Annotated in this window: 49 protein-coding genes (1 of these 49 running past the window's edge); 22 read left to right on the forward strand and 27 right to left on the reverse strand. The window is 72.1% G+C overall.

All coding sequences use genetic code 11. The annotated features are described in order from the left end of the window. The 4 genes from ACYF6T_RS03370 to ACYF6T_RS03385 form a co-directional block, all read left to right on the forward strand. A partial coding sequence (locus tag ACYF6T_RS03370) for an S-(hydroxymethyl)mycothiol dehydrogenase (protein WP_461693252.1) occupies positions 1-885 on the forward strand: 885 nt, incomplete at its 5' end. Between the two features lie 140 nt (positions 886-1,025). Beyond that, positions 1,026-1,388: a bifunctional 3-phenylpropionate/cinnamic acid dioxygenase ferredoxin subunit gene (locus tag ACYF6T_RS03375; RefSeq protein ID WP_461693253.1), complete on the forward strand. Its 363-nt coding sequence runs from the start codon at positions 1,026-1,028 to the stop codon at positions 1,386-1,388. Beyond that, positions 1,385-2,539 carry an NAD(P)/FAD-dependent oxidoreductase gene (locus ACYF6T_RS03380; RefSeq protein WP_461693255.1) on the forward strand — a complete coding sequence of 385 codons (1,155 nt, stop codon included), beginning with the start codon at positions 1,385-1,387 and terminating at the stop codon, positions 2,537-2,539. The genes ACYF6T_RS03375 and ACYF6T_RS03380 overlap by 4 nt, the downstream gene beginning before the upstream one ends. A 35-nt stretch (positions 2,540-2,574) precedes the next feature. Beyond that, entirely contained in the window at positions 2,575-3,711 is a 1,137-nt protein-coding gene (locus ACYF6T_RS03385) for an aromatic ring-hydroxylating oxygenase subunit alpha (RefSeq protein ID WP_461693256.1), read from the forward strand. On the opposite strand, the gene ACYF6T_RS03390 is transcribed toward ACYF6T_RS03385, so the two are convergent. Next, entirely contained in the window at positions 3,699-4,445 is a 747-nt protein-coding gene (locus ACYF6T_RS03390; protein WP_461693704.1) for an IclR family transcriptional regulator, read from the reverse strand. The two genes, ACYF6T_RS03385 and ACYF6T_RS03390, sit on opposite strands and share 13 nt — an antisense overlap. Before the next feature lie 199 nt (positions 4,446-4,644). Between ACYF6T_RS03390 and ACYF6T_RS03395 the strand changes: the two genes are divergently transcribed. Further along, the gene (locus tag ACYF6T_RS03395) at positions 4,645-5,703 is read left to right on the forward strand and encodes a right-handed parallel beta-helix repeat-containing protein (RefSeq protein WP_461693257.1); all 1,059 of its coding nucleotides are present in this window, start codon (positions 4,645-4,647) and stop codon (positions 5,701-5,703) included. Between the two features lie 38 nt (positions 5,704-5,741). Further along, on the forward strand, positions 5,742-6,770 hold the full coding sequence (locus tag ACYF6T_RS03400) for a methyltransferase (RefSeq protein WP_461693258.1): 1,029 nt from the start codon (positions 5,742-5,744) through the stop codon (positions 6,768-6,770). Between the two features lie 66 nt (positions 6,771-6,836). Here the strand turns inward: ACYF6T_RS03400 and ACYF6T_RS03405 are convergent, their stop codons facing one another. The 10 genes from ACYF6T_RS03405 to ACYF6T_RS03450 all read right to left on the reverse strand — a co-directional run bounded on the left by ACYF6T_RS03405 (position 6,837) and on the right by ACYF6T_RS03450 (position 15,351). Continuing rightward, positions 6,837-7,169, reverse strand: a complete 333-nt coding sequence (locus tag ACYF6T_RS03405; protein ID WP_461693260.1) for a TcmI family type II polyketide cyclase — start codon at positions 7,167-7,169, stop codon at positions 6,837-6,839. 19 nt (positions 7,170-7,188) lie between these two features. Further along, the gene (locus ACYF6T_RS03410) at positions 7,189-7,668 is read right to left on the reverse strand and encodes an SRPBCC family protein (RefSeq protein WP_461693261.1); all 480 of its coding nucleotides are present in this window, start codon (positions 7,666-7,668) and stop codon (positions 7,189-7,191) included. Between the two features lies 1 nt (position 7,669). Further along, positions 7,670-7,927 carry an acyl carrier protein gene (locus ACYF6T_RS03415; RefSeq protein WP_461693262.1) on the reverse strand — a complete coding sequence of 86 codons (258 nt, stop codon included), beginning with the start codon at positions 7,925-7,927 and terminating at the stop codon, positions 7,670-7,672. Between the two features lie 32 nt (positions 7,928-7,959). Beyond that, on the reverse strand, positions 7,960-9,201 hold the full coding sequence (locus tag ACYF6T_RS03420; protein ID WP_461693263.1) for a ketosynthase chain-length factor: 1,242 nt from the start codon (positions 9,199-9,201) through the stop codon (positions 7,960-7,962). After that, complete coding sequence (locus ACYF6T_RS03425) at positions 9,198-10,466, reverse strand: beta-ketoacyl-[acyl-carrier-protein] synthase family protein (RefSeq protein ID WP_461693264.1); 1,269 nt, start codon at positions 10,464-10,466, stop codon at positions 9,198-9,200. Before ACYF6T_RS03425 ends, ACYF6T_RS03420 begins: the two co-directional genes overlap by 4 nt. After that, entirely contained in the window at positions 10,463-10,888 is a 426-nt protein-coding gene (locus ACYF6T_RS03430; RefSeq protein WP_461693266.1) for a cupin domain-containing protein, read from the reverse strand. Before ACYF6T_RS03430 ends, ACYF6T_RS03425 begins: the two co-directional genes overlap by 4 nt. Before the next feature lie 55 nt (positions 10,889-10,943). Further along, positions 10,944-12,056: a SchA/CurD-like domain-containing protein gene (locus ACYF6T_RS03435; protein WP_461693267.1), complete on the reverse strand. Its 1,113-nt coding sequence runs from the start codon at positions 12,054-12,056 to the stop codon at positions 10,944-10,946. A gap of 154 nt (positions 12,057-12,210) precedes the next feature. Then, a complete protein-coding gene (locus ACYF6T_RS03440) occupies positions 12,211-12,867 on the reverse strand; it encodes a class F sortase (protein ID WP_461693268.1) in 657 nt (218 codons plus the stop codon). Positions 12,868-13,012: 145 nt separating this feature from the next. Beyond that, on the reverse strand, positions 13,013-13,525 hold the full coding sequence (locus tag ACYF6T_RS03445; RefSeq protein ID WP_461693269.1) for a hypothetical protein: 513 nt from the start codon (positions 13,523-13,525) through the stop codon (positions 13,013-13,015). A gap of 170 nt (positions 13,526-13,695) precedes the next feature. Continuing rightward, complete coding sequence (locus tag ACYF6T_RS03450; protein ID WP_461693271.1) at positions 13,696-15,351, reverse strand: FAD-dependent oxidoreductase; 1,656 nt, start codon at positions 15,349-15,351, stop codon at positions 13,696-13,698. Positions 15,352-15,579: 228 nt separating this feature from the next. Between ACYF6T_RS03450 and betA the strand changes: the two genes are divergently transcribed. The 10 genes from betA to ACYF6T_RS03500 all read left to right on the forward strand — a co-directional run bounded on the left by betA (position 15,580) and on the right by ACYF6T_RS03500 (position 28,789). Continuing rightward, a complete protein-coding gene (gene betA / locus ACYF6T_RS03455) occupies positions 15,580-17,262 on the forward strand; it encodes a choline dehydrogenase (RefSeq protein WP_461693272.1) in 1,683 nt (560 codons plus the stop codon). 175 nt (positions 17,263-17,437) lie between these two features. After that, positions 17,438-18,907 (forward strand): aldehyde dehydrogenase family protein, encoded by a 1,470-nt coding sequence (locus tag ACYF6T_RS03460; RefSeq protein ID WP_461693273.1) that lies wholly within the window; start codon positions 17,438-17,440, stop codon positions 18,905-18,907. Between the two features lie 20 nt (positions 18,908-18,927). Further along, positions 18,928-20,019, forward strand: a complete 1,092-nt coding sequence (locus ACYF6T_RS03465; protein ID WP_461693275.1) for a quaternary amine ABC transporter ATP-binding protein — start codon at positions 18,928-18,930, stop codon at positions 20,017-20,019. Beyond that, on the forward strand, positions 20,016-22,016 hold the full coding sequence (locus ACYF6T_RS03470; RefSeq protein ID WP_461693276.1) for an ABC transporter permease: 2,001 nt from the start codon (positions 20,016-20,018) through the stop codon (positions 22,014-22,016). The genes ACYF6T_RS03465 and ACYF6T_RS03470 overlap by 4 nt, the downstream gene beginning before the upstream one ends. Before the next feature lie 13 nt (positions 22,017-22,029). Then, complete coding sequence (locus ACYF6T_RS03475; RefSeq protein WP_461693278.1) at positions 22,030-22,995, forward strand: ABC transporter substrate-binding protein; 966 nt, start codon at positions 22,030-22,032, stop codon at positions 22,993-22,995. Between the two features lie 202 nt (positions 22,996-23,197). Continuing rightward, positions 23,198-25,636: a GcvT family protein gene (locus ACYF6T_RS03480; protein ID WP_461693280.1), complete on the forward strand. Its 2,439-nt coding sequence runs from the start codon at positions 23,198-23,200 to the stop codon at positions 25,634-25,636. 96 nt (positions 25,637-25,732) lie between these two features. After that, a complete protein-coding gene (locus ACYF6T_RS03485) occupies positions 25,733-26,224 on the forward strand; it encodes a DUF1360 domain-containing protein (protein ID WP_461693281.1) in 492 nt (163 codons plus the stop codon). A gap of 119 nt (positions 26,225-26,343) precedes the next feature. Further along, positions 26,344-27,546 (forward strand): hypothetical protein, encoded by a 1,203-nt coding sequence (locus ACYF6T_RS03490; protein ID WP_461693282.1) that lies wholly within the window; start codon positions 26,344-26,346, stop codon positions 27,544-27,546. Between the two features lies 1 nt (position 27,547). After that, positions 27,548-28,108 (forward strand): hemerythrin domain-containing protein, encoded by a 561-nt coding sequence (locus tag ACYF6T_RS03495; protein WP_461693284.1) that lies wholly within the window; start codon positions 27,548-27,550, stop codon positions 28,106-28,108. 114 nt (positions 28,109-28,222) lie between these two features. Further along, entirely contained in the window at positions 28,223-28,789 is a 567-nt protein-coding gene (locus tag ACYF6T_RS03500) for a hemerythrin domain-containing protein (RefSeq protein ID WP_461693285.1), read from the forward strand. Between the two features lie 64 nt (positions 28,790-28,853). On the opposite strand, the gene ACYF6T_RS03505 is transcribed toward ACYF6T_RS03500, so the two are convergent. From ACYF6T_RS03505 to ACYF6T_RS03520, 4 genes are all read right to left on the reverse strand, one after another. Beyond that, positions 28,854-29,384, reverse strand: coding sequence for a hypothetical protein (locus ACYF6T_RS03505; RefSeq protein ID WP_461693287.1), 531 nt, complete (start codon positions 29,382-29,384; stop codon positions 28,854-28,856). A 186-nt stretch (positions 29,385-29,570) separates the two neighbouring features. Then, positions 29,571-30,107 carry a hypothetical protein gene (locus tag ACYF6T_RS03510; RefSeq protein WP_461693288.1) on the reverse strand — a complete coding sequence of 179 codons (537 nt, stop codon included), beginning with the start codon at positions 30,105-30,107 and terminating at the stop codon, positions 29,571-29,573. A gap of 77 nt (positions 30,108-30,184) precedes the next feature. Continuing rightward, positions 30,185-30,817, reverse strand: coding sequence for a hypothetical protein (locus tag ACYF6T_RS03515; RefSeq protein WP_461693289.1), 633 nt, complete (start codon positions 30,815-30,817; stop codon positions 30,185-30,187). Further along, entirely contained in the window at positions 30,814-31,539 is a 726-nt protein-coding gene (locus tag ACYF6T_RS03520; protein WP_461693706.1) for a YqjF family protein, read from the reverse strand. Before ACYF6T_RS03520 ends, ACYF6T_RS03515 begins: the two co-directional genes overlap by 4 nt. A 232-nt stretch (positions 31,540-31,771) precedes the next feature. On the opposite strand from ACYF6T_RS03520, the gene ACYF6T_RS03525 reads away from it, so the two are divergent. Continuing rightward, positions 31,772-33,235: an aminotransferase class I/II-fold pyridoxal phosphate-dependent enzyme gene (locus tag ACYF6T_RS03525; protein WP_461693291.1), complete on the forward strand. Its 1,464-nt coding sequence runs from the start codon at positions 31,772-31,774 to the stop codon at positions 33,233-33,235. On the opposite strand, the gene ACYF6T_RS03530 is transcribed toward ACYF6T_RS03525, so the two are convergent. The 3 genes from ACYF6T_RS03530 to ACYF6T_RS03540 all read right to left on the reverse strand — a co-directional run bounded on the left by ACYF6T_RS03530 (position 33,236) and on the right by ACYF6T_RS03540 (position 41,880). Beyond that, positions 33,236-34,969 carry a PP2C family protein-serine/threonine phosphatase gene (locus tag ACYF6T_RS03530; RefSeq protein ID WP_461693292.1) on the reverse strand — a complete coding sequence of 578 codons (1,734 nt, stop codon included), beginning with the start codon at positions 34,967-34,969 and terminating at the stop codon, positions 33,236-33,238. 126 nt (positions 34,970-35,095) lie between these two features. After that, a complete protein-coding gene (locus ACYF6T_RS03535) occupies positions 35,096-37,486 on the reverse strand; it encodes a SpoIIE family protein phosphatase (RefSeq protein WP_461693707.1) in 2,391 nt (796 codons plus the stop codon). Between the two features lie 119 nt (positions 37,487-37,605). Then, positions 37,606-41,880: a HAMP domain-containing protein gene (locus ACYF6T_RS03540; RefSeq protein ID WP_461693293.1), complete on the reverse strand. Its 4,275-nt coding sequence runs from the start codon at positions 41,878-41,880 to the stop codon at positions 37,606-37,608. A gap of 414 nt (positions 41,881-42,294) precedes the next feature. On the opposite strand from ACYF6T_RS03540, the gene ACYF6T_RS03545 reads away from it, so the two are divergent. Continuing rightward, on the forward strand, positions 42,295-42,789 hold the full coding sequence (locus ACYF6T_RS03545) for an ATP-binding protein (protein WP_461693294.1): 495 nt from the start codon (positions 42,295-42,297) through the stop codon (positions 42,787-42,789). 346 nt (positions 42,790-43,135) lie between these two features. On the opposite strand, the gene ACYF6T_RS03550 is transcribed toward ACYF6T_RS03545, so the two are convergent. Then, the gene (locus ACYF6T_RS03550) at positions 43,136-44,680 is read right to left on the reverse strand and encodes an FUSC family protein (RefSeq protein WP_461693296.1); all 1,545 of its coding nucleotides are present in this window, start codon (positions 44,678-44,680) and stop codon (positions 43,136-43,138) included. Between the two features lie 194 nt (positions 44,681-44,874). Between ACYF6T_RS03550 and ACYF6T_RS03555 the strand changes: the two genes are divergently transcribed. The 3 genes from ACYF6T_RS03555 (at position 44,875) to ACYF6T_RS03565 (ending at position 47,632) form a co-directional block, all read left to right on the forward strand. Then, the gene (locus ACYF6T_RS03555; protein ID WP_461693298.1) at positions 44,875-45,369 is read left to right on the forward strand and encodes an SPW repeat protein; all 495 of its coding nucleotides are present in this window, start codon (positions 44,875-44,877) and stop codon (positions 45,367-45,369) included. A gap of 203 nt (positions 45,370-45,572) precedes the next feature. Next, entirely contained in the window at positions 45,573-47,285 is a 1,713-nt protein-coding gene (gene ctaD, locus ACYF6T_RS03560) for an aa3-type cytochrome oxidase subunit I (RefSeq protein ID WP_461693300.1), read from the forward strand. A gap of 53 nt (positions 47,286-47,338) precedes the next feature. After that, positions 47,339-47,632, forward strand: a complete 294-nt coding sequence (locus ACYF6T_RS03565) for a hypothetical protein (protein WP_461693301.1) — start codon at positions 47,339-47,341, stop codon at positions 47,630-47,632. Positions 47,633-47,672: 40 nt separating this feature from the next. On the opposite strand, the gene ACYF6T_RS03570 is transcribed toward ACYF6T_RS03565, so the two are convergent. From ACYF6T_RS03570 to xylB, 8 genes are all read right to left on the reverse strand, one after another. After that, positions 47,673-48,170 (reverse strand): DUF6069 family protein, encoded by a 498-nt coding sequence (locus ACYF6T_RS03570; protein WP_461693303.1) that lies wholly within the window; start codon positions 48,168-48,170, stop codon positions 47,673-47,675. Between the two features lie 128 nt (positions 48,171-48,298). Further along, the gene (gene exaC, locus ACYF6T_RS03575) at positions 48,299-49,822 is read right to left on the reverse strand and encodes an acetaldehyde dehydrogenase ExaC (protein ID WP_461693305.1); all 1,524 of its coding nucleotides are present in this window, start codon (positions 49,820-49,822) and stop codon (positions 48,299-48,301) included. A gap of 56 nt (positions 49,823-49,878) precedes the next feature. After that, complete coding sequence (locus ACYF6T_RS03580) at positions 49,879-51,186, reverse strand: winged helix-turn-helix domain-containing protein (RefSeq protein WP_461693306.1); 1,308 nt, start codon at positions 51,184-51,186, stop codon at positions 49,879-49,881. A 107-nt stretch (positions 51,187-51,293) separates the two neighbouring features. After that, the gene (locus ACYF6T_RS03585) at positions 51,294-51,893 is read right to left on the reverse strand and encodes an N-acetylmuramoyl-L-alanine amidase (protein WP_461693308.1); all 600 of its coding nucleotides are present in this window, start codon (positions 51,891-51,893) and stop codon (positions 51,294-51,296) included. Positions 51,894-51,928: 35 nt separating this feature from the next. Continuing rightward, entirely contained in the window at positions 51,929-52,942 is a 1,014-nt protein-coding gene (locus ACYF6T_RS03590; protein ID WP_461693310.1) for an acetamidase/formamidase family protein, read from the reverse strand. Then, positions 52,939-54,456: an APC family permease gene (locus ACYF6T_RS03595; RefSeq protein ID WP_461693311.1), complete on the reverse strand. Its 1,518-nt coding sequence runs from the start codon at positions 54,454-54,456 to the stop codon at positions 52,939-52,941. Before ACYF6T_RS03595 ends, ACYF6T_RS03590 begins: the two co-directional genes overlap by 4 nt. A gap of 176 nt (positions 54,457-54,632) precedes the next feature. Continuing rightward, positions 54,633-55,841: an ROK family protein gene (locus tag ACYF6T_RS03600; protein ID WP_461693312.1), complete on the reverse strand. Its 1,209-nt coding sequence runs from the start codon at positions 55,839-55,841 to the stop codon at positions 54,633-54,635. A gap of 11 nt (positions 55,842-55,852) precedes the next feature. After that, the gene (gene xylB, locus ACYF6T_RS03605; RefSeq protein ID WP_461693313.1) at positions 55,853-57,298 is read right to left on the reverse strand and encodes a xylulokinase; all 1,446 of its coding nucleotides are present in this window, start codon (positions 57,296-57,298) and stop codon (positions 55,853-55,855) included. 190 nt (positions 57,299-57,488) lie between these two features. Here xylB and xylA point away from each other — a divergent pair, with 190 nt between their 5' ends. Beyond that, positions 57,489-57,671 carry the start of a xylose isomerase gene (gene xylA / locus ACYF6T_RS03610; protein ID WP_461693315.1) on the forward strand. The gene runs 984 nt beyond the window's last position, so 183 of the gene's 1,167 nt are visible here — the first part of the coding sequence; the start codon lies at positions 57,489-57,491; the stop codon falls past the right edge of the window.

Below are 57,671 nucleotides of genomic sequence, written 5' to 3' on the forward strand. Positions count from 1 at the left end.
ATCGTCGAGTCGGTCGGTGACGGCGTCACCGACGTGGCCCCGGGTGACTTCGTCATCCTCAACTGGCGTGCGGTGTGCGGGCAGTGCCGTGCTTGTCTGCGCGGGCGGCCCTGGTACTGCTTCGACACCCACAACGCCGGGCAGAGGATGACGCTGACCGACGGCACGGAGCTGTCGCCGGCCCTGGGGATCGGGGCGTTCGCGGAGAAGACGCTGGTCGCCGCGGGGCAGTGCACCAAGGTCGACCCCGCGGTGTCCCCGCAGGTGGCTGGTCTGCTGGGCTGCGGGGTCATGGCGGGCATCGGTGCGGCCATCAACACGGGCGGCGTCGGCCGCGGCGACTCGGTCGCCGTCATCGGGTGCGGTGGCGTGGGCGATGCCGCGATCGCCGGGTCGAACCTGGCGGGCGCGGCGAAGATCATCGCGGTGGACATCGACGACCGGAAGCTGGCCACCGCCCGGTCGATGGGCGCCACGCACACCGTCAACTCCAAGGAGACCGACGCGGTCGAGGCGATCCGGGAGCTGACCGGTGGGTTCGGTGCCGACGTCGTCATCGAGGCGGTCGGCCGCCCGGAGACGTACCGGCAGGCCTTCTACGCCCGTGATCTGGCCGGCACGGTCGTCCTGGTCGGCGTCCCCACCCCGGAGATGAGGCTGGAACTGCCGCTGCTGGACGTCTTCGGCCGTGGCGGCGCTTTGAAGTCCTCCTGGTACGGCGACTGCCTGCCGAGCCGCGACTTCCCGATGCTCGTCGATCTCCACCTGCAAGGCCGCCTGCCCCTGGACAAGTTCGTCACCGAGACCATCGCGCTGGACGAGGTGGAGAAGGCCTTCGAGCGGATGCGCGACGGCGACGTGCTGCGCTCGGTCGTGCTCCTCTGACCTGCTCTTCCGGCCCTCCCGGAGGGCCTGTTCGGCACCGGCCCGGCCCGGCTCTGGAACTCCTTGACAAGCGTTCTGGCGCAACCTCAGACTGAAGTTGCGCTCGACGCAATCCGTTTCGCTATACGCACCGAGGTGTCATGATGATTCCCGCGTGCCGTCTCGCGGATCTCCCGCGAGGCGAGGCCCTCCGGCTCGACCTCGACCCGCCGGTCTCGGTGTTCCACACCGACGACGGCGAGGTCTTCGCCCTCGACGACACCTGCACCCACCAGGACGCCTCGCTCGCCGACGGCTGGCTGGAGGGCTGCGAGGTGGAATGCCCGCTGCACGCCTCGAAGTTCGACCTGCGCACCGGTGCCGTCGACGCCCCGCCGGCGAAGCTCCCGGTGCGTACGCACGAGGTCGTCGTCGAGGACGGCATGGTCTACGTCCGGCTGTCCACCGACGCCCCCAACCTGCCGCCCTGCGTCGCCTCCCGGCTCGCCCAAGGCCCCGCGTGAGGACCGTCGCGGTGGTGGGCGCGTCGCTGGCCGGCCTGTCGGCGGCGCGCTCGCTGCGCAAGCGGGGCTACGACGGCCGGCTGGTCGTCATCGGCGACGAGCTCCACCGCCCGTACGACAGGCCCCCGTTGTCCAAGGAGTTTCTGGCCGGCACCCTCGGCGAAGCGGATCTCGCGCTGGAGACGGACGACGAGGACCTGGACGCGCAGTGGCTGCTCGGCGCCCGCGCCACCGCACTCGACCCCGCCCGGCGGGCCGTACGCCTCGGCGACGAACGCGAGGTGCGCGCCGACGGCGTGGTCATCGCCACCGGCGCCGCCGCCCGCACCCTGCCCGGCAGCGAGGGGCTGGCCGGGGTGCACACCCTGCGCACCCTGGACGACGCCCGCGCGCTGCGCGCCGAACTCGCCCTCGGCGGACGGCTGGTGGTGATCGGCGCCGGTTTCGTCGGCGCCGAGGTCGCCTCCACCGCCCGCGCGCTCGGCCTCGACGTGACGGTGGTCGAGGCGGCCGGGACCCCGCTCGCCGGACCGCTCGGCCCGGCCATGGGCGCCGTCGTCTCCGGCCTCCACGCGGACCACGGCGTACGGCTGTTGTGCGGCGTCGGCGTCAAGGGACTGAGCGGGGAGCGCCGGGTCGACGCCGTCCTGCTCGAGGACGGCCGCGGCATCCCCGCCGACGTGGTCGTGGTGGGCGTGGGCGCGACTCCGTGCGTCGGGTGGCTGGCGGGCTCCGGCGTCGAACTCGGCAACGGCGTCACGTGCGGTGCCGACGGGCGCACCGCCCTGGCCGGCGTGGTCGCCGTCGGCGACTGCGCCAACTGCTACGACCCGCGCGCGGGAGCGCATCGCCGCGTCGAGCACTGGACCGGCGCGCGCGAACGGCCCGACGCCGCCGTGGCCGCGCTGCTCGCCGGGGGCGCGGTGGAGCCGGCGGTGCCCCGGCCGCCGTACTTCTGGTCCGACCAGTACGGCGTGCGGATCCAGTTCGCGGGGCACGCGGCGGGGGCCGACAGCGTGACCGTCGAGGCCGGTGCCGCGGAGGACCGCGACGTCCTCGCCGTCTACCGGAGTTCGGGCCGGCCGGTCGCCGTGCTCGGGATGAACCAGCCGCGCCTGTTCACCCGCTGGCGCAAGCAGCTCGCCGCGTGAATGACCCCGCCCCGACGTTCCCCGAGGAGCGCACCGTGACCCCCACCAGCCTGCCGGACAGCCTGATCGCCACCCTCCCCGGCTCCGCCTACACCGATCCCGGGGTCTTCGCCCAGGAGCAGGAGCACATCTTCGAGACCATGTGGTTCTGCGTCGCGCGCGCCGCCGACCTGGCCGCGCCCGGCGCCTTCCGCACCGTCCAGGTGGGCCGCGAGAGCATCCTCGTCACCCGCGCCCGGGACCACTCGGTCCGCGCGTTCTTCAACGTCTGCCGGCACCGCGGGGCCAGGATCTGCACCGAGGACAGCGGCGAGGTCAGGCGGGCCTTCCAATGCCCGTACCACGCCTGGACGTACGACCTGAACGGCAAGCTCGTCGCGGCCCCGAACCTCACCAGGATGCCCGACGTCGGCCGCACCGAGTACGGGCTGGTGAGCGTGGCCGTGCGCGAGTGGCTCGGCTATGTGTGGGTGTGCCTCGCGGAGAACCCGCCCTCCTTCGAGGAGGACGTCATCGGGGCGGTCGTCGAACGGCTGGGCGACACCGAGTCCATCGAGCACTACGACATCGAAAACCTCTCCGTCGGCCGGCGGATCGTGTACGACGTCAGGGCCAACTGGAAGCTCATCGTCGAGAACTTCATGGAGTGCTACCACTGCGCCACGATCCACCCCGAACTCACCGAGGTGCTGCCGGAGTTCGCCGACGGCTACGCCGCCCAGTACTACGTCGGCCACGGCGCCGAGTTCGGTGACGAGGTGCGGGGCTTCACCGTGGACGGCTCCGAGGGGCTGGACCGCATCCCGGGGATCTCCGACGACCAGGACCGGCGCTACTACGCGATCACGGTGAGGCCGCAGGTCTTCGTCAACCTCGTGCCCGACCACGTGATCTTCCACCGGATGTACCCGATGGCCGTGGACCGCACGGTCGTCGAGTGCGACTGGCTCTACCTCCCGCACGTCGTCGACGGCGGCGAGGACGTCAGCCGGTCCGTGGAGCTCTTCGACCGGGTCAACCGGCAGGACTTCGAGGCCTGCGAGCGCACGCAGCCCGGCATGAGCTCCCGGATGTACGCCAAGGGCGGCGTGCTGGTGCCCAGCGAGCACCACATCGGCGCCTTCCACGCCTGGGTCGAGGAGCGCCTGGGAAGGGCGGGTCAGCCCAGGTAGCCCATGCGGTGGCTGATCTCCTCCGCGCCCTTGAGCAGCACCGGAGCCAGCTCGTGCAGCCGCTCCTCGGTGAACCGGTACGAGGGCCCGGAGGCGCTCAGTGCCGCGACGACCTCGCCGTCCTGGTCGCGGACCGGGGCGGCCATGGCGTGCAGGCCGATCTCCAGTTCCTCCAGCGTCCAGGCGTACCCGCGCTCCCGCGCCTCGGCGAGGTTCTTCTCCAGCTTCGCCTTCGCGGTGATGGTGTGCGGGGTGACCTTCTTCAGACCGGCCTCCGCCAGCACCTCGGCACGCCGTGCGGCGGGCAGGTGCGCCAGCAGGATCTTGCCGCTGGAGGTGGCGTGCAGCGGGGTCAGCTCGCCGACCCAGTTGTGCGCGGCGACGGCCGCCGGGCCGCGCACCTGGTACAGGTTGATCGCGAAGTGCTCCTGCATCACGGCGATGTTGATGGTCTCGCCGATCTCCTCGGCGAGGCGCTCGCAGACCGGCCGGCCCTGCTGGGTGATGTCGAGCCGGCCGGCGACCGCGCCGGCCAGCCGGACGATGCCGAAGCCGAGCCGGTACTTGCCGCGCTCGCCCGCCTGCTCCACCAGACCGCGCGCCTCCAGGGCGCCGAGCAGGCGGAACGCGGTGGACTTGTGAACATCGATCTCGGCGGCGACCTCGCTGACGCCCGCCTCGCCACGCTGGGCCAGGATCTCCAGGACGCTGATGGCGCGATCGACCGACTGCACCCCGCCGGCCTGCGAACTTGACGTTTCGGTCTCTTGGCTGTGGTTGCTCACAGCGAAACTATACGCGCAGTACGGTACAACGTGTTTACCGCGGCGACGCTGACCAGGCCCTTTCCTCTGGTACGGACGGAGGGCGTGACACGCCTCCGGATGGCCCATCCCGCCCGCTCGCGGCACATCGGACCATAACGTACTGAATATGAATAAATGCCGCATCGCATACCTGGCGTGCACCGCAGCGATCCTCGGCGCGGGCCTCGGTGCCGCACCGCCGGCCTCGGTGCCCACGACCCACCTGGTCTTCCCCGGCGACTCCATCCAGAAGGCGGTGGACGCCGCCGCTCCCGGGGACACCGTGCTGGTGACCCCGGGGACCTATCACGGAAGCGTGAAGGTGACCACGCCCCATCTGACCCTGCGGGGCACCGGCGGCGAGGTGGTCGTCATGCCGGGCACCAAGAAGGCCGCGGCCAGCTGCGAGGAAGGCGGCAACGGCATCTGCGTCGTCGGCACCAAGGACCACGACGTCGAGGGGGTCACCGTGGCCGACCTGACGGTGACCGGCTTCGCCCGCACCGGCGTGTTCGCCATGGCGACCGACCGGCTGACCGTCAGGAACGTGACCGCCGTGAAGAACGGCGTGTGGGGCATCGCCCAGGAACACTCCGTGCGCGGCGTCTTCCGCGACAACACCGCCCGGGACAACGGCGACGCGGGCCTGTTCCTCGCCAACACCATCAAGAGCGAGGAAGGCGCGACCGACACCCACGGCACGCTGGTCGAGCACAACCGCCTGCAGGGCAACCGGATCGGCATCACCGTCCGCCGCCTGCGCGACCTCACCGTCGCCGGCAACCACCTCACCGGCAACTGCGCGGCCGTGTTCGTCGTCGGCGACGAGAACAAGCCCAAGGCCGGCGACCTGACCGTGCGCGGCAACCGCATCGTGCGCAACAACAAGTCCTGCCCCAAGACCGACCGGCTGCCCGCGATCCAGGGCTCCGGCATCGTCCTGACCGGCGCCGAGAACACCCTCATCACCCGCAACACGATCACCGGCAACGCCGGCGACTCGCCGCTGTCGGGCGGCATCGTCCTGTTCAAGAGCTTCGTGGGCGTCACCAGCGACCACAACCGCATCACCGGCAACGTGCTGCGGGACAACGCCCCCGCCGACCTCGTCAACGCCGACCCCGGCGCGGGCAACACCTTCGCCGGCAACACCTGCCGGGCCTCCCGCCCGGCCGGCCTGTGCTGACCGGCCCCACCGCTCGACCCGACGAAGAAAGGCGGCACATGACGACCGCACCGACCGCCCCACCGCCCTCCATGCGGCTGCGGGAACTCGTCTTCGGGGCGGCCTGCGCCGCCGCCCTGCGCGCGGCGGCCCGGCTCGGGGTCGCCGACGCGCTCGGCGAGGACCCCATGACCGCCAAGGACCTCGCGGCCGCGGTGAAGACCGAACCCCAGCCGCTGCGGCGGCTGTTGCGGGCCCTGTCCTGCTACGGCGTCTTCGCCGAGCGGCCGGACGGGACGTTCGCGCACACCGACGTCTCCCGGCTGCTGCGCGAGGACGACCCGCACAGCCTGCGGGCCATCGCCCTGTGGTGCACGGAGCCGTGGACCTGGGACGCGTGGCCGAAGCTGGACGAGGCCGTGCGCAGCGGCCGCAACGTCGTCCACGACCTGTACGGCAAGGAGTTCTTCCAGTACCTCAACGAGGACGCCCCCGAGTCGGCGGACGTCTTCAACCGCGCCATGACCACCTCCAGCGTGCAGTCCGCGCGGGACGTCGCCGAACTCCTGGATTTGTCCGGGAGTTCCTCGGTGGCCGACATCGGCGGCGGCCAGGGGCACGTCGTGGCGAGCCTGCTGGAGAAGTACCCGTCGATGCGGGGGACGCTGCTGGACCTGCCGCGGGTGGTGGAGAACGCCGATCCGCGGCTGCTGGCGGGCGGCGCGCTCGCGGACCGGGTGCAGATCCTCGGCGGCGACTGCCGGGTTGCGGTACCGGTGCGGGCCGACGTCTACATCATCAAGAACATCCTGGAGTGGGACGACGAGTCCACCGCGCGCACCCTGCGCAACGTCCGCGACGCGGGCGGCCCGGGCACCCGGGTCGTCGTCATCGAGAACCTCGTCGACGACACGCCCTCCATGCGCTTCAGCACCGCCATGGACCTGTTGCTGCTGCTCAACGTGGGCGGGGCCAAGCACACCACGGACAGCATGGTGAGCCGGATCACCGCGGCGGGACTGGTGATCGACGACATCAGCCCCGTCAACCCCTACCTGCACGCCTTCGACTGCCACGTGCCGGACTGAGCGCCCGTCACACGACCGGTGGCCGGACCCGCGACGCCGCGGTCCGGCCACCGGTCGTGTACGGGATCAGCCGGCCGGGTCGCGCTCCCACAGGTAGAAGCGCTGGGCCATGGCGTCCTTGGGGGACCGCCAGGTCTCCGGGTCGTACGCGCTGACGTACGACGCGAGACGCTCGCTGACGCCCCGGAACTCGGGGTGGTCGGCGACCCTGGCGATGGCGGGTCCGGGGTCGCGCTCGGACTCGATGAGGTGCAGGTAGACGTCGCCGAACTGGAACAGGCTGCGCCGGACCACCCCGACGAGGTGCGGCAGTTCGCCCCGGTCGGACTCCGCGAAGATCTTGGCGATGTCCTGGGCCGAGCCCGGGGCCATCCGGGCGACGATCAGCGCCTGGTGCATGAGGTGTGCTCCGTCCGGCTCAGTCGGTCAGGCCGGGCGCGAGGCCCCGCTCGGCGGCGGTCTTCTCGATCCGGTCGCGGATCAGCGCCAGTTGGACCTTGGAGTTGCGGTTGATGTTGTCGGTCATCCAGTCGTCGTCGACCGGCGCCTCGGGCTTCATGGCGAAGTCCTGCGTCCACACCATCCGCACGCCCTGGGGGAGCTCCTCGTACCGCCACACGATGTTCATGTGGTCGAAGGGCCCGGTCTCCACCCGGCGGGCCCGGACGGTGAGCGTGTCGCGGTCGGCCTCCCGCTCCGAGACCCAGCTCCACACCTTGCCGTTCTCGTCGGGGTGCATGGTCAGCCGGAAGGTGACCTTGTTCCCCTCCCGGGAGAGGATCTCGGCGGAGGCGTACTCGCTGAACAGCCGCGGCCAGCCCGCCACGTCGTTCGTCATGTCCCACACCAGGTCCAGCGGCGCGGCGATGGTGATCTCGTTCTCGGTGTGTCCGCTCATGTCACGCCCCCGCCGGCAGGGCGCCGTTGACCTGGTCGAGGAACTGCCGGGGCGTCTTGCTGCGTTCGGCGTCCGGCGGCATCGGCGTGCCGTAGCGGTTCTCCAACTCGCCGACGATGCCCAGCAGTCCGAGCGAGTCGATGCCCAGGGCGTCGAAGCCGGAGTCGTAGCCCCGCTGGAGGTCCGCGGGCGAGACGGTGACGCCCGCGGCCTTCTTCATCAGCTCGGACAGTTCTTCCACGGTGATGCGGTCACTCATGCGGTGGTTCTCCTTCGCTCGTTGACGGTTCGTCAGGTGGCGCCGTGCCGCAGCACCAGCGCCGAGTTCGACCCCATGAGCCCTCGGCTGAGGACCAGCGCCGTGCGTGGTTCGGCGGCACGGGCGCGGCCGGTCACGAGGTCGAGGTCGTGGCAGACGTCGAAGACGTTCGGGGTGGGCGGGATCACGCCGTGCCGCATCGCCAGCACGGCAGCCGCCACGTCCAGCACGGGAGCGGCGCCGAAAGCGCGCCCGATCCCGGTCTTCGGCGCCGTGACCGGCACGCGCCGGCCGTGCGCGCCCAGCGCGTCGGCGATCGCCAGCGCCTCGGCACGGTCGGCCTCCGGCACGCCCAGGGCGTCGGCGAAGACCACGTCGATCTCCTCCGGCGCGCAGCGCGCCTCGGTCAGCGCGCCCCGGATGGCGTGGGCGAGCCCCGCCCGGGACTCCTCCCAGCGGGAGGCGCCGGTGAAGGTCGCCGCGTGCCCGGCGAGCCAGGCCTGCACGCCCGCACCGCGCTCGCGCGCCGACCGCTCGTTCTCCACCACCAGCATGGCGCCGCCCTCGGCGGGCACGAACCCGCAGGCGGCGGAGGTGAACGGGCGGTAGGCGCGGTCCGGGTCCGCCTCGGTGCTCAGCTCCGGATAGCCGAGCTGGCACACCACCGAGTAGGGCGCGAGCGGTGCCTCGGTGGAGCCGGCCACCACCACGTCGGTGCCCCGGCGCACCGCGCGGGCCGCGTGCGCGAGGGCGTCCAGGCCGCCCGCCTCGTCGGAGGCGACCACCCCGCACGGCCCCTTGAAGCCGCGCCGGATGGAGATCTGGCCGGTGCTGGCGGCGTAGAACCAGGCGATCGACTGGTACGGGCCGACGAACCGGCTGCCCTTGCCCCACAGTTGCTGCAGCTCCCGCTGCCCGAACTCGCCGCCGCCGGAGCCGGCCGCGGTGACCACGCCGACGGAGAACGGCGCGTCCTCGGTGTCGGCCCGGCCCAGTTCGGCGTCGTCCAGCGCCTGGTCGGCCGCCGCCAGCGCGAAGTGCGTGAAGCGGTCGGTCTGCACGAGGTACCGCTCCTCCACCGCCGCGGCGGCGTCGAAGTCGCGGACCTCGCCGGCCACCCGCAGCGGCAGGTGCGTACAGCCCTCGCGGGTGACGCGGTCCAGGACGCCGATGCCTTCGCCGGTGGACTTCCAGAAGGCGTCGGTGCCGGTGCCGCCCGGCGCGACCACGCCGATCCCGGTGACGGCGGCACGCCGTGGATACGGTTCGCTCATCGTCTCTGCTCCCTCGGCCGGGACAGGACCACCGCGGACTGGAAGCCCCCGAACCCGCTGCCGACGGAGAGCACGCTGTCCAGGCGGCGCTCGCGGGCCGTGCGCGGCACGTAGTCCAGGTCGCACTCGGGGTCCGGGGTCTCGTAGTTGGCGGTGGGCGGGACCACCTGGTGGGCCAGGGCCAGCACACAGGCGACGACCTCGATCGCGCCGATCGCGCCCAGGGAGTGGCCCACCATGGACTTGATGGAGCTCATGGGGGTGTCGTAGGCGTGCGCGCCCAGGGCCCGTTTGACCGCGGCGGTCTCGTGCCGGTCGTTCTGCTGGGTGCCCGAGCCGTGCGCGTTGACGTAGTCGATCGCCGTCGGGTCGAGACGGGCGTGGCCGAGGGCGTGCTCGATGGCGCGGGCCATCTCCACTCCCTCCTTGGTCAGCCCGGTCATGTGGTAGGCGTTGCCGAAGGTGGCGTAGCCGCTGAGCTCGCAGTACACGTGCGCGCCCCGGGCCCGGGCGTGTTCGAGCTCCTCCAGGACGAGGACGGCTCCGCCCTCGCCCATGACGAACCCGTTGCGGTCGGCGTCGAAGGGGCGGGAGGCGTGCGCCGGGTCGTCGTTGTTGGGGGATGTGGCCTTGATGGCGTCGAAGCAGGCCATGGTGATGGGGGAGATGGGGGAGTCCGAGGCGCCGGCGATGCACACGTCGGCCCGGCCCTCCTCGATGGTGTGGAAGGCGTAGCCCACCGCGTCCAGCCCGGAGGTGCAGCCCGTGGAGACGGTCTGCACCGGCCCGCACGCCCCGAACCGTTCCGCCACCGTCGAGGCGAGGGTGCTCGGCGCGAAGGCGCGGTGCAGATGCGGGCCGGCCTCGCGGTCGTCCACGTCCCAGCGCTGCCCGCCCAGGCTGACCAGGACGTAGTCGTGCTCCAGCCGGGTGGTGCCGCCGACCGCGGTGCCCAGCGACACCCCGACCCGCCAGGGGTCCTCCCGGCCGAGGTCGAGCCCGGCGTCCCGGACCGCCTCCTCACCCGCGACCAGCGCGAACTGGATGTAGCGGTCGCAGCGCGCGACCTGCTCCGCGTCCAGTCCGTGCGCCCCGGGATCGAAGTCGCACTCGGCGGCGATCCGGGACCGCAGTCCGACCGGATCGAAGAACGTGATGCCCCGGGTCGCCGTACGTCCCTCGGCCAGCAGGCCCCAGAACGCCGGCACCCCGATGCCGCCGGGCGCGACCACGCCTATCCCGGTGACGGCCACGCGCCTGCTCACGACACGACCCGATCTCGGCCGGCCACCGGGGCGGCGTCCGTCTCCTCGGTGTCCACATGGCCGAGCGGCGGGCTCGGGGCCAGCGGGCCGAGGTGGAAGACGATGCGGGCCTCGATGTTGCCCACGTTGCGGAAGCGGTGGCGCATGTGGGCCGGGATCATCAGCCCCTGCTCGGGCTGGAGCGGGTGGGGCTCGCCGTCGAGGTCCACCTCCAGCTGCCCGCACAGGACGTAGACGAACTCCTCGGAGTACGGGTGGTAGTGCTCGGCGATGCGGTCGCCGGGCTGCACGATGGCGACACCCATGAAGCCGCTGGTGGAGCCGACCGTGGCGGGGCTGAGCAGGGCGCGCAGATCGCCGCCGCGGCGGGTGTTGGGCTCGATCTCGTTCAGAGCCACGATTCTGGGACGGGAAGTGGTCACGAAGGTGCTCCGATCATGCGCTGCACGGGCAGGGTGGGGGAGAGGGCCGTCGCGCTCAGGCGTCGGGCGAACGGCGGTCGGTGACGAGATCCATCCGGGCGGCTTCGAGCACCCGGGTCAGATCGCCGTCGGGGAAGGTGGTCAGCTCCGACACCTGGGCGGGGTCGGTGAGGCCGAGGAACGGCGCGGGGGAGGCGCTGTCCAGCCCGCCGCGCACGTCGATCAGCCGGACCACGATGTCGTCGCGCTGGAAGATGGTGCTGCGCAGGACGGGGCCGCGCGGGTCGTCCGCCGCCGCCTCGTCCTGCCGGGCGAGCAGTTCGGCGAGCCGCATGCCCTGTCCGGGCCGCGCCGGGTAGTACAGGGCGTGCCGCTCCGCCCGCGCGTCCTGCTGGTCCGCGGTCACGTGGTGGACGGCGGGCAGGGCCGCGCGGGTGAAGAACACCCGGGCCGACTCGGGGTCGTCGAGGTCCCGGTCCTGCTCCAGGTAGGGGTTGATGGCCTCCTCGACGGCGCGCACCTCGGGCTGGCGGGCGACGTGGCGCAGGGCGGCGAGCAGGTCACCCTTGACCTCGATGGCGCGCACCACCCGGTTGCCGTGCATGAACAGGGAGGTGCGGCACAGCCGGGTGGTGTCGTCGACCTTCGGCTCGGGGGAGGCGTAGTCGGCGAGGATCTTCTGGACCCTCTCCTCGCTGCCCGGTCTGACGGTGAAGGTGAGGGCGTGGCGGATGACGCCGTCGCCGATCCGGGGCGAGCTCTGCAGCCGGCGCTCGGCGTCCGCGGCGGGGCCTCCGGTCTCGCGTACGACGTGGAAGCGCAGCGAGCGGGTGTCGCGGACGCAGCTGTGCAGCGGCTCCACCATCCGCACGTGCTCCTCGCTGTTGACCCAGGCGAGGAACGGCGGGGCGCTCTCCCACTCGCTGGTGATCAGCCACTGGGAGGGGTTCTCGATGGACTGGCACAGCTGGTCGCTGACGTGCCCGGGCACCGACGCGACCTGGTGGCACAGCTGCTCGTACGCCTCCAGGAACTGCTGCTGGGCGCCGTCGTAGACGTCCACCAGCAGGACGACCCGCAGCCGGGAGCCGTCGAAGACGGACTGGGAGACACGGGTCGGGATCTGACGGGTCAGGGAGTCCTGGGCACGTTCGGAGGTGGTGGTCATCCTGCGCACATCTCTTTCTCGGCGGGGGCGGGCGGAAGTTCTCGGCGGGCAAGGGGCGGAAGGCGGGCGTCGGCCGCTCGGAGCAAGGTCGGCGCTCCTCGATCCTGTGCCTTGCCTGTGAAGCGCGCGACTCGCGTGAACTACGCGGGTGACCTCACAGCAGGTGCGCGAAGACGACCAGGTTGTCCGTGTAGTCGCGAACGGAGCGGTCGTAGTCACCCGCGCAGGTGATCAGCCGGACCTGGGCCTGGGGAGTGTCGCCGTAGACGCGGTCGCTGGGGAAGTCGTTCTTGGGGAAGGTCTCCGCGTCGTCGACCTGGAAGGAGGCGGTGCGACCGTCGGCGCGGTCCACGGAGAAGACGTCGCCCTTCTCCAGTTCGCCCAGGCCCGCGAAGACGGCGGCCGACGTCTTGGTGTCGACGTGCCCGGCGATGACCGCCGTGCCCGCCTCACCCGGGGAGGCTCCCTTGGCGTACCAGCCGACGAGGTTGGTGTCGTCGGCGGGGGGCGGCTGGAGCTGGCCGGTGGGGCCGATGGTGAGGTCGGTGAAGGGCGCGTCGACGCCGATCTTCGGGATGCGCAGGCGCACCGGTCTCGACCGGGGCAGATGGCGTCCCGCGGGCGCCGGCTCGGCGGGCGGACCCGAGGCGGCCGCCTGCACGGGGACCGGTTGCCGGGGGGTGTCGGTCGACGGGTCCTGGCCCGCGATCAGGGCGACCGCCAGGAGCACCGCGCCCGCGGTCCACATCACGGTGGGGCTGGTACGGGAGCGCGCCGGTTCACCGGCAGGGGGCGGAGAGGGAACTGCCATCGAAAGGAACACCTCGCTCGGGCACGGCGGTTGAGGACACGGCAGCTGAGGACACGGCAGTCGAGGAGAGGGGACGGGGAGAGCGAGCCGGGCCGCCACCGGGGGAAGGCGTGGCGGCCCGGGCTGCTATCGCGTCCGGCATGGCTCAGGCCACGCTTCCCGCGGTCCTCCTGCGGCGCGCCGCGTACAGGCCGGTTCCGGCGACGGCCAGGACGGCGAGCCCGCCCGCGGTCACCGTCGGCGTGGCGAGGGCGCCGCCGCCGGTGTGCATGCCGCCGTGCGGCTTGTCGTGCTCACCGCTCCAGCCGCCCGAGTCGCTCGAGCTCGACGAGCTCCCGTCGTGGTCGCCGCTCCAGCCGCCGGAGTCGCCGCCGCGGTCCTTGTAGGTGTTCGGGTCGAACTTCGGGTCACGGGCACCGCTGCCCGAGTCGTCCTGCTTCACGAGGGTCAGCGCTCCGCCACCCGTGTGCATGCCGCCGCGCGGTCCGTCGTGGCTGCCGTCCTTGTGGTGCTCCTTGCTGTACGAAGAAGAGCCGTCGCTGGACGAGGAGGAGTCGTCCGGGTTCCAGCCGCCGTCGGCCGCGTAGGCGCCGGGCGCGGTGATCGCCAGGACGGCCGAAGCCGCCGCGGTGGCCAGGAGCATGCGAGCAGAGCGCATAGGGCGATTTCCTTCCGCCAAGGCCTGGGCAGCTGGCACTACGTCAGCTGGAATGACCCGGCCCCGACGTGAACCACCGTCAAGGGGGCGGCGCTCCGCCACCACTCAAGACGATCACCCGGGTGAACGGCCTCGGCCGGGCGGGCGGTATCCGCGCCCGCCCGATGAGGTCAGCTCAGTGCCGTCACCGTCGCCAGGACCTGACGCAGCGTCGACTCCGCGTCCGCCACCGGCCCGGGCGAACGCCACGCCACGAACCCGTCCGGCCGCACCAGGACGGCACCCCCGGCCGCCGTGCCGTGCCGCTCGGCCCAGTCCACGCCGTCCTCGGGCACGAGCTCGGCACCGGGTCCGGTGCCCAGCCGGTACGACACGAGGGGGAGGGACGTCCGCGCGGCGAGACGGACGGCGGCCTCGTGCCAGTCGCCGGGAACGCCCGCGTCGCTGAGCAGGACCAGGGACTTCTCGTAGAGGTCGAGGGTGGAGACGCGCTCGGCGCCGTGCCGTACCCACAGATGGGGGGCCCGGCTGCCGGGCTCGCCGGTCAGGTCGAGGGCGTCCGGGACGACCGGGGCGGCCGGCTCGGTGCCGACGACGGCGCCGCGCGGGTAGCGGTAGCCGAGGGCGACGTTGAGGATGCCGCGCTGGGGGCCGCCGCCGGCCTGGGGCGGCGGGGCGAAACCGGGGTGGCTGTGCTCGGCCGACCGGGCGGCGGCCCGGGCGCTGGTGGCCTCCGCGACCGGCCGGCGCTCGGCGTCGTAGGTGTCCAGCAGCTCCTCGCCCGCCCAGCCGCCGAGCACCGCGGCCAGCTTCCAGGCGAGGTTGTGGGCGTCCTGGATGCCGGTGTTGGAACCGAACGCGCCGGTGGGCGACATCTCGTGGGCCGAGTCGCCGGCCAGGAAGACGCGGCCCGAGCGGTAGGTCTCGGCCACGCGCTGGGCGGCGTGCCAGGGCGCCCGGCCGGTGATCTCCACGTCGAGGTCCTCGACCCCGACGGCCCGCCGGATGTGCGCGACGCACCGCTCGTCGGTGAAGTCGGCGAGCGTTTCGCCGCGTTCGGGGTGCCACGGGGCGTGGAAGACCCAGTTCTCCACGTTGTCCACGGGCAGCAGGGCGCCGTCGGCGCCGGGGCTGGTCAGGTAGCAGACGATGAAGCGGCGCGCGCCGACGACCTCGGCCAGGCGGCGGGAGCGGAACGTCATGCTGATGTTGTGGAACAGGTCCCCGGGCCCGCTCTGGCCGATGCCGAGCTGCTCGCGGACCGGGCTGCGCGGGCCGTCGGCGGCGACGAGGTAGTCCGCGCGGACGGTGGTGTGCTCGCCCGTCTCCCGGCTCTTGACCACGGCGCTCACGCCGGTCGGGTCGGCGTCGAAGGACAGCAGCTCGGTGCCGAAGCGCAGGTCCCCGCCGAGCCGTACGGCGTGCTCCAGCAGGACCGGCTCCAGGTCGTTCTGGCTGCACAGGCACCAGGCGCTGGGGCTGAACCGGGCCAGGCCGCCGCCCGGGTCGATCTGCCGGAACAGCCACTCGCCGGCGTCGCCGACCAGGGTGGGCGTCTGCAGGATGCCGTGGTTGCCGGCCAGGGTCTCCGCGGCCCGGTGGATGTCCGGCTCGACGCCGGCCACCCGGAACAGCTCCATCGTGCGGACGTTGTTGCCGCGGCCGCGCGGGTGCCGGGAGGTGCCGGCGTGCCGCTCGACCAGCATGTGCCCGACGCCCAGCCGCCCCAGGAACAGCGACGTCGACAGGCCCACCAGGGAACCGCCGACGATCAGGACCGGAACCCTGTGGACCCGGCCCTCGGCCCGCTGTGCTCGTTCACTCATCACTCGCCTCCGGCAGGTCGTCTTCACCGCCCGTCCGTGATCGGGCCCGGCCCCACATCCATGCCCCGCGCAGCTGACGCCAGGTCAGATTTCACCCGTCCGCAGGCGCGGGCGGGCGTGTCGGGACGACACCGGTCGGGCAAGTTGCGTGCCACGCAACCTGGTGCGTATGGCGATACCTCCTTTACCATGCGTCGCGTATCTACGGCGCGAGCGAGACGAGGGACCATGGCTGTCCTGCACTACGACTTCGTCATCGTCGGCGGCGGATCGGCCGGCAGCGCACTGGCGAACAGGCTCTCCGCGGACCCCGCCCACCGGGTCCTGGTCCTGGAGGCCGGCCGGCCCGACTACCCGTGGGACGTCTTCATCCACATGCCCGCGGCGCTGACCTACCCGATCGGCAGCCGGTTCTACGACTGGCGGTACCAGTCCGAGCCCGAGCCCCACATGGGCGGCCGCCGTATCTACCACGCCCGCGGCAAGGCGCTCGGCGGCTCCAGCAGCATCAACGGCATGATCTTCCAGCGCGGCAACCCCATGGACTACGAGCGCTGGGCGGCCGACCCCGGCATGGAGACCTGGGACTACGCGCACTGCCTGCCCTACTTCCGGCGCATGGAGACCTGCCTGGCCGCCGACCCGGACGACGAGTTCCGCGGCCACGACGGCCCCCTGGTCCTGGAGCGCGGCCCGGCCGACAACCCGCTGTTCACCGCCTTCCAGAAGGCCACCGAGGAAGCCGGCTACGAACCCACCGACGACGTCAACGGCTACCGGCAGGAGGGCTTCGCCAAGTTCGACCGCAACGTCCACCGCGGACGGCGGCTGTCGGCGTCCAAGGCCTATCTCAGGCCCGCCATGAAGCGGCCCAACCTCACGGTGCGCACCCGTGCCCTCGTCACCCGTGTCCTGTTCGAGGGCAGGCGCGCCGTCGGCGTCGAGTACCGGCGCGGCCGGGGTGCCCTGCAGCAGGTCCGCGCCGGGGAGGTCATCCTGTGCGGCGGCGCCATCAACTCCCCGCAGCTGCTCCAGCTCTCCGGCGTCGGCAACGCGCGGGAGCTCAGGGCCCTCGGCGTGGACGTCGTGCACGACCTGCCGGGCGTCGGCGAGAACCTGCAGGACCACCTGGAGGTGTACGTCCAGTACGCGTGCCTCCAGCCGGTCTCCATGCAGCCGTACCTGGCGAAGTGGCGGGCCCCCTTCATCGGCCTGCAGTGGCTCTTCCGCAAGGGCCCGGCGGCGACCAACCACTTCGAGGCCGGCGGCTTCGCCCGCAGCAACGAGGACGTCGACTACCCCAACCTGATGTTCCACTTCCTGCCCGTCGCCGTCCGCTACGACGGCTCCTCGCCCGCCGGGGGACACGGCTACCAGGTCCACGTCGGGCCGATGTACTCCGACGCCGTCGGCTCGGTGAAGATCAGGAGCAGGGATCCGCGCGAACACCCCGCCCTGCGCTTCAACTACCTCTCCACCGAGCAGGACCGCCGCGAGTGGGTGGAGGCGATCCGCGTCGCCCGGACCATCCTCAACCAGCCCGCGCTCGCCCCCTACAACGGCGGCGAGATCTCGCCCGGGCCGTCCGTGGAGAGCGACGAGGAGATCCTCGCCTGGGTCGCCAGGGAGGGCGAGACGGCCCTGCACCCGTCCTGCACCTGCAAGATGGGCACCGACGAGATGGCGGTCGTCGACCCCACGAGCCTGCGGGTGCACGGCGTCGAGGGGCTGCGCGTGGTGGACGCGTCCGTCATGCCCTACGTCACCAACGGCAACATCTACGCGCCGGTGATGATGATCGCCGAGAAGGCCGCCGACCTCATCCTCGGCAACCAGCCGCTCCCGCCGTCGCAGGCCGTCTACTACCGCCGCCCCGACGCCCGGAAACACGCGGACCGAACACGGCCGTAACGCGGATTTTTCACGCCGGAAAGGGCCCTTGACCACGGGGACAAGGGCCTTTGGGCCCCTTGCGAAATCGTCATCCGCCAACCCCTTGACGTATGTCTGCACATTCGCCAGGGTGTTCCACCACAAGCAATTGGATGCACGATGCGCAACGCATGTCGGCTGAAGGGCTTGGCGCGTGGCAGACCTGTATGTGGACGGTGAATGGCGGGAGCCGGTGGCCTCGGGCCGCCGGGAGATCCGCTGCCCCGCCGACGGCACGCTCGCCGCGACCGTGTCGGAGGGGACCCGTCCCGACACCGAGGCGGCCATCGCCGCCGCCCGCCGCGCCTTCGACAAGGGACCCTGGCCGCGCACCCCCGAACGCGAGCGCGGCGCACTGCTGTTGCGCACCGCCGACCTCGTCGAGCGCGACGCCAAGGAGTTCGCCCGCGCCGAGTCGCTGGACACCGGCAAGCGGCTGGTGGAGAGCGAGTACGACATCGCCGACGTCGTCTCCTGCCTCAGGTACTACGGCGGGCTCGGCGGCACGGACGCCGGCCGGGTGATCGACACCGGGCGCGAGGACGCCGTAAGTCGCGTCGTCTACGAGCCCGTTGGGGTGTGCGGACTGATCACGCCCTGGAACTACCCGCTGCTGCAAGCCTCCTGGAAGGTCGCCCCGGCACTCCTCGCGGGCAACACCGTCGTCCTCAAGCCCAGCGAGCTCACCCCGTCCACCGCCATCCTGCTGATGAGGGCCCTGGCCGAGGCCGGGCTCCCGGCGGGCGCCGCCAACCTCGTGCTGGGCACCGGCCCCGAGACGGGCGCCCCCCTCGCCGAGCACCCGGCCGTCGACCTGGTCTCCTTCACCGGCGGCCTGGAGACCGGCAAGCGGATCATGGCGAGCGCCGCCGCCACCGTGAAGAAGGTCGCCCTCGAACTCGGCGGCAAGAACCCCAACGTCGTCTTCGCCGACGCCGACTTCGACACGGCCGTCGACTTCGCCCTGACGGCCGTCTTCCTGCACTCCGGGCAGGTCTGCTCGGCCGGTGCCCGGCTGATCGTCGAGGACGCGCTGCACGACCGGTTCGTGGACGAGGTCGTGCGCCGCGCCCGGCGCATCCGCCTCGGCGGCCCCTTCGATCCGGACGCCGAGACCGGCCCGCTGATCTCCGCGCGGCACCTGGCGAAGGTCGAGGAGTACGTCGCGGCCGGCCTGGCCGAGGGCGCCGTCCTGCGCTGCGGCGGCGCACGGCCCGACGACCCCGCGCTCGCGGGCGGTCACTACTACCCGCCGACCGTCCTCGACGAGTGCCGGCAGGACATGCGGGTGGTGCACGAGGAGTCCTTCGGACCCGTGCTGACCGTCGAGCGCTTCACCGACGAGGACGACGCCGTGCGCATCGCCAACGACACCGCGTACGGACTCGCCGGGGCGGTGTGGACCCAGAACGCCGGCAAGGCCCAGCGGGTCGCCCGGCGGCTGCGCCACGGCACCGTGTGGATCAACGACTACCACCCCTATGTGCCGCAGGCGGAATGGGGTGGCTTCGGGCACTCGGGCGTGGGCCGGGAGCTGGGACCGACCGGCCTGAACGAGTACCGAGAGCCCAAGCACGTCTGGCAGAACATCCAACCCCGGCCGCAGCACTGGTTCCGCGGCTGAACGCCGAAAAGAGGTCGATCGTGACCCCCACACAGACCGAGGTGCCGCAGCGGCGCGGCACGCCTCAGGACTCGGACGGCACTCCGGTCATCTCCGTGCGCAATCTGTGGAAGGTGTTCGGGCCGAAGGCCGAGGCGGTGCCGGGCTCCGAGGAGCTGTGCGGGCTCACCCGCCGCGAGCTGATGGACCGCACCGGGTGCACCGCCGCTGTGCGCGACGTGAGCTTCGAGGTGGCGCCGGGCGAGGTCTTCGTCGTCATGGGGCTGTCCGGCTCCGGCAAGTCCACGCTGGTGCGATGTCTGACCCGGCTGATCGAACCCACCGCGGGCGAGGTCGTGTTCGAGGGCGAGGACATCCGCGGCGCCGACACCGGGCGGCTGCGCGAGCTGCGCCGCCGCAAGTTCTCCATGGTCTTCCAGCACTTCGGGCTGCTGCCGCACCGCAGGGTCGTCGACAACGTCGCCTTCGGCCTGGAGATCCGCGGCACGAACAGGGCCGAACGCACCCGACGCGCCCTGGAGGTCGTGGAGTTGGTGGGCCTGGCCGGCTACGAGAACTCCTACCCCGACCAGCTCTCCGGCGGCATGCAGCAACGCGTCGGCCTGGCACGGGCGTTGGCCGGCGACCCCGACGTCCTCTTCTTCGACGAGCCGTTCTCCGCACTCGACCCGCTGATCCGGCGCGACATGCAGAACGAGGTCATCCGGCTGCACCACGAGGTCGGCAAGACCATGGTGTTCATCACCCACGACCTGTCCGAGGCGCTGAAGCTGGGCGACCGCATCCTCATCATGCGCGACGGCCGGACGGTCCAGTGCGGCACCGGCGACGAACTGGTGGGCGCCCCCGCCGACGACTACGTCCGCGAGTTCGTCAAGGACGTGCCGCGCGGCGACGTCCTCACCCTGCGCTGGATCATGCGCGCGCCGGCGGACTCCGACGCCCTGGACGGGCCGGAGCTGGGTCCCGACGTCGTCGTACGGGAGGCGACCCGGGCCGTGCTCGCCGCCGAGAAACCGGTCAAGGTCGTCGAGGGCGGGAAGCTGCTCGGCATCGTCGGCGACGAGGAGATCCTGTCCGTGGTCGCCGGGCAGGAAGGCGGTCTGACATGACCGTCGCCGTGGAGAAACCGGAACAGACGGAAGCCGCGCCCGCCGCCGCCCCCGCCAGGACCGCGCGCACGGTGAGCCGGCCCGTGGTCATCGGCGCGATCCTGGTCGTCTGGCTGGTGCTCTTCGCCGTGCTCAAGGGCAGGCAGACCCTCTCGCTGGCGGCGGCCGACCTGACCGGCCTGCACCGCTGGATCAACGACCTCAACGACTCCGTCGGCGCCAACCGCAACTCCAACCCGCTCTTCCTGTACTTCTTCAACGAGATCCGGCTGGTCATCGACAACCTGGTGACCTTCGTGCAGCACCTGATCTCCCAGCCGTCCGGCAGCCGCCCGGTCCCGCAGATCGGCTGGCTCGGCGTCGTGGGCCTGGCGGGCTACGTCTCCTGGGCCGTGGGCAACTGGCGGGTCGCGCTGCTGGCCGTGGCCGGCTTCACCTTCTTCGGGCTGCAGGGCCTGTGGCAGGAGAGCATGGACACCCTGGCGCTCACCCTCTCGGCGGTCCTGGTCGCGCTGCTGTTCGCGATCCCGCTCGGCGTGTGGGCGGGGCTGTCGGACCGGTTCAACCGGGTCGTCACGCCCTTCCTCGACTTCATGCAGACGATGCCCACCTTCGTCTACCTGGCGCCGCTGACCCTGATCTTCCTCATCGGCGGGGCCTCCGCGACCATCGCCACCGTCATCTACGCGGCCCCGCCGGCGATCCGCATCACCGCCCACGCCATCCGCTCGGTACCGCACACCACGGTCGAGGCGGCCGACTCCCTGGGCGCGACCCGGCGGCAGGCGCTGCTGAAGGTGCTGCTGCCGATGTCCAAGCGGACCGTGGTGATGGGCGTCAACCAGACCATCATGGCCGCGCTCGCCATGGTCACCATCGCGGCCCTGATCGACGCGCCCGGCCTCGGCAAGACCGTCGTCCAGGCACTGCAGTCCCTCGACGTCGGTACGGCCTTCAACGCCGGCCTCGCCATCGTCGTCATGGCGATCGTCCTGGACCGGGTGACGACCGCGGCCAGCGGACGCGAGGAGGAGGCCCGGCGCTCGAAGAACCGCTTGCTGAGGTGGCGCCGGCCGCTGCTGGGCGCCGGTGCGGTTCTCGGCGCCGTACTGGTCTATCTCTCGCACACCTACGTCTGGGCGGCCGACTTCCCCGGTGACGGCACCGCGGGCAGGCACATCGCCGACGCCGCGGACACCGCGACCACCTGGGCGCAGGACCACCTCTCGGGTCTGACCAACGCCCTGCGCGACGCGATCACCAACGGGCTGCTCAACCCCTTCCAGTCGCTGCTCACCGACTCCCCGTGGTGGCTCGTCGGCGCGGTCCTCGTCGGGCTGGCCGTGGTGCTGGGCGGCCGTCGTGCGGCGCTCACCACCGCCGTGTGCGTGGGCCTGCTGGTCGGCACCGGCGTCTGGTCGGACGCCATGACGACCACCGCGTCCACCCTGGTCGCCACCGTGCTGGTGATGGTCCTCGGCATCGTCGTCGGCGTGTGGATGGGCCGCAGCACCCTGGCGGACCGCGTCATCCGGCCGACCCTCGACGCGGCGCAGGTCATGCCGCCGTTCGTCTACCTCGTGCCGTTCCTCGCGCTGTTCGGCGCCACCCGCTTCACGGCGATCGTCGCCGCGGTCGTGTACGCGGCACCGGTCGCCGTGAAGATCGTCGCGGACGGGATCCGGGCCGTGCCCGAGACCACCGTGGAAGCGGCCACCTCCGCCGGGTGCAGCACCTGGCAGATCATCACCAAGGTCCAACTGCCGATGTCACGCGGTGCCCTGACGCTGGCGACCAACCAGGGGCTGATCTACGTGCTGTCGATGGTTGTGGTGGGCGGCCTGGTAGGCGCGGGCGCCCTCGGCTACGACGTCGTGGCCGGTTTCTCGCAAGGCGAGCTGTACGGCAAGGGGCTGGCGGCGGGAGTGGCCATCGTACTGCTCGGAGTCATGTTCGACCGGATCACTCAGGCAGCGGCGCGACGCGCGAGCGCTTAAGGAGCAGGACACCATGGCAAGACACTGGCGAGCCGGCGCGGCCGGCCTGGCCGTCCTCGGCCTCACCCTCACCGCGTGCGGCGGGGCGAAGGTCGGCGACACCTCCTCGGGCTCCGACGCGGGCAGCTCCGGCAAGTGCGGCACCTTCAACCTCGCGGTCAACCCCTGGGTGGGCTACGAGGCGGACGCCGCCGTCGTCGCGTACGTCGCCCAGCACGACCTCGGCTGCACAGTCGACAAGAAGGACCTCAAGGAGGAGATCGCCTGGCAGGGCTTCGGCACCGGCGAGATCGACGCCATCCTGGAGAACTGGGGCCACGACGATCTGAAGAAGAAGTACATCACCGAGCAGAAGACCGCCGTGGAGGCCGGCCAGACCGGCAACAAGGGGATCATCGGCTGGTACGTGCCGCCGTGGCTGGCCAAGGCCCACCCCGACATCCTCGACTGGAAGAACCTCAACACGTACGCCGCCCGCTTCAAGACCTCCGAGTCCGGCGGCAAGGGCCAGCTCCTGGACGGCGACCCGTCCTACGTCACCAACGACGCGGCCCTGGTGAAGAACCTGAAGCTGGACTTCAAGGTGGTGTACGCGGGCAGCGAGACCGCGCTCATCCAGTCCTTCCGGGACGCCGAGAAGAACAGGAAGTGGGTCATCGGCTACTTCTACGAGCCCCAGTGGTTCCTGTCGGAGGTGCCGCTGAAGAAGGTCTCCCTGCCGGCCTACAAGACGGGCTGTGACGCCGTCGCCTCGAAGATCGCCTGTGATTACCCCGTGTACAACCTCGACAAGATCGTCAGTGCGAAGTTCGCCAAGTCCGGCAGCCCCGCCTACACCCTGGTGAAGAACTTCAACTGGACCAACGACGACCAGAACGAGGTCGCCAAGTACATCGCCCAGGACAAGATGACGGCCGACGCGGCGGCCCGGAAGTGGGTCGACGCCCACAGGGACAAGGTCGACGCCTGGCTCAAGTAGCCGACCGTGCCTGCCCGGCGGGCGGTGCGCGCAACTGCGTGCCGCCCGCCGGGCATTGCCGTGTCCGGCCCGTGTTCCAGGCCGTTGTCCGACGTCACGGACCCCTTGACACCCCGTCCCGGCGACGGGCACGCTGAGTTGCGCAGCCTGAATCGTGTTGCGTAGCAAGCAACTTGCCGGTGTGATGTGCGGAGGTGCGGCGATGGCGGGACCCCGAGTGGTGATCATCGGAGCGGGCGTCGTGGGAGCGGCCCTCGCGGACGAGATCTCCGCGCGCGGCTGGACCGAGGTGACCGTGGTCGACCAGGGCCCGCTGCCCGCCACCGGAGGCTCCTCCTCCCACGCCCCGGGTCTGGTGTTCCAGACCAACTCCTCCAAGACCATGACCGAGCTGGCGCGCTACACCGTCGAGAAGTTCCGCTCCCTCGACGTCGACGGCCGGCCCTGCTTCCTCCAGGTCGGCGGCCTCGAAGTGGCCACCATCCCCGAGCGGCTGGCCGAACTGCACCGCCGTCACGGCTGGGTCACCGCCTGGGGCGTCGAGGCCCGGCTGCTCACCCCCGACGAGTGCGTGCGGCACCACCCGCTGCTGGACCGCGACCGGATCCTCGGCGGTCTGCTGGTGCCGACCGACGGCCTCGCCAAGGCGGTCCTCGCCGTCGAGGCCCAGATCCGGCGGGCCACCGCGCGCGGAGTGACCTTCCGCGCCCGCCACGAGGTCCTGGACATCCTCCGCTCCGACGGCGAGGTCACCGGCGTCCGCACCGACCAGGGCGACCTGCCGGCCGACATCGTCGTGTGCTGCGCCGGCATCTGGGGCCCGAAGATCGCCCGCATGGCCGGCATGAACCTCCCGCTCACCCCGCTCGCCCACCAGCTCGCCTGGACCGGCCCCGTACCGGCCCTCGCCGGCCAGACCGAGGAGGCCGTCCGCCCGATCCTGCGCCACCAGGACGCCGACCTCTACTACCGCGACCGCTTCGACACCCTCGGCATCGGCTACTACGGCCACCGCCCCATGCCGGTCTCGGCGGACGACATCCTCTCCGTGGACGCGGCCGAGCGGATGCCCTCGGTCCTGGAGTTCACCGAGGACGACTTCGCCCCCGCCTGGACCGAGACGCAGTCCCTGCTCCCGGCGACGCGCGAGGCCAAGGTCGAGGAGGGCATCAACGGCCTGTTCTCCTTCACCACCGACAACTTCCCGCTGCTCGGCGAGTCCCCGGACCTCAAGGGCTTCTGGGTCGCCGAGGCCGTCTGGGTCACGCACTCGGCGGGCGTGGGCCGGGCGATGGCCGAGTGGCTGGTCGACGGCTACTGCTCCTCCTTCGACCTGCACGAGTGCGACGTCAACCGCTTCGAGCCGCACCAGCTGAGCCCCGAGTACGTCCTGGCCCGCGACTGCCGGAACTTCGTCGAGGTCTACGACATCCTCCACCCGCTGGAGCCGAGCGGTGAGCCCCGCCCGATCCGCAAGAGCCCCTTCTTCTCCCGCCAGCAGGAGCACGGCGCCTTCTTCCTGGAGGCGAACGGATGGGAGCGCCCGCAGTGGTACGAGGCCAACGCCCGCCTGCTTCAGGGCCGTTCGATCCCGGAGCCGAACGACTGGGCGGCGCGCTACTGGTCGCCCATCGTCGGCGCCGAGGCCCAGGTCACCCGCGAGACGGTCGCCCTGTACGACATGACGGCCCTCAAACGCCTGGAGGTCACCGGCCCCGGCGCCGCCGACTTCCTGGAACGCCTGGTCACCGGCAAGGTCGCCAAGTCGGTCGGTTCGGTGACGTACACCCTGCTGCTGGACCACGACGGCGGCATCCGCAGCGACATCACCGTCGCCCGCCTCGGCCGCGACCACTTCCAGGTCGGCGCCAACGGCAACCTCGACCTCGACTGGTTCACCCGCCACCTGCCCGCCGACGGCACCGCGCAGGTCCGCGACATCACACCGGGCACCTGCTGCGTCGGACTGTGGGGCCCGCTGGCCCGCCAGGTGCTCCAGCCGCTCACCGACGCGGACTTCTCCAGCGACGGCCTGAAGTACTTCCGCGCCCGGCGCGCCCACGTCGGCTCCGTCCCGGTCACGGCCCTGCGCCTGTCCTACGTCGGCGAGCTGGGCTGGGAGCTGTACACCACCGCCGACCTCGGCGAGAAGCTCTGGGACACGCTGTGGGCGGCGGCCCGGCCGCTCGGCGGGATCGTCGCCGGCCGCGGCGCCTTCAACAGCCTGCGCCTGGAGAAGGGCTACCGCTCCTTCGGCACCGACATGACCTACGAGCACGACCCCTACGAGGCGGGCGTCGGCTTCGCCGTCAGGCTCGACAAGGGCGACTTCATCGGCAAGGAGGCCCTGGAACGCCGTAAGACGGACGTACGGCGCAAGCTCACCTGCCTGACCATCGACGACCCGCGGTCGGTCGTCCTGGGCAAGGAACCGGTGTACGACGGCGAGCGCGCCGTCGGCTACGTCACCAGCGCGGCCTACGGCTACACCATCGGCAAGGGCATCGCGTACGCCTGGCTGCCGACGGAGCTCACCACTCCCGGCACCACCGTCCACATCGGCTACTTCGACCGGCGCATCGAGGCCGCCGTCGCCGAGGAACCGCTGTTCGACCCGGCGATGTCCCGCCTGCGCGGCTAGCGGGACGGCTCCCGGAAGGGGCTGATTACGGGGGAGCGGGGGCGGGAACCCGGGTCCGGCGCACCTGAACGCCAGGGGGTGCACGAGGGAGGTTCCATGACCACGGACGCGGTGCGGTACGACGACCAGGGGGACACGCCGCTCGCCGGCTACGCCACGCTCGCCGGGGCCTTCGCGGCGGGTGTCACGGGGTTCGCCGCGGTGGCCCGCAAACGCGGTGTCCGGCCGCCCCGGCGGGTGCCGCCGTGGGACGTCGCCCTGCTGGGAGCAGCGACCTACAAGGCGTCCAGGCTGCTGTCCAACGACGAGATCACCAGCTTCGTACGGGCGCCCTTCACCCGCCGTGAGGGCGAGGGGGAGGGCCCCGAGGTCGTCGACGCGCCCCGGGGCAACGGCCTGCGCCGGGCCGTCGGCGACCTGGTGTCCTGCCCGTTCTGCACCTCGATGTGGGCGGCCGGCGCCCTGGTCTGCGCGTACACCGCGGTCCCCCGGGTCACCCGGCTGGTCTGCGCGGGCCTCGGCGCGGTCACCATGGCGGACTGGCTCCAGTACGCCTGGACGTGGACGCAGCAGAACGCCGAGGAGTGAGCGGACGGCCGGCCGGATGACGCCGGCCGGGCCGGCGGAATGCGGCAGGTGCCGTTAGAGCGGGAGACACGGGGTACCGGCGCCGGCCCGTTACGGTTCTCACCCCCCAGGAGGCCCTCATGGGCTTCAACCCCCTGGAACACCGAGGCATCCCGCTCGACCGCCAGGTCCGCAACTGGCGCGAGCTCGACGTCGAACCCGTCGACCCCGACCGCGGCGACCCGTACACCAAGTGCCGGATCATCACCATGAACGGCATCGAGGTCGAGGCGATCCTCTTCAACCACCAGTTGGCGCGCCACTGCCCGGACATGGACGTCAAGCGGCAGCTGGCGGAGGTCCGTTACACCGAGGCGCAGCAGCAGAAGGCCGTCAACTGGCTGCTGCCCGGCCTCGCCTCCGTGCTGGAGACGACCATCGCCTACGAGCAGGTCGCGGTCGACCTCACCGGCTGGATCGCCCGCCACGAGCCCGACCCGTACCTCAGGCAGGCCTACGAGTTCGGCGTCCTGGAGGACTTCGACCACCTCTTCCGGTACGCCAACCTCTACGAGATGATCGAGCACCGCAAGGCCGACGCGATCGTGGAGAACCTCACCGAGGTCATGCCGGGCCGCCCGACCAAGTTCCACCACCGCCACCCGGCCGACAACGTCCGCGAGCCGTACGACCGGACGACCGTGAACCCGCTGTCCAAGCTGCACGCGCTGACCGTCATGTCGGCCGAGCAGCAGACCATGAACTTCTACATGAACGTCGGCCCGCAGTACATGGAGCCGATCGCCCGCCAGCTCTACCAGGAGGTCGGGCTGATCGAGGAGGAGCACGTCACGCACTACGAGTCGCTGGTCGACCCGGGCGAGACGTGGTGGGAGCAGCTCGTCAACCACGAGTACAACGAGTGCTACCTCTACCACTCCTTCATGGAGCAGGAGTCCGACCCCAAGGTGAAGGCGGTCTGGGACCTGCACCTCAACATGGAGCTCGAACACCTCCACGTCGCCTGCGATCTGATGCGCCGTCACGACGGCCGTGACCCGCAGGAGATCCTCGCGCCCGAGCTGCCCAACGTGCTCACCTTCGAGCCCAACAAGGCCTTCCTGCGCGAACTCCTCGACACCCAGATGGACCTGACCACGCTGGGCGCCGGCTACGTGCGGGACGCGCACGAGCGGTTCGAGCGGATGCAGGAGCAGATCCACGGCGGCGAGGAGCCGCCCAGCGAGCGGGTCATGGCCCAGCACCGGGAGCTGTTCGGCCGCGAGTACCGCCACCAGACCGAGGGGGAGCACCCCGACATCGCCTCACGGGAGAAGGACTGACATGGCCGGTATCGCCGCCGACGTCGTCGCCCTGCTGACGCGCCAGCACGGCGACATCCGCAACCTGTTCGACGAGGTCGAGAAGGCCACCGGGGACGAGCGCCGGGCCGCGTTCCGGGAGCTGGTCCGGCTGCTCGCCGTGCACGAGACCGCCGAGGAGGAGGTCGTCCACCCCTTCACCCGGACCTCGGTGCCGGACGGCGCGGCCGTGGTCGAGGCCCGGCTCGCCGAGGAACGCGAGGCGAAGGAGGCCCTGGACCGGCTCGACGGGATGGACACCGACGACCCGAAGTTCCTGCCCGAACTCGACGCGCTGCGCAAGGACGTGATGGCCCACCCGCGCTCCGAGGAGCGGTACGAGTTCAACCACATCCGCCGGCACGCGGACAAGGCCCGGCTGGCGTCCATGGCCACGGCCCTGCGGGCCGCCGAGGCCGTGGCGCCCACCCGCCCGCACCCCGGCACCGAGTCCGCGGCGAAGAACCTCGCGCTGGGCCCGATCGCCGCGGTGATCGACCGCACCCGCGACGCCGTGCGCAAGGCGATGGGCGGGAACGGCTGAGGGATGCCGGGCGGCCACCGGGCCGGCCGCTGTGTCGACCCGGTGGCGCTGGGCACTCGTGCGTCGGTGGCGGCTCCGCCCGGGGCCGCCGTGTCCAGGCAGGAGGTGGAGGACATGGGTCATGGTGGGAACGTCATCGACGAACTGATGACCGATCACCGCGAGGTCGAGGAGATCTTCGGCCGCATCGAGGCGCTGCCTTCCGGTGACAAGGACCGCAAGAACTACGCCGACCAGGCCACGATGGAGCTCATCCGGCACTCCGTCGCCGAGGAGGCCTACCTCTACCCGGCCGTGCGCGAGCACATCGCCGGCGGCGACGCCCTGGCCGACAAGGAGCTCGAGGACCACGCCCGGGCCGAGCAGATGATGAAGGACCTGGAGAGCTGCGAGGCGGGCGACGCGGAGTTCGACCGGCTCATCGGCATGCTGATGAGCGAGATCCGCGAGCACATCGCCGACGAGGAGCAGAACCTCTTCCCCCGGCTGCGCGCCGCGTGCCCGCCGGAAGCGCTCGACCAGCTCGGCGACAAGGTCCGCCAGGCCAAGAAGACGGCCCCGACGCGCCCCCACCCGTCCGCTCCGGACAAGCCGCCGGCCAACAAGCTCCTGGCGCCCGGCGCCGGGATGGTCGACCGGCTGCGCGACGCGCTGACCGGGCGCGGCAAGACGGAACGCTGAGCCGTGGGGACGGGGCCCGGGTGGTGGCAGCGCCGCCGGCCGGGCCCTGCCGTCCGCCGCGCACTCACGCGATCAGGGCCTGGCCCGGTCCGAGGAGGTCCGTCAGCAGCTCCTGGTGGAGGCCGGCCACGGGAGCGAGCAGATCGGGGTGGCGCAGCAGCGCCGCCGCCCGGCGGTCCTGCTCGTCCGGCGCGACCAGACGCCGGAACTCCATCGGCACACCGGCCGTGTGGTCGACGGCGGCCACTTCGGCCACGGCCGAGGCGGCGAGTCGGGCGTCGGTCAGCAGGCAGGCCGCCCAGCTCGCCACGACCTCGTCCACCCAGCTGCGCCAGGCCGTGTCCTCCGCGTCCGGCGCCGCCGCGTCGCCGTCCGCCCCGCTGATCCAGTCCAGCCGGGCCGAGCCGCCCGGACCGGCCATGCCGACCAGCGCCGCGTCCATCAGCGTCGGGTAGCGCAGCCAGGCCGCGACGGTGACCGCCTGCCGGGCCTGCACCTCGCACAGCGCGGAGGCCATCGCGCCGCCGGACGCGGGATAGGCACACGTGAGCCAGTGCGTGGTCGCGGCGATGATGGGCGAGAGGTCTGCGTGCACCGAGAGCCGTCCGAGCTGCGTTCCGGGAATCGGGAAACTCCCGCACCATGAGGCCGTGCGCGGGCATGTCCTGCGCTGGGAGACCCCGAAACGGGAGATTCCTGAAACGGTAGCCCGCCGCCCCCGCGGTGAACACGCCCGTAGCTCACCCTGCCGACGTGGTTTCGGACACACGCGCAGGGACGGCTACGGCGTGGTGCGCACCCCCGTGGCGGGGGAGAGCAGCGCCGAGGCGGCCTCCGTGTGCAGCGCGTCCACCGCCTCCACCTGCCGTTCCGCCCGCTGCGCCAGCTCCTGAAGCCGGTCGGCGTCGAGGCGCGGATCACCAGCCGAGGCCGCCCGCAGGGAACGCCACAGCAGCGCCTTGCCGGTCACGCCCACCCGCATGGCCTCCAGCTCGACCAGCAGCGCGAGAGGGGAACGGCGCAGCAGCCGGCCGTTGGGCTTGAGCCGCCCGACCTTCTCGCCCAGCCACGCCCCGTACCGCATGGAGCGCCGGGCGGGCACCTCCAGGTCCGCCATCAGCCGCAGCAGCGCGCGCCGGTCCTGCGCGATCTGCGTCGACAGGCTGCGCAGCCGCTCGCCGTAGGCGGAGTCGCCGTGTTCCTGGACCATGCGGTGCGCGAGCTCGGCGCCGGCCGTGGCGCCGGCCAGGTGGTCGTTGAGGTAGACACCGAGCATCTTCTGCCGGGCGGGGCCCGAGCTCGGTGTGGGAGCGCTCATCGTTGTCCTCCAGGTCTGCGCGAGCCCGTCCTGATCCACCCGGGCCGGTCCGGCCCGGGTACCCCGGCGGGGCGTCCTCACCCCGGCGCCACCGTCGTCGTCACCCGTGTGGCAGCGGGCACCCGTGGCACCGACCCGAAGCCGAAGCGCACGGGAGGCTCGACGAGCGCCGGCCCGCCGAGGTCCTCGCCCTCGAAGGCGCCCGACGCGGACAGGATCGGCAGCAGGTCCTGGGCGCCGTACCACTCCCGGCGACCCCCGCCGGCCGTGCCGCGGGTCCGGACGCCGGTCAGCAGCAGCCGCGCGGGCCGGTCGGTCATCGCGGCCCAGGCCGTGCTGCGGGCGAGCGGGGCGGGCACGGCGTGCAGCAGGGCGCCGAGCAGGGTGCGCCGCCCGGTGGTGAAGCCCAGCCGCAGCGGGCCCGCCGCGACGGTCCAGGTGTGCCCGGCGACGGCGACGTCGACCGGGACGACGCGCACCGCGTCGAAGACGTACGTGTCGCCGACGAACTCCGCCGTCCGGCGGGTCGGGGCCAGCAACAGCCGCTGTCCGTCGGCCCGTTCCAGCATCACGTCACTGAACGGGCCGAACGGCGACCGCAGCCAGTGGCCCAGGACGACACGGGTGCCGGAGGCGGTGCCCAGGCCGGCGATCCAGCCGTCGAAACGCAGCCGCCGACGCCGTACGCCCCCGCCGGCGGCCCGGGTCACGGGCGGTCCGCAGCCGGGAGGCAGGGCCGGGACGCCCCCAGGCGCACGTGCCGGACCCCGTGCGAGAAGTGCACGACCGGCTCACCGGTGGGGGACGGCAGGCCCGCCGCGCCGGTCAGCGTCTCCTCCAGCACCTCCGCGGACGCCTCCGCCAGCGGCCACGGTTCGTGTTCCACCGGCGTCTCCCAGAGCATCCCCAGCCGGTGCGTGTACGCCCGCCACCGCGAGGTCAGCCACACGTCCCGCTCGGTCGGCCGGACGGGCTCCCCGAGGCGGACGACGAGACGGTAGGAGACGTCCGCGCCCCAGCGCGAACCGGAGTACGCGACCGTGTCTCCGCGCACGTCGACGCTCAGCGTCCCCGGGTGGTACGGCACCCCGACGGCACGCGCCGCCACCATCACGGGGCAGGCGACCTCCAGCGACAGGAACCACAGTCCGTCCCGGCCGTCGCGGCGGCGGACGTAGGTGCGCAGGTTGGTCTCCGGGAAGGACGGCAGCCCGGGCACCGAGGCGGGCACGCCCGGCGGGCGCACGTCCGTCATCACGAACGGGGTCAGCCCCACCCAGGCGGCCCCCGCGTACTCGTCCACGACCAGCCCCCGCGGCAACAGGGCCTGCACCGCCTCCGGCGCGAAGGGCCAGTGGACGAACGTCTGCGTCCGCCAGCCGGCCCGCAGCACCGGGACCCGCACCCTCTGCTCCGCTCCATAGGCCACCACACCGCCCGAGTCCCCCGGCGGGGACACGGCAGTCGTCACCGAACCGCACCAGTCCGCCGTCGAGCACAACAGGGCGTCCACGCGTCCCTGGACGCCCTGTGCACCGATCTCGCCCGCACCAACGCCAGCTCGACGCGGCCGCCTCCTCGCTGGGCCCCGCCGTGGTCGCCGCCGGCACGTTTGTCGCCGCCGACACGGTCAACACGGTCTGTGGACCGACCTGGGAGGAACGATGGACCACTCGAGGGTGCCCGTACTGGAGGCGCTGCAGGAGTTCCGGCGCCGAGGCGACGTGGTGTTCGGCCCACCGGGACACAAGCAGGGCCGCGGTGTCGATCCGCGGGTGGCCGAGATCGTCGGGCTCGACGTGTTCCGCTCGGACGTGCTCTCCCTCAACGGCCTGGACGACCGCCGCCAGTCGCAGGGCGTGCTCAGCCAGGCCCAGGAGCTGATGGCCGACGCGGTCGGCGCCGACCAGGCGTTCTTCTCCACCTGCGGCAGCTCCCTGTCGGTCAAGACGGCCATGCTGGCCGTGGCCGGCCCCGGCGAGAAGCTGCTGCTGTCCCGCAACGCGCACAAGTCCGTGATCTCGGCCGTCGTCGTCAACGGCGTCGAGCCGATCTGGGTCCACCCCAAGTTCGACCGCGAGCGGCACATCGCCCACCCGCCCGAGCCCGACGACGTACGCCGCCGCCTCCAGGAGCATCCGGACGCCAAGGGCATGCTGCTGATCACGCCCACTGACTGGGGGACCTGCGCCGACGTCCGGGGCGTGGCCCGGGTGTGCCACGAGTTCGACGTGCCGCTGATCGTCGACGAGGCCTGGGGCGCCCATCTGCCCTTCCACCCCGACCTGCCCGCCTGGGGCATGGACGCCGAGGCGGACCTGGTGGTCACCAGCGTGCACAAGATGGGCGGGGCGATCGAGCAGAGCTCCGTCTTCCACCTCCAGTACGACCGGGTCTCGCCCGAGGCCCTCAAGCAGCGGGAGGACCTGCTCGGCACCACCAGCGCCTCCTCCCTGGTGTACGCGACCCTGGACGGCTGGCGGCGGCAGATGGTCGAGCACGGCCACGACCTGCTGGACGCCGCCCTGCACCGCGCGGAACGGATCCGGCTGGCGGTGGGGGAGATGCCGGGCCTGCGGCCCATGGGCAAGGAGATCGTGGAGGAGGGGCTCGCCGCCGACTTCGACCCCCTGAAGATCGTCATCGACGTCCGCGAACTCGGCATCAGCGGCATGCAGGCCGCCGAGTGGCTGCGCGCCCACCGGCACGTCGACGTCGGCGGCTCCGACACCTGCCGCATCAGCGCGTCCATCACCCACGCCGACGACGACGAGACCGAGAAGGTGCTGCTGGACGCCCTGCGCGCACTCGTCGACGGCGCCGAGAGCATCGAACGCCGGCCCGCGGTATGGCTGCCCGAGCCCTCGGCGCTGGAGCTGGAGCAGGCCATGCTGCCGCGCGAGGCCTTCTTCGCCGAGGTCGACCACGTGCCCGCGGAGCAGGCCGCGGGCCGCATCGCCGCCGAGATGATCAGCCCGTACCCGCCCGGCGTACCGGCGATCGCCCCCGGCGAGGTCATCACCGACGAGGTCCTCGACTACCTGCGCAGCGGCGTCGAACACGGCGTCCTGATCCCCGACGCCGCCGACCCTTCCGTCAAGACGCTGCGCGTGGTGGCCCGGCGGTAGTCACTCCCCGGGCGCGGCCGCGGCGGGTGTGCGCAGGGCCAGCAGGGCGACGTCGTCGTTGTTCTCGGCGGGGCGGGTCCGGTCCAGCAGCCGGTCGGTGAAGGCGGCCAGCGGACGGTGGGCGAGGGCGGCGGCATGCCGGCGCAGCCGCTCCAGACCGACGTCGAGGCTCTGGCCGGGCGCCTCGATGAGACCGTCCGTGTACAGCACCAGGGTGGCGCCGGGCGGCAGGGTCAGCGTGGCGTCCGGGCGCGGCCGGTCGGCTCCGGTGCCCAGCAGCAGACCGTGCCCCTCGGTGAGGTAGCGCGCCAGCCCGTCGCGGGTGATCAGCAGCGGCGGCGGATGGCCGGCGTTGGTCCACAGCAGCCGCCAGTGGCCGTTCTCCGCCGCCTCGATACGGGCGAAGACCATGGTGGCCATGGTGACGTCGGTGATGTGCTGCATCGCCTCGTCGAGCCGCTGGACGATCCGGCTCGGCGGCTCCTGCTGCCCCCAGGCATAGGCGCGCAGCATGTTGCGCACCTGCGCCATGCCCGCCGCCGCCTCCAGGTCGTGGCCCACGACGTCCCCGATGGCCAGGGCGGTCGACCCGTCCGACAGCCGGAAGGCGTCGTACCAGTCGCCGCCGACCTGCGAGGCGTGCGGCGCCGGCAGATAGCGCGCGGTCATCTGCAGATCCGCCACGCCCGGCATCTGGGGCAGCAGATGGTTCTGCATGGTCTCGGCGACCTTGCGCTGGCGCTGGTAGAGACGGGCGTTGTCCAGCGCGAGGCCGGCGCGGCGCGCGATGTCCTCGATCAGCGGCAGGTCGGAGACGACGAACTCCACCGGGTTCTCGGACCGGCCCGCCGTCAGGGCGCCCAGGACCTCGCGGGTGCTGCGGATGGGGGCGATGGCCGCCGAGTGCATCCCGGTGGCCGCGAACAGCCGGCGCTGCTCCACGGCGATCCCGGAATCCGGCGTCCCCGCGTAGGTCTGCGGTCCGGCCAGCGTGGAGGAGACCCCGCGCAGCGCCCTGGACAGCGGCATCTGCGACTCCTGCGGCACCGGCGGCATCGGACCCTGGAGATCCTCGCGGTACACCAGCTCCCGGCCCTCGGCGTGCACCACGAGGGCGCGCCACACCTCGTCGCGCTCGGTGATCAGGTCGACCACCGCCCAGTCCGCCAGCCGCGGCACCACCAGGCCCACCAGCCGGCGCAGCGCCTCGTCCACGTCGAGGGTGGAGGTCAGCTGGGTCGTGGTCTCGGCCAGCAGCGCCAGCCGCTCCAGCTCCGACAGGGACTCGCCCGCCGCCGCGGCCTGCGGACCGGCTTCCCCGGCCTGCGCGGGGGCGTGGAAGACGACCAGCGTGCCATGGCCGTCACCGGCGGCCGCGTACGGCGTGACCAGCCAGGAGATCCGCAGCAGCGAGCCGTCGGCGCGGGCGAAGTAGTCCTCGTCGGCCTGCGCAGTGCGGCCCGCGTGGAACGCCTGCCGCATGGTGCACTGCGTCCGCGGTATCGGCCGGCCGTGCACTCCGCGGTGCAGCAGGTCGTGCGCGTCCTGGCCGACGAGCTCCGCGGCGGAGCGGCCCAGCAACTGCTCGGCCCGGGCGTTGACGGCGACGATGCAGCCCACCTCGTCCACGACGTAGGCGCCGGCCCCGAGGGCGTCCAGCGCGCCGGTGAGGCCGGCGCGGTCCACCGGCGCGGGCCGCTGCCGCTCGGCCCCCGTGTGCTCCGGTCCCGCCATGGTCGCGCCTCCTCGCCGATCGGGCCGCCGCCGCTGTCCGGTCGTGGCATGTACGCCGCACGGCTGCCGTCCGCGGGCGTCTTCTCGTATGCCCCGGTGCGCCCGAAACCCCACACGTCAGGTGCGTCACGCCACCCGGATGCCCACGATGCAGGTGTCGTCGTCCGTGTCGGACCTGCTGTGGGTGAGCAGCCGGTCCAGTTGCTGGTCCAGCGTGGGCGGCACCCCGCGCGCGACCGTCAGCAACTGGGCCAGGGACTCCTCCACCGACCGGTCACGGCGCTCGATCAGGCCGTCGGTGTACATCAGCAGCGTGTCGTCGACGGCGAGCTGCACCTCGTGCTCCTGGTACGTGGCCTCCGGTACGGCGCCCAGCAGCAGCCCCTTGACCAGCGGCAGCGGCGCCGCCTCGGTGCCGCGCACCAGGACGGGCGGCAGATGCCCCGCCCGGGCCCAGCGCAGGGTGTGGCGGTCGGGGTCGTACAGGCCGCAGACCGCCGTGGCGGTGACGGCGCCGGTCAGATGGTGCGCCACCATGTTGAGCCAGGACAGCAGCTGCCCGGGCCCCGCACCGGTCACGGCCAGCCCGCGCAGCGCGTTGCGCAGGACGACCATGCTGGTGGCCGCCTCTATGCCGTGCCCGGCGACGTCCCCCACGCACAGCAGGACCAGCCGGGAGGGCAGCACGACCGCGTCGTACCAGTCGCCGCCGACCAGGTGCTGGGTCTCCGCGGGCCGGTAGCGCACGGCCACCCGCAGCCCCGGGATCTCCAGCGGCGCCTGCGCCGGGGGCATGATCGCGTGCTGGAGCTGGAGGGTGAGCCGGTTGCGTTCACTGGCCTGCTGCTCGGTGTGGGCGAGCTGGTCACGGGTGGCGGCGAGGGCCACCTCGGTCCAGTGCTGGGCGGAGATGTCCTGGTAGGCGCCGCGTACGACATGGGGCTGGCCGTCGGAGTCGAGCACCGGCTCGGCCACCACGCGGATGTGCCGGGTGACCCCGTCGGGGCGTTGCAGGCGGAACGCGATGGAGGCGGGCCGGCGGTGGTGCAGCAGCGACCGCAGGAACCGGCCGATGGCCACGGCGTCGTCGGGATGGGCGTGCGCCGCCAGGTCCTCCAGCGGCACGGGCGCGCTGGAGGCGGGCTTGCCGTACAGGTGGTAGAGCTGGCCGTTCCAGGTGATCTCGCCGGTGAGGAGGTTCTCCTCGAAGCCGCCGATACGGCCCAGCCGCTGGGCGTGCTGGAGCAGGTTCGCCAGGCGGGCCGTCTCGTCCTCGATCCGCCAGATGAGCAGGATGCTGCCGCCGTGCCGGCTGATGGCGATGTCGGCCACCGCGGCCAGCGGGACGTCGTCCACCAGCGCGGTCAGCCGCATGCGCTGCGCGCGGTAGGGCTCGCCCGTGGCCCAGACCCGCTCTATCCGCTCGAACAGCTCGCTCTGGCCCGCGGCCATGGGGTACGTCTCCAGCAGCAGGGCACCGCTGATGACGCCCCGCGGCCGTCCCGCCGGGTCCAGGAAGCGGCTGTTGGCGTGCTGGATGCGGAAGTCGGCGAGCTCCCCGTCCGGACCCAGGTGCGGGACGAGTACCAGCGCGGGGTCGTGCAGCCCGTCGGCCAGGTCCATCAGCTCCGCCACGTCCGGCAGCACCCGCGGTCCCGACTCCCCGTCGGGGTGGCGCAGGGCGTAGGTCTCCAGGGTGTGCGCGCACAGCTCGGCCAGAGCCTCGATCTGCCGGGCGATCTGCGGGGAAGGGGTGTCCATCGGCGTGGGCCACACGATCTCCAGCACGCCGTGGATCCGCCCACCGGTCCCGGCCGGTACGGCGACCCGGCCGCCGTCGGGGTACTGGTGCTGGCCGACGGAGGGCAGACCGGTCTCGGACAGGCTGCGGATCCACTGGCCGGCCCGCTCGGCGAGACCCCGGCGCGCCACCGTCGTCACCCCCGGCGGCACATGCCGCCAGCGCCCCGCCTCGGCGGCGGAGAACCCGGCGCTGCCCGCCAGGGCGAGGGAACCGTCGGCGCCCAGCGCCCAGATGGCCACCGCCTCCGCGCCCAGCGGAGCCAGGGCGTGTTCCAGCAGGGAGTCCGCGACGGCCTGCGTGTCGTCGGCGGCCAGCGCACCGCTCTCGGCGGCCCGCAGCCGTACGGCGGACGAAGCGCTCGCCGGCGGGCCGGCGCTCTCGGCCGCGGTGGCCGCGAGGAAGGCGCTGGTCACCTCCGAGAGCCGGTCGCGTGAGGCCTGGTTGATGACCTCGACGGCGAACTCCAGCGGTGTCACGCCCGCCTGCTCGGCGAGTTCGCCGAGCTGCCGGGCCGCCTGCGCCGGACCGCACCCCAGCCGCTCGACCAGGATGCCCTTGGCCAGCTCGATCAGCGCGCGCCCGTCCGCCTCGGCCTGCGCGGCCAGCACCTCACGGCGCAGCCGTTCCACGGTCGCGGCGAGCCTGCCGACGGGGGACCTGTCGGCGACGGCCCCCGGCGGCTCGTCGCCCAGCGGCACGGGCTTCTCGCCCACGGGCCCGCCCGTGGTGCCGGGCGGATGGCGGAGATCACTCACGGTCTGTTCCTCGGCTGGGACGTCCGGGGACGTCACGCGGTCGGCCGGCCGGCGGGGCGGCGGATACGGTGCGCCGCTCACGCGGGCAGCCAGCGTCGTACGCGTGCCATGAGGTCGTCCGTGTCGACGGGCTTGGTGATGTAGTCGTTGGCGCCCGAGGCCAGGCTCTTCTCCTGGTCGCCGGGCATGGCCTTGGCGGTGACGGCGATGATGGGCAGCTCCGCGTACTCCGGCATCGAGCGGATCTCCGCGGTGGCGGCGTAGCCGTCCATCTCCGGCATCATCACGTCCATCAGGACCAGCGAGATGTCCGGGTGGGCGAGCAGGATCTCGATGCCCTTGCGGCCGTTGTCCGCGTGCAGGACCTGGAAGCCGTGCAGTTCCAGCACCCCGCTGAGGGCGAACAGGTTGCGCGCGTCGTCGTCGACCACGAGGACCTTGCGGCCGAGGAAGGCGTCCTCCACCACGTGCGCGGCGGCGTGCCGCGGCTCCTCGGCGCGCACCAGCGACAGCACGTCACCCGGCTGCTCCGCGGACAGGTGCAGGGTGATGCGCTCGCGCAGCTCGTCCAGGCTGGAGAGGAAGTCCAGCGGCCGGTCGCCCGCCAGGGCCCGCAGCGCCTGCTCCTGGGACAGGTCCACCCGGTGACCGGTGTGCACGAGCACGGGCACGCTGGCCAGCGCCGAGTCGCCGCCCATCGCCTGCAGGAAGTCCGCGCTCTCGTCCCCGGGGACGCCGAGTTCGAGGACCACGCAGTGGCACGGGGCGTCGGCCAGGGTGCTCGCCGCCTCCTGCGCGCCGACGGCCGTGATGATGTCGATCGGGCCGTGCGGGTCGTCGGAGTCCTGCGCGATGTCGGCCACCGCGCGCTCGGCGACGAGGGTGAGCAGCCCGCGCGGGCGTTCCTCGATGACCAGCAGCCGCCGTCTGCGCTGCTCGGACGCCCCCGCCGGACCGGTGAGCGCGCGCGGCGCCGGCGTCGCCTCCAGGGCCACGGCGGTGTCGGGCTGCTCGGCCGGCCTGCCGCCGCTGTCCAGCAGCTCCTCGAAGTCGGCGCGGGCGGCGGGCAGGTACAGCGTGAACGTACTGCCCTGGCCGGGCGTGCTGTCGACCGTGACGGACCCGCCGAGCAGATGGGCGATCTCCCGGGTGATGGACAGCCCCAGACCGGTGCCGCCGTACTTGCGGCTGGTCGTCCCGTCGGCCTGCTGGAACGCCCCGAAGATCGTCTCCAGTTGCTGCTGGGGGATGCCGATGCCGGTGTCCTTGACCCGGAACGCCACCACCGGGCCGCCGCGGTGCACGCCCGGCGGCACCTCGCGGTCCGCCGCCGGTTCGATGCGCAGCTCCACGCCGCCCTGCTCGGTGAACTTCACCGCGTTCGACAGCAGGTTGCGCAGGATCTGCCGCAGCCGGGAGTCGTCGGTGAGCAGGTCGGCGGGGGTGCCGGGCGCGGTGGCGACGGTGAAGTCCAGGCTCTTCTGCGTGGTCATCGGGCGGAACGTCGCCTCGACGTACTCCAGCAGCTTGCGCAGCGGGACCCGTTCCGGCGAGACGTCCATCTTGCCGGCCTCGACCTTCGACAGGTCGAGGATGTCGTTGATCAGCTGCAGCAGGTCGGAGCCCGCCGAGTGGATGATGCCCGCGTACTCGACCTGCTTCGGGGTGAGGTTGCGCGAGGGGTTCTGCGCCAGCAACTGGGCCAGGATCAGCAGGCTGTTGAGCGGGGTGCGCAGTTCGTGGCTCATGTTGGCCAGGAACTCCGACTTGTACTTGGACGCCAGCGCCAACTGCTGCGCCCGGGTCTCCAGTTCCTGCCGGGCCTGCTCGATCTGCAGGTTCTTGGCCTCGATGTCGCGGTTCTGCGAGGCCAGCAGGGACGCCTTCTCCTCCAGTTCGGCGTTGGAGCGCTGCAGTTCGTCCTGCTGGACCTGCAACTCCTCCGACCTGGCCTGCAGTTCGGCGGTCAGCCGCTGGGACTCGCCCAGCAGCTCGTCGGTGCGCACGTTGGCCACGATGGTGTTGAGGTTGACGCCGATGGTCGGCATCAGCTGCGCGAGGAAGTCCTGGTGGATCTGGGTGAAGCAGGTCACGGAGGCCAGCTCGATGACGCCGAGGACCTGCTCCTCCACCACGATGGGCAGCACGACCAGGGCTCTGGGCACCGCCTGCCCGAGACCGGAGGAGATGGTGACGTAGCCCTCGGGCAGTTCCTCGACCGTGATGGCGCGGCGGTTGCGCGCGGCCTGGCCGACCAGGGAGCGGCCGACGGGGATGCGGGAGGGCCGGTCGGCGTCGTCCGGATAGCCGTACGAGCCCACCAGCCGCAGCTCGTGCCCGCGCTCGGTGTCCTCCGCCAGGTAGAAGGCGCCGTACTGGGCCGAGACCAGCGGGGTGAGCTCGTCCATGATCAGCTCGGCGACCACGGGCAGGTCGCGGTGGCCCTGCATCAGGCTGGAGATGCGGGTCAGGTTGGTCTTGAGCCAGTCCTGCTCCTGGTTGGCCCGCGTGGTCTCGCGCAGGGACTCCACCATCGAGTTGATGTTGTCCTTCAGGTCGGCGACCTCGCCGGAGGCCTCCACGGTGATCGAGCGGGTCAGGTCGCCCTCGGCGACGGCGCTGGTGACCTCGGCGATGGCGCGGACCTGCCGGGTGAGGTTTCCGGCCAGCTCGTTGACGTTCTCCGTCAGCCGCTTCCAGGTGCCCTCGACGCCCTCCACCTCGGCCTGCCCGCCGAGACGTCCCTCGCTGCCGACCTCGCGGGCGACGCGGGTGACCTCGGCGGCGAACGACGAGAGCTGGTCGACCATCGTGTTGATGGTGGTCTTCAGCTCCAGGATCTCGCCGCGCGCGTCGACGTCGATCTTCTTCGACAGGTCGCCGTTGGCCACCGCGGTCGTCACCAGGGCGATGTTGCGCACCTGCCCGGTGAGGTTGTTCGCCATGGAGTTGACGTTGTCGGTCAGGTCCTTCCAGGTGCCGGCCACGTTCGGCACGTGCGCCTGTCCGCCCAGGCGGCCCTCGGTGCCGACCTCGCGGGCCACCCGGGTGACCTCGTCGGCGAACGCGGACAGGGTGTCGACCATCGTGTTGATGACGTCCGCCAGGGCCGCGACCTCGCCCTTGGCCTCGACCGTGATCTTCTGGGAGAGGTCGCCGCGGGCGACGGCGGTGGCGACCTGGGCGATGGAGCGGACCTGCCCGGTCAGGTTCGACGCCATCACGTTGACGTTGTCCGTCAGGTCCTTCCAGGTCCCCGACACACCCCGCACGATGGCCTGCCCGCCGAGGTTGCCCTCGGTGCCCACCTCGCGGGCCACCCGGGTGACCTCGTCGGCGAAGGCGGAGAGCTGGTCGACCATCGTGTTGATGGTGTTCTTCAGTTCGAGGATCTCGCCGCGGGCGTCGACGGTGATCTTCTGGGAGAGGTCGCCCTGCGCCACCGCGGTGGCCACCTGGGCGACGTTGCGGACCTGCGCGGTGAGGTTGCCCGCCATGAAGTTCACGGAGTCCGTGAGGTCACGCCAGGTGCCCTTGACGCCCTTGACGTCGGCCTGCCCGCCGAGGCGTCCCTCGGTGCCCACTTCCCGGGCGACGCGGGTGACCTCGTCACCGAAGGCGGAGAGCTGGTCGACCATCGTGTTGATGGTGTTCTTCAGTTCGAGGATCTCGCCACGGGCGTCGACGGTGATCTTCTGCGAGAGGTCGCCCTGCGCCACCGCGGTCGTCACCTGGGCGATGTTGCGGACCTGGGAGGTGAGGTTGCCCGCCATGAAGTTGACGGAATCGGTCAGGTCGCGCCAGACACCGCCGACCCCGGGCACCTGCGCCTGACCGCCCAGGCGGCCCTCGCTGCCGACCTCGCGCGCGACGCGGGTGACCTCGTCGGCGAAGGCGGAGAGCTGGTCGACCATCGTGTTGACGGTCTCCTTCAGCTGGAGGATCTCGCCGCGCGCGGGCACGTCGATCTTCTGCGAGAGGTCGCCCCTGGCCACCGCCGTCGCCACCTGGGCGATGTCGCGGACCTGCGTGGTCAGATTGCCGGCCATGGCGTTGACCGAGTCGGTCAGGTCGGCCCAGGTGCCGGAGACGCCCGGCACCTTCGCCTGTCCGCCCAGCGTGCCCTCGGTGCCGACCTCCCGGGCCACCCGCGTCACCTCCGAGGTGAACACGGACAACTGGTCGACCATGCCGTTGAAGACCGTGGCGATGTCGCCGAGCAGACCCTGTCCGTCGGCCGGCAGCCGGGTGCCGAAGTCACCGTCCCGGACGGCGGTCAGACCGGCCAGCAGCTGCCGTAGCTCCTGCTCTCCCGGGGCCTGCCCCTGGACGTCTGTCGTCTTGCCGCTCATGCGCGTCCTCGTTCCGCTCCCCAAGAGTCCTCGTGCCGAGGACTCGGAACCGAGCCGGGCCGTGAGGCCCGCTCACCAGCGGCAATTCCGCAGTCGACGAAGCTGCCCGATGAGAAATCCGTCGAAGATTAACGCAGGTGCCGAGCGGCGGCCAAAGCCTGTGGAAAACGTTGTGGCCTGCGGAAAACGGGGCCGAAAGAGGGTGGCATGAAGGGCGAGGGGCGGGGTACTCGGACGAATTTTCGCAGCGGCATCCGCAGGGGCACAGGAGGAACACGGGAGGAGCAAGCCGGTCTTCCGGGCGCCACGCCCACCGGCACCCCTGCCCGCAAAACGCGCCGCGATGCCCGTGTCGCCGGTCCGGTTGCCCGTGGTACAGGAGTAGTGCGGTGAATCCGGGGTAAGCGCGCGCCCATGAACGGGGTACTGGAGATGGTCGGCAGGGAGTCAGTCCCGCCCGAGGAGTGTTCCCGGATGCCGGATGCCGCACCTGCCGAGGTGAGTGTCGCCCTTGACGGGGCGGTCGGGTGTATCGCTCGCGCGAGGAACGAGGCCGTGGCCTTCCTCACGCGCGTCCAGTCGGTGCACGGGCTGCCGGTGTCGGCGCGCACCGTGGACCTGGCGCAGCTGGTGGTCAGCGAGCTGGTCACCAACGCGCTGAAGTACGCGCCCGGGCCCGCGCTGCTGGAACTGCGCGTCGTCGGCGACCTGGTGGAGATCGTGGTGTGGGACACCGATCCGGTGCTGCCGCTGGCCCGCGCGGCCGATGCCGGGCGGGTGGGGCAGCACGGTCTGGAGATCGTGCTGGCGGTGGTGCAGGGCTTCGAGGCCCGGCGTGAACCCGTCGGCAAGCGCATCACCGCCCGGCTCCCGCTGTTCGACGACCCACCCTCGAACCTCGGCACCTGAGCCGAGACCACACGGCGCGGCTCTCCGGGCGGCGAGGGTAAGCGGCGCGACTCACTGGCCTGGGTGGGTGTACGCGGCGCGACTCACTGGCCTGGTGCGGGGTACGCGGCGCGCGACTCACGGGCCCGGTGGAGGGCACGCCGTGTGACTCACTGGTCTGGTGGGGTGGTGCGCGGCGTGAGTCACTGATCCGGTGGGGTGGTGCGCGGCGTGAGTCACTGATCCGGTGGGGTGGTGCGCGGCGTGAGTCACTGATCCGGTGGGGTGGTGCGCGGTGCGACTCACTGACCCGGCGGGGTGGTACGTCGCGTGACTCACTGCCCCGGCAGGGGGTGCGCGGTGCGGCTCACGGAGCGGCGGTGGGGAGCATGGTGCGGACGAGGAGTTCGCGGCCCTCGCGGACCGTGGCGGCGACCTCCTCCGGCGGGACCGCGGGGGCGTGCCACTCGCCGGCCGCGTCGTCCGAGGCCGTGACCAGCGCGCCGAGGGCGTGACCGAGGCGGTCGCGGGCGGCGATCAGTTCCGCGCCCCGGGCACCGCGGTGGAGGGCGGCGCGGGTGTCGGTGATCGCCTCCACCGCGGCGTCCCTGGCGTGCACGACACGCCGGACGCTGCGCCGGTCGGTGACGAGGAACGCGGCGGCGACACCGAGGACGGCGCCCACCAGGGTGTCGGCTGCGCGGGCGCCGATCAGGTCGGTGGTGGCCTGCGGGCCGGGAAAGTTGGTCAGGAGCAGGGCCATGGGGGCGACGAACAGGTTGCCGACGGCGTAGTTGCGGCTGACGAACGTCTCGATGCCGAAGCCGGCCAGCAGGGTCAGCACGACCAGCGAGACCTCGCCGAGGTGGGCGAGGGGCGCGACGGCGGCGTACAGCAGGACACCGCCGCAGGTGCCCGCGGTACGCAGCAGGGCACGCTGCCATACGACGGTGGTGTTGCCGCGGTAGAGGGCGCAGGCGGTGACGATCGCCCAGTAGGGACGGTCGATGCCGAGGGCGTAGGCCGCGAAACCGGCGACCAGACAGCCGGTCAGGCACAGCAGCGCCGCTCCCCACAGCGGGGAGTCGGGGCGCAGGGCGGCCAGGAAGGGGTGCCGGGGCCGTTGCGCCCGCCGTACCTCCAGCTCGCGGACCAGGTCGTCGACCTCGGCCGGGGCGGAGGGCGGGCGTCCGCTGAAGGTGTCCTCGGCGGTGAGCAGGCGCTGGACCAGGGCGAGCACGACGGGACTGCGCGGACCGGCGTCGACGAGGGCGTCCCAGGCCGTGTTGAGCGCGGGCACGGCCCGGTGCCCCTCGTGCCCGGCGGTCGCGCGCTCGGCGTCGGCCACCGCCGCCCGCTCCGGCCCGTGCGGACTCCACAGCGCGGGCGCCAGACAGACCAGCGCGGCGAAGGCCGCGGCGGCGAGGTACAGCAGGACGTCGCGGGGCAGCTGCGACAGGGGCCCTCCCTGCGGGCCGAAGAGGATGCCGAGGGTGAGGAAGGAGAGCACCGCCTGGGCCGGCGGCCCGGTGCGCCCTGCGTCGCACAGCAGCTTCTGCACGGTGACGGTGAGCGCGCCCGTCACCACCAGTACGGCCGTGGCGGGCGCCGCCGACGCCAGAGCGACCGAGACGACCAGCGCCACCGCCTGCCCGGCCGTCAGCCCGAGATGGAGCCGCGCCCGGGCGACGTAGGGCCGGTTGTGCCCGAAGAGGGCCTGCATCGAACCCGCCATCGTGTAAAGGGCGAGATCGAGACGGTCCACGGCGACCAGCAGGAACAGCGGGACGGCCGCGGAGACCACCACGGAGAACGCGAACTTGTACCAGATCGGCGAGCCCTTGCCCCAGCCGAAGGCGGTCCGCGGCCGCAGGTCCAGCCGCCGGCGCCTGGTGCCGACGTCCTCCGCCACGGTCCCGCCGGTTGGATTCGCCGCTTCTCCCGGAGCTGTCACGTGAAACGGAATGCCCCGTGTGCCCCGGCCATGCACATCACGCGCGTGTGATCGATACCGACATGATGCGAAATCGACTGTTCATCCGATCGCCGGGGGTACCCGCAGTTCCGCATGAACCCATCAGCAGCCGACTATCGGAGGTGGCGGGTATGACAGCCTCGCCTCACTCGTCGATGGAAACCCATCCCGACATCATCGACATGCACCGGCGCCATGAGATGGCCGAGCGTGCCACGACCACTCCGCAGGCGCAGGCCGTCGAGACACTGGCCTTCCTCACGGGGGTCTATCTGGCGGCGTCCCCGTGGATCGCGGGGTTCAACGGCCTGTCGACGCTGGCGATCAACAACCTGATCGTCGGCATCGCCTACGCCCTGCTCCTGAGCGGTGGCTTCGGCCGCGCCTACGATCGCACGCACAGCATGGCGTGGGCCGCCTGCGCCCTGGGCGTGTGGACCATCATCGCGCCGTGGGCCGTCGCCGGTGACGTCAGCACGACCAGGTCAGTGGTCAACAACGTCATCGTCGGCGCCGTCGCCCTGCTCCTGGGCATGGCCGCCAGCGGGCTCGTCGGACGCAGTACGCCGCGCGGCGGCGGCGAGACCGGCATGCCGACGGCGTCGTACGGAGCCGGCCGGAGCTGACAGCCCGCCGGACGTCGTCCGCCACGAGGGAGCCCGGTGCCCGGGTGCACGCCTCCGAGCGTGCCGCCCGGGCACCCGTGCGCCGGAAGACAGGATTAGGTTTCCCCGGGACGGCTACACATGGTCCGACCCCCACAGGGTCGGACGGCGTGCGCAGCCTCGCCGACCGGGCCTTCCGCGCACGACGGAACACGAGGACGTCGATGGCGACACACACGGAGTCCGTCACGCCCGCCCCGGCCGCGGCGCGCCGCGGCAAGGGCCAGGTGGTCGTCTCCTGGCTGACCACGACCGACCACAAGAAGATCGGTCACCTCTACCTGATCACGTCGTTCTGCTTCTTCCTGATCGCCGGCGCGCTGGCCATGCTGATCAGGGCGGAACTGGCCCGGCCGGGGCTGCAACTGCTGTCCACCGAGCAGTACAACCAGGCGTTCACCATGCACGGCACGATCATGCTGCTGCTGTTCGCCACCCCGACCTTCGCCGGGTTCGCCAACGAGATCATGCCGCTGCAGATCGGCGCGCCGGACGTCGCCTTCCCGCGGCTGAACATGCTCTCGTACTGGCTCTTCCTCCTCGGCGGGCTGATCGTCCTCGGCAGTTTCCTCACCCCGCAGGGCGCCGCCGACTTCGGCTGGACCGCGTACACGCCTCTGAGCGGTCCCATCCGCAGCGGGTACGTCGGCGCCGACCTGTGGATCATGGGGCTCGCGCTCTCGGGATTCGGCACGATCCTCGGCGCGGTCAACTTCATCACCACCATCATCGGGATGCGCGCGCCCGGCATGACGATGTTCCGGATGCCGATCTTCACCTGGAACGTGCTGCTCACCTCGGTGCTGGTGCTGCTCGCCTTCCCCGTGCTGGCCGCCGCCCTGCTCGTCCTGGAGGCGGACCGGAAGTTCGGCGCGCACGTCTTCGACGCCCAGTACGGCGGGGCGATCCTGTGGCAGCACCTGTTCTGGTTCTTCGGGCATCCCGAGGTCTACATCCTCGCCCTGCCGTTCTTCGGTGTGATCAGTGAGATCATCCCCGTCTTCTCCCGCAAGCCGATCTTCGGCTACCTGGGGCTCATCGGCGCCACCATCGCCATCACCGGCCTGTCGGTGACCGTATGGGCGCACCACATGTTCGCCACGGGCGCCGTGCTGCTGCCGTTCTTCTCCTTCATGAGCTACCTGATCGCCGTGCCGACGGGGGTGAAGTTCTTCAACTGGATCGGCACGATGTGGAAGGGGTCGGTGTCCTTCGAGCCACCGATGCTGTGGGCGGCCGGCTTCCTCGTCACCTTCCTCTTCGGCGGTCTCACCGGCGTCATCCTGGCCTCGCCGCCGCTGGACTTCCACGTCACCGACACCTACTTCGTCGTCGCGCACTTCCACTACGTGCTGTTCGGCACGATCGTCTTCGCGATGTTCGGCGGATTCAGCTTCTGGTGGCCGAAGATGACGGGCACCATGCTCGACCCCCGTCTGGAGAAGATCCACTTCTGGACGCTGTTCGTCGGCTTCCACACCACGTTCCTCGTCCAGCACTGGCTGGGCGCGGAAGGCATGCCCCGCCGCTACGCCGACTACCTGGCGGCCGACGGCTTCACCGCCCTCAACACGGTCTCCTCCATCGGTGCGTTCCTGCTGGGCCTGTCCACGCTGCCGTTCCTGTACAACGTGTGGAAGACCGCACGGCACGGGGAGCGGATCGAGGTCGACGACCCGTGGGGATACGGCCGTTCCCTGGAGTGGGCCACCTCGTGCCCGCCGCCCCGGCACAACTTCCACTCGCTGCCGCGCATCCGCTCCGAGTCCCCCGCCTTCGACGCGCACCATCCCGCGGTGGCCGACCTGGACCAGCGGCACCACACCGGCAAGCGCGACGCGATCGACGCGCCGGGACACGAGGGCGGGCCTTCCTGACCCGCCTCCTGTCCACCCCGTCCTCTCCACCCCCTCAACCGGAGGCCGTATCCATGACCGAGAACCCATCCGCAGCCCAGCGGCCGACGACGCCGGGTCCGGTCACCCGTGACCACGTACGGCAACTGCTCGCGCCCGGCGGGGGTTCCGCCACGCTGGTCGTCCTGGAGGGCCGGGCCGAGGTGATCGACGCCGGGGAGCTGGACTCGGACCGGTACGCCGGAGCCGTGGACGTCGTCTCGGGCGAGGAGCTCGCCCGCCGGGCCGGCTCGGATCTCCCGGCGGGCCAGGACCTGGACGCGCTGACCGGCGTGTTGAACACGATGGTCGCCAAACTCGGCGCCTGAGCGCGACCTTGGAGACCGCCGAGGTCACGGGCCGCCCAGGTCACCAGCCGTCGTAACCCCGGTCGGGCGCGACCCCGGGGACGGCGGCGGACAACAGGCTCGTGATGGTCGCGCCGATGACCAGGAAGACGGCGGCGCTGGCCACCTGGGAGCCCGTGCTCAGGCCGGTGGTGAACGGCAGCAGCATCATCGCCACCGTCACCAGCGAGGCGATCCAGGTGAAGAACGCCCGCGGCCGGGCCACCGTGACCAGCAGCAGATGCAGCAGGCCGGTGGCCACCAGGGCGGCGACCGCGCCCCAGGCCGCGAGGTAGCCGGTGGTCGCGTCGCCCCACACACCGGCGTGCCGGGGCGCGAAGACCGCCACGTCCAGCACGCCGCGGATCAGCAGCGTGGCCACGACGGCCGCCAGAGCGGCGACCGCCGCCGTGGCGGCACCGGTCGCCCACAGCCGCCCCGCCGCCACACCGGGAGGCCTGCCCTCCTGGTAGCCGGCCGGGCTCTGCGGCGGATAGTCCCTGTACGGGGTACCGGACACAAGATCACCTCACTGGAGAGTGTCGGTGCGCGCTGGTCCGGGTGCCCCGCCTCGGCCCGGTGATGTCGGTGCGGTGATGTCGGTGCGGCGCCTGGTGCGCGCCGAACACCGCCGGACATCCGCTTCCTCTAGAAGAAGCCCAGTTTCTTCGGCGAGTACGACACCAGGAGGTTCTTGGTCTGCTGGTAGTGCTCCAGCATCATCTTGTGCGTCTCCCGGCCGATGCCCGAGCCCTTGTAGCCGCCGAAGGCCGCGTGCGCCGGGTAGGCGTGGTAGCAGTTCGTCCAGACGCGACCGGCCTGGATGGAACGGCCCGCGCGGTAGGCGGTGTTGACGTCCCGGGTCCACACGCCCGCGCCCAGACCGTACAGGGTGTCGTTGGCGATCTTCATGGCGTCGTCGAAGTCGTCGAAGGAGGTCACCGAGACGACCGGTCCGAAGATCTCCTCCTGGAAGATCCGCATACGGTTGTCGCCCTCGAAGATGGTCGGCTGGACGTAGTAGCCGCCCTTCAACTCGCCGTCGTACTCGATGCGTTCGCCGCCCGACAGGACCTTGGCGCCCTCCTGCCGACCGATGTCCAGGTAGGAGAGGATCTTCTCCAGCTGGTCGTTGGAGGCCTGGGCGCCGATCATCGTGTCCGTGTCCAGCGGGTGACCGGTCTTGATCTGCTCGGTGCGGGCGACGGCCGCCTGCATGAACTCGGCGTAGTGGCCGCGCTGGACGAGCGCCCGGGACGGACAGGTGCACACCTCGCCCTGGTTGAGGGCGAACATCGTGAACCCTTCGAGGGCCTTGTCACGGAAGTCGTCGTCCGCCGACCAGATGTCCTCGAAGAAGATGTTCGGGGACTTGCCGCCGAGTTCGAGGGTGACCGGTGTGATGTTCTCGGAGGCGTACTGCATGATCAGCCGCCCGGTGGTGGTCTCCCCGGTGAACGCCACCTTCGCCACCCGCGGGCTGGAGGCCAGGGGCTTGCCCGCCTCCACGCCGAAGCCGTTGACGACGTTGACGACACCGGGCGGCAGCAGGTCGGCGACCAGGCTCAGCCAGACGTGGATGGACGCCGGGGTCTGCTCGGCCGGCTTGAGCACGACCGCGTTGCCCGCGGCCAGCGCCGGCGCCAGCTTCCAGGTGGCCATCAGGATGGGGAAGTTCCACGGGATGATCTGCGCGACCACGCCCAGCGGCTCGTGGAAGTGGTACGCCACCGTGTCCTCGTCGACCTCGCCCAGCGAGCCCTCCTGGGCGCGGATCGCGCCCGCGAAGTACCGGAAGTGGTCGATGGCGAGGGGGATGTCGGCGGCCAGCGTCTCGCGCACCGGCTTGCCGTTCTCCCAGCTCTCCGCGACCGCCAGCTCCTCGAGGTGGGCCTCCATCCGGTCGGCGATCTTGAGGAGGATGTCGGAGCGCTGGGTCACCGAGGTACGCCCCCACGCCGGGGCGGCCGCGTGCGCCGCGTCGAGCGCCCGTTCCACGTCCTCCGCCGTACCGCGCGCGACCTCGGTGAAGGGCTGCCCGTTCACCGGCGAGGGGTTCTCGAAGTACAGCCCGCGAGCCGGCGGCACGTACTCGCCCCCGATGAAGTGGTCGTAGCGCGCCTGGTAGGAGACGATCGCGCCCTCGGTGCCGGGCGCCGCGTAACGGGTCATGTCTCAGTGCCTCCTCGGGAAGCGCCGCCCGCCGTTGGGCGGCTTTCCCCGGGAGGCTAGGGACGCGGACGTTGCAACCACGTTGCCGGGCGGCCCACGTCCCGCGGCCCGCCCCTCGGCGCCGCCAGCTCGGACTCCAGCACCGCGAGCCGGGAGCGGACGGCCGCCGTGGGCCGCACCGCGGCCAGCGCCCGCCACACGTCGAGGTCGTCCTCGCCCCACGGCGCGTGCGCCCAGTCCGCCAGCAGGTCGGGATCCCGGCGGGCGATCAGCGCCGTACGCAGCCCGTCCGCGAGACGCCGCCTCAGCCGTACGACCGCCGGGGCCTGGGACCCCGGCAGCAGCGGCCCGGTGTAGGCCGTCGCGGCCGCCGTGACCGCCCCGGTCTCCAGCCGCCGCTCGACGACGGCGACGTCCGACTCGACCGGCGCGGTCAGCCGGTACGGCCGCGACCCCAGCAGCTCCGCGCCGAGAATCCGGCGCAGCCGGGCCAGTTCGGCCCGCAACGTCACCGGCGTCACCGACTCGTCCTCGTACAGCGCGCACAGCAGCTCGTCGCCGGACATGCCCTCCGGGTGGCGGGCCAGCAGCACCATGATCTCGCTGTGCCGCCGGCTCAGCCTGATCGTGCGCCCGCCGGTGCGCAGGTGCGCCTCGTCCCGGCCCAGCGCGGTCAGCTCCGGCGTGCCGGTGGTGTGCCGCTGCGGGGTGAGCAGCGCCAGCTGCGACTCGGCGGCACGGGCGACGGCCTGCACGAAGGCCAGGCTGTGCGGGTGCGCGAGCCCGTCCCCGCCGGTGATGTCCACCGCGCCGAGCACCCGCCCGGTGCGCGGATCGTGCACCGGCGCCGCCGCGCACGTCCACGGCTGCACCTGCCGGATGAAGTGCTCGGCCGCGAAGACCTGCACGGGCCGTCCCACCGCGACCGCCGTCCCCGGCGCGTTGGTCCCGACCGCCGTCTCCGCCCAGCGGGCCCCCGGCACGAAGTTCATCCGCCCCGCCCGCCGCCGGGTCGTGGGATGGCCCTCGACCCACAGCAGCCGGCCGTGCGCGTCGCACACGGCGAGCAGATGCTCGCCGTCCGCGGCGAACGTCCCCATCAGCTCCCTGAACAGCGGCATCACCCGCGCCAGCGGATGCTCGGCCCGGTAGCTGCCGAGATCGCCGTCGGCGAGCTCCACGCTCGCCGTGCCGTCGGGCCCCACGCCGGCCCGCACGGAACGCCGCCACGACTCGGCCACCACCGGGCGCACCGGCCGGGAGACGGTGCCCACCTCGGTGAACGTCTCGTGCGCGCGTCGCAGCATCCGGACGCGCTCGGCAGGGTCGGCCCCCGGCTCCAGGGCCACCCACGGATCGGTCAACTCGGCCTCCCCGACAGGCGTTGCGGCTGAGGACATCGTCACTCCGCGTACCCGTATGGACAACCTCTTCGACCGCGGTCACCCGATCGTGGGCGTGCCGGTGGCGCTCAGGCGAAGTTGACCAGCCTTATGTAGCGCGTCCAGTCCCAGTTCGGCCCCGGATCGGTGTGGTCCGTGCCCGGCACCTCGTAGTGGCCGATGATGTGCGCCCGGTCCTTGGGGATGCCGTACCTGGCGCAGACGGCCGCCGTGAGCTTCGCCGACTGTTCGTACAGGGCGTCCGTGAAGTAGGCGGGCTGGTCCACCCAGCCCTCGTGCTCGATGCCGATGCTGCGGGTGTTGTAGTCCCAGTTCCCCGCGTGCCAGGCGATGTCGGCCTCCCGCACACACTGCGCGACGTGCCCGTCGGCCGAGCGCACCACGTAGTGCGCGGACACCGCCTTCCGCGGGTTCTGGAAGATCGACAGCGTGTTGGCGTAGGTCTCCTGCGTGACGTGGATGATCACGTAGTCGAGGGGATAGGCGGTCGGGCGGTTCGACACCGTGTAGTTGGAGGTGCTCGCCGGCTGCCACTCGGCGGGCGGGTAGTCGACGGCCTGGGTGCGCGCACCGGCCTGGGGCTCGGGGAGTAACGCGTACGGGACGGCGGCCAGGGCGACGCCCTTGAGGAAACGCCGTCTGCCGGCGCTCGGTCTGGCTTCTCGCATGGAGACGCGCCTTTCGGATGAGACGTGGGGGATGTTCAGCCGCGGAGCGTCGCCGCGGTCTCCCGCAGCCGCGCGTGCAGGCCGCGGTGAGTCTCGCGCGCGGGCAGGTATTCCTTGCGGATCTTGGCCACGCAGGTGTAGTTCGTGTCGCACACGTTGGCCAACGGCGACTCGACGGCCTGGGTCACGAACTGGTAGGCGTCCAGCTCGGAGAACCCGTAGTCGCGCACCAGCCACTGCACGAGGTCCAGCTGGGATATCCGGAACGCGTCCTCCAACGGGCGTGCCGAACCGGTGGAGATGAGATGCGTGTCGGACTCGATGCGCGGCCACGGCGTGGCGAGCCCCTTGAGCAGTTCCACCACCACGACGGTGTTCATCGCGCACTCGACGGCCACCCCGCAGGTCTCGCCCTCGCCCTGCCGCGCGTGCCCGTCGCCGAGGCTGAGCAGCGCGCCCTCGACGTTCACCCCGAGATAGCAGGTCACGCCGGCCCGCATCTCGGGCGTGTCCATGTTGCCGCCGTGCGCGTCGGGCACCAGCGCCGAGCGCACCTCCAGGTTGGCCGGGGCCACGCCGACGGTGCCGTGCATCGGGTCGAGGGGCAGCTCGGCCTCGATGCCGCTGTCGTGCGCCCGGAACAGCGCCGTGCGCCGGTCCCGGTCCAGCTGCCAGATCCACACGGTCTCCGGCAGGGGCGGCTGCAGCGTGGCCGTCGTGTGCGTCGAGGTGAGCGCGCCGAACAGGGGGACCGTGGTCGACGCGGCCCAGTCCCGGGCGGGTTCGATCGACACGAAGTGCACCGCGACCGTGTCGCCCGGCTCGGCGCCCTCCACGTGGAACGGACCGGTCTGCGGGTTCAGGAACGGGAACTCGCAGACCTCGGACACCAGGTCCTTCTCGGACCGCACCCGGCCCGCGAAGCAGTCCTCCGTGTACAGGTCGAGCACGGTGCCGGGCGCGATGCGCGCCACGGGCGGCGCGCCGCCGAACGTCCAGGCGTACTCGTCCGGTTCGGGCCGGACGGTCAGGATCCGGGGGTCGCTCATCGCTGCGCAGCTCCGTTCTGCGGAAGGCCGGTGGGGGACGGGTCGTCGAGATGGACACGGGCGGTCTCGGCTATGCGCTCGGGATGCCGCCGCAGCAACACGGCCAGCACCACCACTCCCGCGGCCATCCATACCCCGACGACGGGTCCCGCGTAGGACACGGGAGCGGTCAGTTCGGTGACGAAGTCGAAGACGGGCAGGCCGGCCGCCGTCAGCAGCGCGGGCACGAACGCGACGATGCCGAGCAGCGGCAGGACCAGGTGCCGTACCGGTTTCAGCGACTGCCGTCCGCGGCGCAGGAAGTAGCCGGCGCAGGCGAGGTTGACCAGGATGTACACCCCGATCACGACCGTCACGATCACCGTGGCCAGCAGCAGGAACGCCGTCACCGGGTCGTATCCGAACCCCAGCCCCAGCACCGCGCCCACCGCCACCACGCTCTGCACGGCGATGCCGGCGACGGGGGAGCGGTGTTTCGGGTGGAGGGCGGCGAAGACGCCGGGCAGGACGCGGACCCGGGCCAGGGCGAAGGCCGTGCGTGTCGAGACGTTGGCGCACGCGTTGGCGTTGGCGATCGTCGAGTTGACCACGGCGAGGAACACCAGCACCCAGAACAGCCCGAACGACGCCCGGGCCACCCCTTCCCAGGAGGCGGCACCGTCGGCGCCGAACCTCCCGAAGCGGTCGGGGCCGAAGTACACCGTCATGGCGTAGGTCGTCACCACGTAGAACAGCCCGATCGCGAGAGCCGCGCCGAGCACCGCCCGGTGCATCGTCCGGCGCGGGTTCCTGGTCTCCTCGGCGAGCGGTGCCGCCGCCTCGAACCCGGCGAAGGCCAGCACCGTGTACACGGACCCGGCGAACACTCCGCTGATGCCTTGGTAGTCCGCGGCCGTGTGGGAGGTGCCGAAGACCGACAGGGTGTTGTCACCGCCCGCCCGGACGATCAGCCAGAGGGCGAACACGAGGAAGACGAGGACCTCGAAAACGCCGAGCACGGTGCCGAAGCGAGCCGAGGCGCGGATCCCGAAGTAGCCCGCCGCCGTGATGATCGCGGCTCCCGCGAGCGCCCACGGCCACCACAGGTGTGCCGGATACGCGGACCACTCCTGGTGCAGCGTGCCCGCGGTCGTGAACCCGAGCTGTAGGAGCAGCAGCGGCGGGACCAGGGCCTCCACGAAGACGTAGCCCCAGCCCACGAGGAACCCGACGGCCGGATGCAGTCCCTGGGCCGCGTACGTCGCCACCGAGCCGGCCGCCGGCATCTCGCGTGCCAGCTCCGCCACGCAGGACGCGGTGAACAGGCAGGCCACCAGCGCGATCAGCACCGACAGGGGCAGGCTGCCGCCCGCGAACGCCGCGCCGGACGGAATGGACGCGGCGACCGCGGCGGCCGGTGCCATGGCCGTGATGCTCTGGAACAGGACCTCGCGCAGCCCGATCGCGTCACGCCGAAGACCCGCGTCCGCTGTTCCCGCCCCGCGCCCTGGGCCCGTGTGTGCTTCCCCCGCCATGTGAATCCCCCTCAATTCACGCCGAGACGCCCGGCGTCACCCGGGTCGACGGGTGCGCCTCGCGGGAATCACGGTACGGCGCTGGCGGGTTGGGCAGAAGAGTCCGGCGCGGTTCGGTGGACGGGTGCTCGATTGTGGAAAACCCGGCCACTCGTGTGGGTGAACCGGCGTTCTGATCAGGCTCGTTCCGCCACCGCGGCGGGGTCGTCGAGCACCGACCGCACGACCGAGTGGGCCGCGCCCAGCAGCGGTCCCTCCGAGCCCAGTCGGGACACCAGCACCGGACAGGCGGGTCCCGCCGTGCGCCGGTCCAATTCGGCCTCCAGCGACGGCAACAGCCACGGCGCCAGCCCGGCCAGCGCGCCGCCGAGGACCACACCTTCGGGATCCAGCAGGTTGACGGCTCCGGTCAGCGCGATGCCCAGCGCCGTACCGGCCTCCCGCAGCGCACCCCGCACGGCCTCGTCACCCGCGGCGGCACGGTCGGCGAGCAGCCCGACCCGGTCCTCGCCCGGCTCCAGACCGGCGGCCCGCAGCACCGCCTCCTCACCGGCGTACTGCTCCAGACACCCCAGCCCGCCGCACGCGCACGGCGGCCCGTCCGGGCGCACCGGAACATGCCCCAGCTCGCCCGCGAAACCGCGCTTCCCACGCAGCAGCCCTCCGGCCACGACGACCGCCCCACCGATGCCGATCTCCGCCGACACGTGCAGGAAGTCGCGCGGAGTGCCGGCGCCGAGCCAGAGTTCGGCCAGGGCACCGAAGTTGGCCTCGTTGTCGACGGTCAGCGGGAACCCCCTCGGCAGCAGGGTGCCGAGGTCGGTGCCGTGCCAGTCGAGGTTCGGGGCGCGGACGACGGTACGGGCGTCCCGCGCCACCAGACCCGGGACGGCCACCGCGAGCCCCGCCGGCCACAGCCCCTCCTCCTCCGCCTCGGCGACCACCCGGCGCACCAGACCCGCGAGCTCCGAGAGCACGGGCTCGGGAGCGCGGCCGCGGTTCACACCGTGCCGCACCACCCGGGAGCGGACCTGACCGCGCAGGTCGACGGCGCAGACGGCCAGGTGGTCGACGCCCACCTCGGCACCGATCCCGGCCGGCCCGTGGCCGCTGACGGCGAGCGCGGAGCCGGGACGGCCCACCCGGCCGGGCCGCTCGGGGCCCAGCTCGTCGAGCAGGCCGGTCCGTATGAGCTCGTCGACGAGCGAGGAGACGGCGGCACGCGTCAGCCCGATCCGTGAGGCCACGGCGGCGCGGGAGAGCGGGCCCTCGGCGCTGACGGTGTGCATCACCCGGGCGAGATTGCGGCGGCGCATGCCCTGCTGGGTGTCGGGCAGGGCGCGCCCCGGTCCGGCCGGGTGAGCCTCGTGCAGCGGTGCGGTCATGCCCCCAGTCCTCAGCGCGCGTCCGGGCTCCGCTCCAGCAGCGGGGCCGCGTCGGAGAGTACCCCGGAGATCCTGGCCAGCGTCGCCTCGTCCCGCTCCACGGCATCCAGGACCGGGCCCCGGGCCGTGTTCCAGCGCCGGGCGACCGCGGCCGGGTCCTCGCCGGTCAGCAGGCCCGCCGCCTGGGCCGCGGCGCCCAGCGCGACGAGCTCCTTGGCCTCGGGCACCTGGACCGGTCGGCCCGACAGCCGCCGTACGGTCTGCTGCCAGGCCGTTCCCCGGGCCCCGCCGCCGATCAGCAGCAGCGGGGCGGCCGGGTCGGCGTCCTCGTCCAGCACCAGGTCCAGCGCGCCGAGCAGCGCGTGCACGGCGCCGTCGTAGGCGGCCTGCAGGAGCTGGCCGGCGGTCGTGTCGTGACGCAGGCCGTGCAGCAGGCCCGAGGCGCCGGGCAGGTTCGGGGTGCGCTCGCCGTCCAGATACGGCAGGACGGTGACGTCGCCGGCCGGCTCCACGGCCTCGCGGTCCAGGCCCAGCAGGGCGGCGACGCGGTCGACGGCGAGCGTGCAGTTCAGGGTGCAGGCCAGCGGCAGCCAGTCGCCGCGGGCGTCGGCGAAGCCCGCCACGGTGCCCGTCGGGTCGGCGGGGCGCCGCTGGGAGACGGCGTACACCGTGCCCGAGGTGCCGAGGCTCATCACCGGCGTGCCGGGGCGCAGCCCGAGGCCCAGCGCGGCGGCGGCGTTGTCACCGGTGCCGGCCGCGACCAGCGTGCCCTTGGAGAACGGCAGGTCGTGGCTGTCGCGCACGGTGCCCGCCACCTCGCCGGGCCGCACCACGCGGGGCAGCAGCGCCGGATCGAGACCCACGTGCGCGAGCGTCTCCTCGTCGTACGACTCCGTTCCCGAAGCCCACCAGCCCGTACCGGACGCGTCACCCCGGTCCGTCGTGCCCTGTCCGGTCAGGCGCTCGGTGAGGTAGTCGTGCGGCAGACGCACCGCCGTGGTCGCGCGGACCGCCTCCGGCTCGTGCTCGGCCAGCCAGGCCCACTTCGTGACCGTGAAGGAGGCGCCGGGCACGCTGCCGGTGCGCTCGGCCCACCCCTTCGGGCCGCCCAGCTCCTCGATCAGCCGCCTGGCCTGCGGCGCGGAGCGCACGTCGTTCCACAGCAGGGCCGGGCGCACCGGCTCGCCTCGCGCGTCCAGCGTGACCAGGCCGTGCTGCTGGCCGCCGATCGACACCGCGGCGGCCTCGTGCGCCGCGTCCCCGCACTGGTGCAGGGCCTCGCACAGGGCGTCCCACCACTGGCGCGGGTCGCTCTCGCGTCCCGCTCCGGAGGTCACGCTGTGCGGCGCCTGGCCGCTTGCGACGACCTGCCCGGTGGCCGCGTCGACGACGAGCGCCTTGGTGGACTGGGTGGACGTGTCCACGCCGACGACGAGCGGACCCTCGGCTGCTGACATCGGGCTCTCCCTAAATTCGCGGCTCGGCTTGCGCGGCTCGGCACGTTACGGCTCTCAGACTGTGGTTGAACAGCGTGTTCCGTCACACCCAGCCTGCTCTCTTCCCAGAGATGCGTTCGCATACTAATTTGTAAACCGCCATGACGAAATAGTCGCAAGCAAGCGTCGCCATCAAGCAAGGAGCCGCGGCATGAGCTACCAGCCCACCCCCGACGACAGGTTCACCTTCGGCCTGTGGACCGTCGGATGGCAGGGAAGGGACCCCTTCGGGGACGCCACCCGGCGGGCCCTGGACCCCGTGGAGACGGTGCAGCGCCTGGCCGAGCTCGGGGCCTACGGCGTCACCTTCCACGACGACGACCTGATCCCCTTC

It is taken from the genome of Streptomyces sp. 7R007, from assembly GCF_054850255.1.

Bases quoted from the DNA above. Each gene is read 5' to 3' on its own strand.
- ACYF6T_RS03375 (WP_461693253.1), top strand. From the start codon at position 1,026: ATGATGATTCCCGCGTGCCGTCTCGCGGATCTCCCGCGAGGCGAGGCC.
- ACYF6T_RS03395 (WP_461693257.1), top strand. From the start codon at position 4,645: ATGAATAAATGCCGCATCGCATACCTGGCGTGCACCGCAGCGATCCTC.
- ACYF6T_RS03400 (WP_461693258.1), top strand. From the start codon at position 5,742: ATGACGACCGCACCGACCGCCCCACCGCCCTCCATGCGGCTGCGGGAA.
- ACYF6T_RS03405 (WP_461693260.1), bottom strand. From the start codon at position 7,169: ATGCACCAGGCGCTGATCGTCGCCCGGATGGCCCCGGGCTCGGCCCAG.
- ACYF6T_RS03410 (WP_461693261.1), bottom strand. From the start codon at position 7,668: ATGAGCGGACACACCGAGAACGAGATCACCATCGCCGCGCCGCTGGAC.
- ACYF6T_RS03415 (WP_461693262.1), bottom strand. From the start codon at position 7,927: ATGAGTGACCGCATCACCGTGGAAGAACTGTCCGAGCTGATGAAGAAG.
- ACYF6T_RS03420 (WP_461693263.1), bottom strand. From the start codon at position 9,201: ATGAGCGAACCGTATCCACGGCGTGCCGCCGTCACCGGGATCGGCGTG.
- ACYF6T_RS03435 (WP_461693267.1), bottom strand. From the start codon at position 12,056: ATGACCACCACCTCCGAACGTGCCCAGGACTCCCTGACCCGTCAGATC.
- ACYF6T_RS03440 (WP_461693268.1), bottom strand. From the start codon at position 12,867: ATGGCAGTTCCCTCTCCGCCCCCTGCCGGTGAACCGGCGCGCTCCCGT.
- ACYF6T_RS03445 (WP_461693269.1), bottom strand. From the start codon at position 13,525: ATGCGCTCTGCTCGCATGCTCCTGGCCACCGCGGCGGCTTCGGCCGTC.
- ACYF6T_RS03450 (WP_461693271.1), bottom strand. From the start codon at position 15,351: ATGAGTGAACGAGCACAGCGGGCCGAGGGCCGGGTCCACAGGGTTCCG.
- betA (WP_461693272.1), top strand. From the start codon at position 15,580: ATGGCTGTCCTGCACTACGACTTCGTCATCGTCGGCGGCGGATCGGCC.
- ACYF6T_RS03470 (WP_461693276.1), top strand. From the start codon at position 20,016: ATGACCGTCGCCGTGGAGAAACCGGAACAGACGGAAGCCGCGCCCGCC.
- ACYF6T_RS03475 (WP_461693278.1), top strand. From the start codon at position 22,030: ATGGCAAGACACTGGCGAGCCGGCGCGGCCGGCCTGGCCGTCCTCGGC.
- ACYF6T_RS03480 (WP_461693280.1), top strand. From the start codon at position 23,198: ATGGCGGGACCCCGAGTGGTGATCATCGGAGCGGGCGTCGTGGGAGCG.
- ACYF6T_RS03485 (WP_461693281.1), top strand. From the start codon at position 25,733: ATGACCACGGACGCGGTGCGGTACGACGACCAGGGGGACACGCCGCTC.
- ACYF6T_RS03490 (WP_461693282.1), top strand. From the start codon at position 26,344: ATGGGCTTCAACCCCCTGGAACACCGAGGCATCCCGCTCGACCGCCAG.
- ACYF6T_RS03495 (WP_461693284.1), top strand. From the start codon at position 27,548: ATGGCCGGTATCGCCGCCGACGTCGTCGCCCTGCTGACGCGCCAGCAC.
- ACYF6T_RS03500 (WP_461693285.1), top strand. From the start codon at position 28,223: ATGGGTCATGGTGGGAACGTCATCGACGAACTGATGACCGATCACCGC.
- ACYF6T_RS03510 (WP_461693288.1), bottom strand. From the start codon at position 30,107: ATGAGCGCTCCCACACCGAGCTCGGGCCCCGCCCGGCAGAAGATGCTC.
- ACYF6T_RS03525 (WP_461693291.1), top strand. From the start codon at position 31,772: ATGGACCACTCGAGGGTGCCCGTACTGGAGGCGCTGCAGGAGTTCCGG.
- ACYF6T_RS03530 (WP_461693292.1), bottom strand. From the start codon at position 34,969: ATGGCGGGACCGGAGCACACGGGGGCCGAGCGGCAGCGGCCCGCGCCG.
- ACYF6T_RS03540 (WP_461693293.1), bottom strand. From the start codon at position 41,880: ATGAGCGGCAAGACGACAGACGTCCAGGGGCAGGCCCCGGGAGAGCAG.
- ACYF6T_RS03545 (WP_461693294.1), top strand. From the start codon at position 42,295: ATGAACGGGGTACTGGAGATGGTCGGCAGGGAGTCAGTCCCGCCCGAG.
- ACYF6T_RS03555 (WP_461693298.1), top strand. From the start codon at position 44,875: ATGACAGCCTCGCCTCACTCGTCGATGGAAACCCATCCCGACATCATC.
- ctaD (WP_461693300.1), top strand. From the start codon at position 45,573: ATGGCGACACACACGGAGTCCGTCACGCCCGCCCCGGCCGCGGCGCGC.
- ACYF6T_RS03565 (WP_461693301.1), top strand. From the start codon at position 47,339: ATGACCGAGAACCCATCCGCAGCCCAGCGGCCGACGACGCCGGGTCCG.
- exaC (WP_461693305.1), bottom strand. From the start codon at position 49,822: ATGACCCGTTACGCGGCGCCCGGCACCGAGGGCGCGATCGTCTCCTAC.
- ACYF6T_RS03585 (WP_461693308.1), bottom strand. From the start codon at position 51,893: ATGCGAGAAGCCAGACCGAGCGCCGGCAGACGGCGTTTCCTCAAGGGC.
- ACYF6T_RS03590 (WP_461693310.1), bottom strand. From the start codon at position 52,942: ATGAGCGACCCCCGGATCCTGACCGTCCGGCCCGAACCGGACGAGTAC.
- ACYF6T_RS03595 (WP_461693311.1), bottom strand. From the start codon at position 54,456: ATGGCGGGGGAAGCACACACGGGCCCAGGGCGCGGGGCGGGAACAGCG.
- ACYF6T_RS03600 (WP_461693312.1), bottom strand. From the start codon at position 55,841: ATGACCGCACCGCTGCACGAGGCTCACCCGGCCGGACCGGGGCGCGCC.
- xylB (WP_461693313.1), bottom strand. From the start codon at position 57,298: ATGTCAGCAGCCGAGGGTCCGCTCGTCGTCGGCGTGGACACGTCCACC.